General features: G+C 65.5%; 44 protein-coding genes, 2 pseudogenes and 1 riboswitch (2 of these 47 running past the window's edge). Of the genes and pseudogenes, 20 read left to right on the top strand and 26 right to left on the bottom strand.

Going from position 1 to position 57,671, the window contains the following annotated elements; all coding sequences use genetic code 11:
- The 5 genes from AC3A3G_RS05185 to AC3A3G_RS05165 form a co-directional block, all read right to left on the bottom strand.
- Positions 1-380, bottom strand: the 5' end (the start) of a protein-coding gene (locus AC3A3G_RS05185) for a cation diffusion facilitator family transporter (protein WP_312165673.1). It extends 715 nt beyond the left edge of the window; the window shows 380 of its 1,095 coding nt (coding positions 1-380); the start codon lies at positions 378-380; its stop codon lies beyond the left edge, outside the window.
- Between the two features lie 113 nt (positions 381-493).
- Positions 494-1,339, bottom strand: coding sequence for a 3-deoxy-8-phosphooctulonate synthase (kdsA, locus tag AC3A3G_RS05180; protein WP_312165671.1), 846 nt, complete (start codon positions 1,337-1,339; stop codon positions 494-496).
- A 102-nt stretch (positions 1,340-1,441) separates the two neighbouring features.
- A complete protein-coding gene (locus tag AC3A3G_RS05175; protein ID WP_184273095.1) occupies positions 1,442-2,359 on the bottom strand; it encodes a cation diffusion facilitator family transporter in 918 nt (305 codons plus the stop codon).
- A gap of 98 nt (positions 2,360-2,457) precedes the next feature.
- Positions 2,458-3,840 carry an aldehyde dehydrogenase family protein gene (locus AC3A3G_RS05170; RefSeq protein WP_184273092.1) on the bottom strand — a complete coding sequence of 461 codons (1,383 nt, stop codon included), beginning with the start codon at positions 3,838-3,840 and terminating at the stop codon, positions 2,458-2,460.
- Between the two features lie 17 nt (positions 3,841-3,857).
- The gene (locus AC3A3G_RS05165; protein WP_487487692.1) at positions 3,858-5,510 is read right to left on the bottom strand and encodes an acetolactate synthase large subunit; all 1,653 of its coding nucleotides are present in this window, start codon (positions 5,508-5,510) and stop codon (positions 3,858-3,860) included.
- A 199-nt stretch (positions 5,511-5,709) separates the two neighbouring features.
- Between AC3A3G_RS05165 and AC3A3G_RS05160 the strand changes: the two genes are divergently transcribed.
- The 3 genes from AC3A3G_RS05160 (at position 5,710) to AC3A3G_RS05150 (ending at position 8,732) form a co-directional block, all read left to right on the top strand.
- Positions 5,710-5,910 (top strand): heavy-metal-associated domain-containing protein, encoded by a 201-nt coding sequence (locus AC3A3G_RS05160; protein WP_184273086.1) that lies wholly within the window; start codon positions 5,710-5,712, stop codon positions 5,908-5,910.
- A 133-nt stretch (positions 5,911-6,043) separates the two neighbouring features.
- Positions 6,044-7,768: a ubiquinone-dependent pyruvate dehydrogenase gene (poxB, locus tag AC3A3G_RS05155; RefSeq protein ID WP_248118025.1), complete on the top strand. Its 1,725-nt coding sequence runs from the start codon at positions 6,044-6,046 to the stop codon at positions 7,766-7,768.
- Between the two features lie 211 nt (positions 7,769-7,979).
- Positions 7,980-8,732, top strand: coding sequence for a PepSY domain-containing protein (locus tag AC3A3G_RS05150; protein ID WP_184273080.1), 753 nt, complete (start codon positions 7,980-7,982; stop codon positions 8,730-8,732).
- A gap of 83 nt (positions 8,733-8,815) precedes the next feature.
- Here the strand turns inward: AC3A3G_RS05150 and AC3A3G_RS05145 are convergent, their stop codons facing one another.
- The 8 genes and pseudogenes from AC3A3G_RS05145 to AC3A3G_RS05110 form a co-directional block, all read right to left on the bottom strand.
- Positions 8,816-9,226, bottom strand: a complete 411-nt coding sequence (locus tag AC3A3G_RS05145) for a copper resistance CopC family protein (RefSeq protein ID WP_184273077.1) — start codon at positions 9,224-9,226, stop codon at positions 8,816-8,818.
- 11 nt (positions 9,227-9,237) lie between these two features.
- Positions 9,238-10,497 (bottom strand): copper resistance protein B, encoded by a 1,260-nt coding sequence (locus AC3A3G_RS05140; RefSeq protein WP_248118027.1) that lies wholly within the window; start codon positions 10,495-10,497, stop codon positions 9,238-9,240.
- The gene (locus tag AC3A3G_RS05135; RefSeq protein WP_396490302.1) at positions 10,494-12,299 is read right to left on the bottom strand and encodes a copper resistance system multicopper oxidase; all 1,806 of its coding nucleotides are present in this window, start codon (positions 12,297-12,299) and stop codon (positions 10,494-10,496) included. Before AC3A3G_RS05135 ends, AC3A3G_RS05140 begins: the two co-directional genes overlap by 4 nt.
- 137 nt (positions 12,300-12,436) lie before the next feature.
- Positions 12,437-12,535, bottom strand: a pseudogene (locus AC3A3G_RS05130) (hypothetical protein); the annotation flags it as partial.
- A gap of 210 nt (positions 12,536-12,745) precedes the next feature.
- Complete coding sequence (locus AC3A3G_RS05125; RefSeq protein ID WP_248118031.1) at positions 12,746-13,108, bottom strand: periplasmic heavy metal sensor; 363 nt, start codon at positions 13,106-13,108, stop codon at positions 12,746-12,748.
- Between the two features lie 195 nt (positions 13,109-13,303).
- Positions 13,304-15,817 carry a TonB-dependent receptor gene (locus AC3A3G_RS05120; protein ID WP_436357891.1) on the bottom strand — a complete coding sequence of 838 codons (2,514 nt, stop codon included), beginning with the start codon at positions 15,815-15,817 and terminating at the stop codon, positions 13,304-13,306.
- A gap of 94 nt (positions 15,818-15,911) precedes the next feature.
- Positions 15,912-16,919, bottom strand: a complete 1,008-nt coding sequence (locus tag AC3A3G_RS05115) for a FecR family protein (RefSeq protein WP_184273065.1) — start codon at positions 16,917-16,919, stop codon at positions 15,912-15,914.
- Positions 16,919-17,536 (bottom strand): RNA polymerase sigma factor, encoded by a 618-nt coding sequence (locus AC3A3G_RS05110; protein WP_184273061.1) that lies wholly within the window; start codon positions 17,534-17,536, stop codon positions 16,919-16,921. Before AC3A3G_RS05110 ends, AC3A3G_RS05115 begins: the two co-directional genes overlap by 1 nt.
- A gap of 87 nt (positions 17,537-17,623) precedes the next feature.
- Here AC3A3G_RS05110 and AC3A3G_RS05105 point away from each other — a divergent pair, with 87 nt between their 5' ends.
- The 11 genes from AC3A3G_RS05105 (at position 17,624) to AC3A3G_RS05055 (ending at position 32,235) form a co-directional block, all read left to right on the top strand.
- Complete coding sequence (locus AC3A3G_RS05105) at positions 17,624-18,775, top strand: metallophosphoesterase (RefSeq protein WP_313425379.1); 1,152 nt, start codon at positions 17,624-17,626, stop codon at positions 18,773-18,775.
- Positions 18,776-19,795: 1,020 nt separating this feature from the next.
- Positions 19,796-19,856, top strand: a riboswitch (Fluoride riboswitch).
- A 91-nt stretch (positions 19,857-19,947) separates the two neighbouring features.
- The gene (gene crcB / locus AC3A3G_RS05100; RefSeq protein ID WP_396490296.1) at positions 19,948-20,340 is read left to right on the top strand and encodes a fluoride efflux transporter CrcB; all 393 of its coding nucleotides are present in this window, start codon (positions 19,948-19,950) and stop codon (positions 20,338-20,340) included.
- 1,015 nt (positions 20,341-21,355) lie between these two features.
- Positions 21,356-21,685 (top strand): hypothetical protein, encoded by a 330-nt coding sequence (locus tag AC3A3G_RS05095; RefSeq protein ID WP_184273054.1) that lies wholly within the window; start codon positions 21,356-21,358, stop codon positions 21,683-21,685.
- A gap of 56 nt (positions 21,686-21,741) precedes the next feature.
- Positions 21,742-22,995 carry a TolC family protein gene (locus tag AC3A3G_RS05090; protein ID WP_184273051.1) on the top strand — a complete coding sequence of 418 codons (1,254 nt, stop codon included), beginning with the start codon at positions 21,742-21,744 and terminating at the stop codon, positions 22,993-22,995.
- Positions 22,995-24,197, top strand: coding sequence for an efflux RND transporter periplasmic adaptor subunit (locus AC3A3G_RS05085; RefSeq protein WP_396490293.1), 1,203 nt, complete (start codon positions 22,995-22,997; stop codon positions 24,195-24,197). The genes AC3A3G_RS05090 and AC3A3G_RS05085 overlap by 1 nt, the downstream gene beginning before the upstream one ends.
- A gap of 12 nt (positions 24,198-24,209) precedes the next feature.
- Positions 24,210-27,431, top strand: a complete 3,222-nt coding sequence (locus tag AC3A3G_RS05080) for an efflux RND transporter permease subunit (protein ID WP_436357890.1) — start codon at positions 24,210-24,212, stop codon at positions 27,429-27,431.
- Positions 27,431-28,015, top strand: coding sequence for a cation efflux transmembrane domain-containing protein (locus AC3A3G_RS05075; RefSeq protein ID WP_436357889.1), 585 nt, complete (start codon positions 27,431-27,433; stop codon positions 28,013-28,015). Before AC3A3G_RS05080 ends, AC3A3G_RS05075 begins: the two co-directional genes overlap by 1 nt.
- Positions 28,012-28,653 (top strand): methyltransferase family protein, encoded by a 642-nt coding sequence (locus tag AC3A3G_RS05070; protein ID WP_436357888.1) that lies wholly within the window; start codon positions 28,012-28,014, stop codon positions 28,651-28,653. The genes AC3A3G_RS05075 and AC3A3G_RS05070 overlap by 4 nt, the downstream gene beginning before the upstream one ends.
- A 237-nt stretch (positions 28,654-28,890) precedes the next feature.
- Positions 28,891-31,335 (top strand): heavy metal translocating P-type ATPase, encoded by a 2,445-nt coding sequence (locus AC3A3G_RS05065; protein ID WP_436357887.1) that lies wholly within the window; start codon positions 28,891-28,893, stop codon positions 31,333-31,335.
- Positions 31,336-31,340: 5 nt separating this feature from the next.
- Positions 31,341-31,778 carry a DUF305 domain-containing protein gene (locus tag AC3A3G_RS05060; RefSeq protein WP_436357886.1) on the top strand — a complete coding sequence of 146 codons (438 nt, stop codon included), beginning with the start codon at positions 31,341-31,343 and terminating at the stop codon, positions 31,776-31,778.
- 118 nt (positions 31,779-31,896) lie between these two features.
- A complete protein-coding gene (locus AC3A3G_RS05055) occupies positions 31,897-32,235 on the top strand; it encodes a hypothetical protein (protein WP_184273029.1) in 339 nt (112 codons plus the stop codon).
- Positions 32,236-32,345: 110 nt separating this feature from the next.
- On the opposite strand, the gene AC3A3G_RS05050 is transcribed toward AC3A3G_RS05055, so the two are convergent.
- Entirely contained in the window at positions 32,346-32,642 is a 297-nt protein-coding gene (locus AC3A3G_RS05050; RefSeq protein ID WP_184273027.1) for a DUF7662 domain-containing protein, read from the bottom strand.
- A gap of 44 nt (positions 32,643-32,686) precedes the next feature.
- On the opposite strand from AC3A3G_RS05050, the gene AC3A3G_RS05045 reads away from it, so the two are divergent.
- Both AC3A3G_RS05045 and AC3A3G_RS05040 read left to right on the top strand, forming a co-directional pair.
- Positions 32,687-33,265: a hypothetical protein gene (locus AC3A3G_RS05045; RefSeq protein ID WP_436357885.1), complete on the top strand. Its 579-nt coding sequence runs from the start codon at positions 32,687-32,689 to the stop codon at positions 33,263-33,265.
- The gene (locus AC3A3G_RS05040) at positions 33,262-34,032 is read left to right on the top strand and encodes a hypothetical protein (protein ID WP_436357884.1); all 771 of its coding nucleotides are present in this window, start codon (positions 33,262-33,264) and stop codon (positions 34,030-34,032) included. Before AC3A3G_RS05045 ends, AC3A3G_RS05040 begins: the two co-directional genes overlap by 4 nt.
- On the opposite strand, the gene AC3A3G_RS05035 is transcribed toward AC3A3G_RS05040, so the two are convergent.
- The 5 genes and pseudogenes from AC3A3G_RS05035 to AC3A3G_RS05015 form a co-directional block, all read right to left on the bottom strand.
- Entirely contained in the window at positions 33,996-34,925 is a 930-nt protein-coding gene (locus AC3A3G_RS05035; protein ID WP_487487700.1) for a tyrosine-type recombinase/integrase, read from the bottom strand. The two genes, AC3A3G_RS05040 and AC3A3G_RS05035, sit on opposite strands and share 37 nt — an antisense overlap.
- Positions 34,926-34,976: 51 nt before the next feature.
- Positions 34,977-35,219 (bottom strand): annotated as a pseudogene (locus tag AC3A3G_RS05030) (Arm DNA-binding domain-containing protein); the annotation flags it as partial.
- Between the two features lie 371 nt (positions 35,220-35,590).
- Positions 35,591-37,744, bottom strand: a complete 2,154-nt coding sequence (locus AC3A3G_RS05025) for a prolyl oligopeptidase family serine peptidase (protein ID WP_487487691.1) — start codon at positions 37,742-37,744, stop codon at positions 35,591-35,593.
- Positions 37,745-37,757: 13 nt separating this feature from the next.
- Positions 37,758-39,557: a DUF885 domain-containing protein gene (locus AC3A3G_RS05020; protein WP_487487690.1), complete on the bottom strand. Its 1,800-nt coding sequence runs from the start codon at positions 39,555-39,557 to the stop codon at positions 37,758-37,760.
- Between the two features lie 112 nt (positions 39,558-39,669).
- Positions 39,670-42,561, bottom strand: a complete 2,892-nt coding sequence (locus tag AC3A3G_RS05015) for a TonB-dependent receptor domain-containing protein (protein ID WP_487487689.1) — start codon at positions 42,559-42,561, stop codon at positions 39,670-39,672.
- A gap of 84 nt (positions 42,562-42,645) precedes the next feature.
- Here AC3A3G_RS05015 and AC3A3G_RS05010 point away from each other — a divergent pair, with 84 nt between their 5' ends.
- Positions 42,646-42,831, top strand: coding sequence for a hypothetical protein (locus AC3A3G_RS05010; RefSeq protein WP_200165266.1), 186 nt, complete (start codon positions 42,646-42,648; stop codon positions 42,829-42,831).
- A gap of 28 nt (positions 42,832-42,859) precedes the next feature.
- Positions 42,860-43,480: a helix-turn-helix domain-containing protein gene (locus AC3A3G_RS05005; RefSeq protein ID WP_487487688.1), complete on the top strand. Its 621-nt coding sequence runs from the start codon at positions 42,860-42,862 to the stop codon at positions 43,478-43,480.
- 196 nt (positions 43,481-43,676) lie between these two features.
- On the opposite strand, the gene exaC is transcribed toward AC3A3G_RS05005, so the two are convergent.
- From exaC to AC3A3G_RS04980, 5 genes are all read right to left on the bottom strand, one after another.
- The gene (gene exaC / locus AC3A3G_RS05000; protein ID WP_200165268.1) at positions 43,677-45,194 is read right to left on the bottom strand and encodes an acetaldehyde dehydrogenase ExaC; all 1,518 of its coding nucleotides are present in this window, start codon (positions 45,192-45,194) and stop codon (positions 43,677-43,679) included.
- Between the two features lie 148 nt (positions 45,195-45,342).
- Positions 45,343-46,314, bottom strand: coding sequence for a GAF domain-containing protein (locus AC3A3G_RS04995; RefSeq protein ID WP_487487687.1), 972 nt, complete (start codon positions 46,312-46,314; stop codon positions 45,343-45,345).
- 80 nt (positions 46,315-46,394) lie between these two features.
- Positions 46,395-48,290 (bottom strand): porin family protein, encoded by a 1,896-nt coding sequence (locus AC3A3G_RS04990; protein WP_487487699.1) that lies wholly within the window; start codon positions 48,288-48,290, stop codon positions 46,395-46,397.
- Between the two features lie 484 nt (positions 48,291-48,774).
- Complete coding sequence (locus AC3A3G_RS04985; RefSeq protein WP_200165271.1) at positions 48,775-49,251, bottom strand: protein activator of alkane oxidation PraB; 477 nt, start codon at positions 49,249-49,251, stop codon at positions 48,775-48,777.
- Between the two features lie 173 nt (positions 49,252-49,424).
- Positions 49,425-52,394, bottom strand: coding sequence for a TonB-dependent receptor (locus tag AC3A3G_RS04980; RefSeq protein WP_487487686.1), 2,970 nt, complete (start codon positions 52,392-52,394; stop codon positions 49,425-49,427).
- Positions 52,395-52,704: 310 nt separating this feature from the next.
- Between AC3A3G_RS04980 and AC3A3G_RS04975 the strand changes: the two genes are divergently transcribed.
- Positions 52,705-54,381 carry an FAD-binding dehydrogenase gene (locus AC3A3G_RS04975; protein WP_487487685.1) on the top strand — a complete coding sequence of 559 codons (1,677 nt, stop codon included), beginning with the start codon at positions 52,705-52,707 and terminating at the stop codon, positions 54,379-54,381.
- A gap of 46 nt (positions 54,382-54,427) precedes the next feature.
- Positions 54,428-55,291 (top strand): bile acid:sodium symporter family protein, encoded by an 864-nt coding sequence (locus AC3A3G_RS04970; RefSeq protein WP_487487684.1) that lies wholly within the window; start codon positions 54,428-54,430, stop codon positions 55,289-55,291.
- On the opposite strand, the gene AC3A3G_RS04965 is transcribed toward AC3A3G_RS04970, so the two are convergent.
- Positions 55,288-57,018, bottom strand: coding sequence for an AMP-binding protein (locus AC3A3G_RS04965; RefSeq protein ID WP_487487683.1), 1,731 nt, complete (start codon positions 57,016-57,018; stop codon positions 55,288-55,290). The two genes, AC3A3G_RS04970 and AC3A3G_RS04965, sit on opposite strands and share 4 nt — an antisense overlap.
- A protein-coding gene (locus tag AC3A3G_RS04960) for an acetyl-CoA C-acetyltransferase (protein WP_487487682.1) crosses the window boundary here: on the bottom strand, positions 57,015-57,671 show its 3' portion. Its footprint extends 630 nt past the window's final position; only the last 657 of its 1,287 coding nucleotides appear in the window; its start codon lies off the right edge, out of view — the gene reads right to left on this strand; it ends in the stop codon at positions 57,015-57,017. The genes AC3A3G_RS04965 and AC3A3G_RS04960 overlap by 4 nt, the downstream gene beginning before the upstream one ends.

Raw genomic sequence — 57,671 nt, 5'->3', positions numbered from 1 at the left:
AGAACGGCATGCGGTTCCTTGAAGCGGTTCCACGCCTCAAACAGGATCCAGCCGACGATGGCGAACAACGTCACCGCATTGACGAAACCGGCGACGACCTCGAAGCGCATATAACCGAAGGTGCGCTTGGAATCGGCCATGCGGCGTCCGAAGCGGAACGCCAGATAGGCCAGCGCCAGCGCGATGGCGTCGGTCAGCATGTGGCCGGCATCCGCCAGCAGAGCCAGCGAGCCGGACGCCAGACCGCCGATCACCTCGACGATCATGAAGGTGAAGATCAGGCTGAAGGAAAGCAGGACCTTGCGTTCATTGTCGCGCGTCACGGTCGGCGCGTGAGAATGGTCGTGGTCGTGTGAGTGGTCGTGATGAGAATGAGACATGGAGCAGCGCCCGCTGAAAACAGATAACATATGAATACGTATTCATATGTTATCTGTCAACGCCATTCGCACATGCCGCGTCTGATCGTAGCGCGCCTGCGAGACGCCCGGCTTCAGGTCAGGTCGACGGGATCGAAACTCTTGACCAGATCGTCCACCGCCTTGATCTGCTCCAGCACCGCGCCCAACCGGTCCAGCGGCAGGGCGCTGGGGCCGTCGCAGAGCGCCCGGTCCGGGTCGGGGTGCGCCTCCAGAAACAGACCCGCCAGTCCCAGGGCCAGCCCCGAGCGGGCCAGTTCCAGCACCTGTTCACGCCGCCCGCCCGACTGGGCGGCGCCGGGGGCGCGCGTCTGCAGGGCGTGGGTGGCGTCAAAGACGATCGGCGCCCCGCCAGTGACCGCCTTCATCACGCCGAAACCCAGCATGTCCACGACGAGATTGTCATAGCCGAAAGAACTGCCGCGCTCGCACAGGATGACATCCGGGGCGCCGAAATCGTCGAATTTCTCGACCACATGGGCGATTTGCTGCGGGCTCATGAACTGGGGCTTCTTGACGTTGATCGCGCGTCCGGTGCGCGCCAGCGCCTCGATCAGATCGGTCTGGCGCGCCAGAAAAGCCGGAAGCTGAAGGATGTCGCAGACCTCCGCGACCGCCGCAGCCTGCTCCGGCCAATGCACGTCGGTCAGAACGGGAACCGCGAATTCGCTGCGAACCTCCTGAAGAATGCGCAGCCCGGCTTCAAGACCCGGACCGCGATAGGATCGGTTCGAGGACCGGTTGGCCTTGTCGAAAGAGCCCTTGAACACAAAAGGCACGCCCAGTCGCTGCGTCTGCGCCTTCATCGCCTCGGCCACGGTCATGGCCAGATCGCGGCTTTCCAGCACATTGACCCCGCCGATCAACACCATCGCCCGACTGTTGTTGAAGGCGACCTCCCCGATCGTGACTGTCTTCATGGTCATCTCCTGACGGAATTGATCGGCCCCAGGGGACGGACTGTCAGTCAGCGCCCCTTGGAACCAGTTCGCTGTCGGCCGAACACGGCCCGAAAAACAGGCTCAGATCGGCGCGGGTCGCCGCAAGGCGCCGGGGGCGTCAACCTGAACGGTGACGTGATCAATGGCGTGATGGGTTTTCAGCCAGTTCGCCACAAGGGCCGGCAGGGTGATCGGATCGATCCCCGGCGCAGGCGTGACATGGATGGTGGCCACCACGGTTTCGTCGGTCAGGGTCCAGGCATGGAAATGGCCCGCTTCCTCGATCTCGGGCAGGGTCGCCAGATCCGTCTCGGCCTTGCGCGCGTCCAGTCCGCGCGGCACCGCCTGCAACAGAACCCGCAGCGATTCCTTCACCAGCGACCAGGCCGAGCGCACGACCAGCAGCGCCACCAGAACCGACAGCAGCGGATCAAGCAGCGTCCAGCCCGTCAGCATGATGCCGATCGCCGCCGCGATCGCCCCGACCGAGCCCAACAGGTCGCCGACCACGTGCAGCAGGGCGCCGCGCAGATTGCTGTCGCCCTTGCGGCCGCGCGACAGGATCCAGGCCCCGACCAGATTCACCACCAGACCGATGGTCGCGACAATCAACATCGGCCCGGCCATGACCTCGACCGGCTGGTTGATGCGGTTGACGGCCTCCCAGGTGATCCAGGCCACCAGCAGCAGCAGCGATGCGCCATTGGCCAGCGCCGCCAGCACCCGCACGCGGTGATAGCCATAGGTCCGCACGCCATCGACGGGACGGCGCGCCACCCGATAGGCGATCAGCGCCAGCAGCAGGGCGGCGGCGTCCGACACCATGTGGCCGGAGTCCGCGATCAGGGCCAAAGAGCCGGACATCCACCCGCCGATGGCCTGAATGGCGGCGTAACCGGCGGTGAAGATCAGGACGAAGCGGATGCGCCGCTCGTTATCCGCCGTCACCACCTCGCCGTGGTCGTGCCCGTCGCCCTCATCATGCTTCGCCGACGCCATGTCCATCTCCGATCCTTCTGGATGCAGGCCTTCCCGCATCGACAATCCTTTCGGCCCCATGCGTCAAGGCCGCCCTCATCCGCAACGACCGTCAGGTCTCAACCCCGGCGGAGCACGACCATCTTCTCCTGCGTCATATCCCGCAGGGTGTAACCGATCCCGCCGGTCCCGTACCCGGAGGTCCGACGCCCGGCGAAGGGCATCCAGTCGGTCCGGAAGGTGGTCGGATCGTTGACCATGACCGCCGAGGCGTCCAGCCGGTCCGCCGCCCTGAGCGCGACACCGATGTCGCGAGCGAAGACACTGGCCTGGAAGGCCGTCGGCAGAGCGTTGGCGCGCGAGATCGCCTCGTCTAGATCCTGGTAGCGGTAGAGAGCCAGCACGGGCCCGAACACCTCCTCGCGCGAAATCCGGGCCTCGGCGGGCGGATCGAGCAGCACCGCTGGCTCCAGGGTTGTCGGCGACAGGCGCCCTCCCCCGATGGCCAGACGGGCGCCGCCCGCGACCGCCTCTTCGATCCAGGCCGCCACCCGATCAGCCTCACGCCCCCGGATCAGCGGGCCGACCTCGGTGTCCTCCCGCGTCGGATCGCCCGTGCGCAGAGCCGCCACGCGGGCGACCAGTCGCTCCGCGACGGCCTCGAAGACCACGTCATGCACATAGAGCCGCTGGGTCGACACACAGACCTGCCCGGCATGATAGAAGGCGCCTTTCACGACAGGCTCGATCAGGGCGTCAAGATCCGCGCTACGATCGACGATGGCCGGCGCCGCGCCGCCGTGTTCCAGCGCGGAACGCACGCCGGGCGCCAGGCGTGAATGCAGATACCATCCCACGCGGGCCGAGCCGATGAAGCTGAGAAAGGCGATGCGCGGATCCGTGGCGAGCCTTTCGGCAAGCGCGGTGTCCGCGGTGATCAGGGTCTGGCACCAGGCTTCCGGCAGGCCCGCCTCCCGGACGAGGGCGACGAGATCCAGGCAGGACAGGGGCGTAGCCTCGGCCGGCTTCACAATGACCGGACAACCGGCGGCGATTGCGGGCACGATCTGGTGCACGATCAGGTTCAGGGGATGGTTGAAGGCCGAGATCGCGGCCACCACCCCGATCGGCTCCCGAGTCGTGAAGGCCCAGCGGTCGTCCGATGCGGGCGACAGGCCCATGGGGATCTCGCGTCCGGAGAAGGTCCTGAGCTCGTCGGCGGCGTTCCGGACCCCGTCGATGGCGCGAACGGCCTCGATCCGGGCGTCGGCCAGCGGCTTTCCGCCCTCGCGCGCGATTTGCATCGCGAAATGCTCCCGTCGCGCCTCCATCAGTTGGGCCAGTCGCCGAAGGACGGCCACCCGCTCATGCGGTTTCAGCCACCGGTCACGGTGCGTGAAGAGATCGCGGGCGGTCTGCAACTTTCGCTCCAGCGCCGCCGCGTCGTCAGTCTCAATCCCGGCGATGAGGGCCTGGTCGTAGGGTTGTACGATCTGCAGCATAATATTCTCCGGCACGCTCAGGACAGGTCGATCGCCGACGCCCGGGTCTTCAGCTCATCGACCAGCACCCGGGTGTTCTCGGAGTAGTCGATGGCGCAGTCCACCAGGTGAACGCCGCCGCCGGCGAACGCGGCCTCCAGCACAGGGCCAAGATCCGCCGCCGACGTCACGCGGGAGCCCTTGGCGCCGTAGGCCTCGGCGTAGCGCACGAAGTCCGGATTGCCGAAGGTCATGCCGAAATCCGGAAAATCGTCGACCGCCTGCTTCCAGCGGATCATGCCATAGGCCCCGTCGTTGAGGACCAGGACGACGAGATCGAGGCCCAGACGGACGGCCGCCTCCATCTCCTGGGAGTTCATCATGAACCCGCCGTCGCCGCACACCGCCATGACCCGCCGGTCGGGATGCAGCATCGCCGCCATCATCGCCGACGGCAGACCCGCCCCCATGGTCGCCAGTGCATTGTCGAGCAGGAGGGTGTTGGCCACATGGGTCCGGTAGTTCCGGGCGAACCAGATCTTGTACATGCCGTTGTCCAGACAGACGATCCCGTCGTCCGGCATGACGGCGCGGACATCGCGCACCAGGCGCTGTGGCGTGACCGGGAAGCGATCCTCGTCCGCCCGGTCTGCAATGCGCGCCAAGATGCTCTGGCGCAGTTCCAGCATCCGTGTCTGGGGCGCCAGTCGCCCCGACAGGCGCCGGGCCAGCCCCGAGGCCGTCGCCCCGATATCGCCGATCACCTCGGCATCCGGATGATAGACCTGCTCCACCGTCGCCGACTGGACCCCGACATGCAGCACCTTCGGCCCCCCGGCGTCGCGCATCAGGAACGGCGGCTTCTCGACCGTATCATGGCCGATGGCGATGATCAGGTCAGCCAGTCCGATCGCCTCATGCACATAGTCGCCTTCGGACAGGGCCGCCGTGCCCATGTAGAGGTTCGAGCCGCCATCCACGGCGCCCTTGCCCATCTGGGTGTTGAAGAAGGGCAGGCCCGTCGCGCGAACAAAGGCGGACAGCGGTTCGACCAGTCGCGGACGATTGCCCCCGGCGCCGATCATGACCAAAGGGCGCTGCGCCGCCAGGATCATCCCGGCTGCCCGATCAAGGGCGGCCTCGGTGGCGACAGGCCGTTCCAGGGCGTGAATGGGAATGGGCGCGACATCCGCCGTCTCGGACGCCACGTCCTCGGGCAGTTCAAGATGCACCGGACCCGGGCGCTCCTCCATGGCCACGCGGAAAGCGTCGCGCACCACGGTCGGGATGCTGGCGGCGCTCAGAATCTGCCGGGTCATCTTGGTCAGGGGGCGCATGGAGGCGATGACGTCCACGATCTGGAAGCGCGCCTGTTTGGCCGTCATGATCGCCTTCTGGCCGGTGATCAGGATCATCGGCATGGCCCCCAGATGGGCATAGGCGGCGCCGGTCGAAAAGTTCAGGGCGCCGGGACCAAGCGTCGCCAGACACACCCCCGGCTTGCCGGTCAGGCGGCCATAGGTGGCGGCCATGAAGGCTGCGGCCTGCTCATGCCGGGTCAGGACCAGTTCAATCTTTGAATTGCGCAGGGATTCCACAAGATCGAGGTTTTCCTCGCCCGGCACGCCGAAGATGCGTTCAACGCCCTCGTTTTCGAGCGCGCTGACCAGAATGTCGGAACCCTTGGGCATCGAAGCCTCCCTTCAGTGAGCGGACGGACCGATTCCGGCGCCGCGCCCGGGAACGCCTCGGCTGACCAGCCCTTCGCAGGCAGGATGGGCCTTTCAACAGTGGCAAGGTCAAGCCCGGAATTATCATTCCGGCGGAGGCTTGACATTGCCACTGTTGGAAGCCGGACCGTGGTTTTCCTGCAAACCCAAGGAGATCGCCATGATCCATCTCAGCATTCCGAAAATGGCCTGCGGAGGCTGCGCCAGCGGCGTCACGAAGGCCATCCTGGCCCTGGACCCCGACGCCCGGGTCGACACCTCCACCGAGCGACGCGAGGTCACGGTCGACACCGTTTCGAACCAAGCCCAGGTCCAGTCCGCGCTCGCCGAAGCCGGCTACCCCTCGACACCTGTCGCCTGAGCCGTATCGGGCAGGGATCTCCTCCGCGCATGAAGAGATCCCGCCTCCCGGGCGGCGACGCTCGCCCCCTGTCCGATCCGGTCGCGGGATCGTCACAAGGTTTGGCCAGGATCGCCAGCCAGAGGAGTTCGAAATGACCGAAACCGTCGCCGACCTTATCGCCGAAACCCTCGCCGACGCAGGCGTGACCCGCATATGGGGGGTGACCGGCGACAGCCTGAACGGACTGAACGACAGTCTGCGCCGCATGGGCCGGATCGACTGGATGTCGGTGCGCCATGAGGAAACAGCCGCCTTCGCAGCGGGGGCTGAAGCGGCGATCACCGGGGAACTGGCCGTCTGCGCCGGCAGTTGCGGCCCTGGCAACCTGCACCTGATCAACGGTCTGTTCGACTGCAAGCGCAACCATGTGCCGGTGCTCGCCATCGCCGCCCACATTCCCTCCTCCGAGATCGGCCTGAATTATTTTCAGGAAACCCATCCCCAGGAGCTGTTCCGGGAGTGCGCGGATTTCGTCGAGCTGATTTCCAATCCGGCCCAGCTTCCCGAAATGCTTCACCGCGCCCTGAACGTTGCGATCGGACAGAAGGGCGTCGCCGTCCTCGTGTTGCCGGGTGATGTGGCGCTGGCCCCGTCGCCGGTATCCGCAACGCCCCGCTATACGGCGCCCCGCCCGCCCCGGATTCTCCCTCCCGAGGACGAGATGGATCGCTTCGCCGCCCTGCTGGATCAGAGCCAGGCCGTCACCATTCTCGCGGGCAGCGGGTGCGCCGGTCATCATGACGCCCTGATCGAGCTGGCCGAGCGGCTGAAGGCTCCGATCGTCCACGCCCTGCGCGGCAAGGAGCATGTCGAATGGGACAATCCCTTCGACGTGGGCATGACAGGTCTGATCGGCTTCTCGTCCGGCTATCACGCACTGATGTCCAGCGACACCGTCCTGATGCTCGGCTCCGACTTCCCGTATCGCGCCTTCTATCCGAAGGAGGCGCGAATACTTCAGGTTGATCGCGATCCGGGCGCCCTGGGCCGGCGCGCCCCCCTCACACTGGGTCTGGTCGGCGACGTCGGCGAGACCCTGACGGCGCTCCTGCCCCGGTTGAAGGCGAGACCTGACCGCGACTTCCTCGACCGGGCCCTAAAGCACTACGCCTCAGCGCGTCAGGCGCTCGACGACCTTGCGACCCCGTCCGTCCGGGGACGCCCCATCCATCCCCAGTATCTGACCCGCCGCATCGACGAGATCGCGGCCAAGGACGCCATCTTCACCGCCGATGTCGGCACCCCGACCGTCTGGGCGGCGCGCTATCTGACGATGAACGGGCGGCGGCGGCTGCTCGGCTCGTTCAACCACGGCTCCATGGCCAACGCCATGCTGCAGGGGATCGGCGCCCAGGCCGCCGCGCCCGACCGCCAGGTCGTTTCCCTGTCCGGAGACGGCGGCTTCACCATGATGATGGGCGACTTCATCACACTGTCGCAGCTCGACCTGCCGGTGAAGGTGGTGGTCTATAACAACGGCTCTCTGGGCTTTGTGGCCATGGAGATGAAGGCGGGCGGCTATCTGGACACCGGCACCGACCTGAAAAACCCCGATTTCGCCGCCATGGCCCGCGCCATGGGGGTCAAGGGCATCCGGGTCGAGGCGTCCGACGATGTCGATGCGGCGCTCATGGAAGCCTTCGCCCACCCCGGCCCGGCGCTGGTCGACGTGGTGACGGCCAAGCAGGAACTGGTGATGCCGCCGAAGATCCAGCTTGAACAGGCCAAGGGCTTCAGCCTCTATATGCTGCGGGCGATCATCAACGGACGTGGCGACGAAGTGGTCGAACTGGCCCGCACGAACCTGCGTCGCTAGCTCCGCCGCCGACGGCTTTGAACAGCCCCCTGCGCCGATCTTGCCGCCGCCTTTTCCGGCGTTAAGGTGAAACGCGGCGTCGGTCAGACAACCGAGTCTCAAGGGGGAGATCAATCTTGACCAGCCGCGCCTGCCCTACCCTTGCCTGTCCTGACTTTGCCTGTCCGGGCCTCTCCTGTCTGACGACGCCGGTCGCTGTGGCTCCAAGCGAATGAAGCTGCTTCGTCTTTCCGCCCAGATCCACAAATGGATCGCGGTTCTGGTCGGTTTGCAGATACTGTTCTGGGTCGGCGGCGGTCTGGTCATGACCGCCATTCCGATCGAGACTGTCCGTGGCGAGCACAGGGTGCGGACGGCGCAGCCCCAGGCGCTGGACCTGACCGGCATACGCGCCCTCGACGCGGTCGTCGCCGAGCGGAATCTGACGCCGACGCGCGCCGAGCTTAAATCGACGCCGCGCGGCCCCGCCTGGCTGCTGACACCGACGGAAGGCGCGCCGATCACCCTGGACGCGCGCACGGGTCAGACGTTTGCACCGCTGGAAGCAGACGAGGCCCGGCGACTGGCGACGGCTGTTTATCGCGGCGGGGCCCAGGCCGTCGCGGCGACGCGGCTCAACGACGCCAAGCGCGAGACAGGTCGCACGGGTCCGCTCTGGCGTGTCGATTTCAATGACCGGGAAAAAACCCGTTTCTACGTCTCGCCCGACACCGGCGAGGTCATAACGCGCCGGTCCGCCGTCTGGCGTCTGTACGACTTCTTCTGGCGCCTGCACATTCTGGACTTCAAGACAGGCGAGAACTTCAACCACCCGCTGCTCATCGCCGCCAGCGCCCTGTCGCTCGTCGTCGTCCTGTCCGGCTTCGTGCTGCTCTGGATCAGGCTAGAGCGCGATTTCGTGCAGTGGCGCGTCCGTCGCGGCGGCAAACCGCGCCGGACGTCGGGACGGACAGGCAATTCCTGAAGGCGCCGCCCGGTCGTCATGGCGGCGGTCAGGCAATGGCGATGACGCCGGGATCATCCGGCGTCATCGCTCGCCTCAGGGGGTCAGTGAACCATGAAACGCACGGCGCCGTTCACGGCTTGCCCATCAGCGCCCTGAGCGGTCCAGTTCAGGGTGTAGTTGCCCGCCGCGAGACGCGGCAGGGCCGTCGAGACCTGCCTGGACGCCGCCGCCGCCGTCACCGGCGCCTGAATGGCCGCACGGCCCTGCGGCGTGATGGTGACGCTGCGCAAGGTCATCGGCTGAGGGAAAGTCGCCGAGAAACGCTGCGGCGAGCCATTCAGCATGGCCCCGTCCGCCGGGACGGTGACGACGCCGCTCGGCGTCGCCGCCGAAGCCTGGGCGCGCGGCGCAGAGCCATGGTCGCCGTGACCGGCGTGGCCCTGTTGCTGGGCCAGAACCGGCGTGGCGATGAAAACAGCCGCGACAGCGGCCAGCAGGGTGGATTTACGCATGTCTTTTCTCCTTAGAACCACGCACGCACACCAACGACCACCCGGGTGTGCTCGGGCTCCCCGCCCATGGCGCGCGTCAGGTCGGCGGTGCCGCCCAGATCGCTGCTCCATTCGACCCCGACATAGGGGGCGAATTCCTTTTTGAACTCGTAGCGAAGGCGCACTCCGGCCGAAACATGGGTCAGACCTGACGCCAGTTGCAGTTCAGGAATGTCCGAAGCCGACGCCTCGACCTCCACACGCGGCTGCAGGATCAGCTTCTGGGTGATGCGCTGGTCATACTCCGCCTCGAAACGTGCGGTCAGGTCGCCCTCGGTCGACAGAAAGGCCGCACCGTCGACCTCGAACCAATAGGGCGCCAGTCCCTGGATGCCCAACACCAGATGGGTCGTGTCTTCTCCACCCTCGCGGAAGTCCTGACGCACGCCCGCCTGGACATCCCAGAAGGGCGCGACAGCCCGACTGTAAAGCGCCTGGACTTCACCCTCGACCTCGCCATCGCCGCCGAAGTCGCCGCCGCCCTCTGACTTCCACCAGAAGCGGTTGATGTCGCCCCCGGTCCAGCCGCCGACATCCCACGCCCAGTTTTCGTTTCCGTCGCCGAAACCGGCCTCAAGCCGATCAATGACCACGGCCGTGGTGCGAATATCGCCATTCTCGCGCACCAGAACCTCGCGCGCGCTCGACATCGCCGCCTCGCCGAAGATGGCGTCCGCCGCATGGCGCGGACCCGACAGCGCCGCAGCCGGCGGCGGCGGGACAGGCGGACGTCCGGCGTCATTGGCGCTGGTCGGCACATCGGGCGGCCCCATGCTGGTCATGCCGCTCATGTCGTGACCCGCATGCGGATCGGCCTGAGAACTGGCCTGAGAACCAGCCTGAGACATGGCGCTCATATCGTGGCCTGCATGTGGGTTCCCGGCCTGAGGCGTCATGGAACTCATGTCGTGACCCGCATGCGGGTCCGCAGCCTGAGGCGCCATGGCGCTCATGTCGTGGCCGGCGTGCGGATCGGCCTGCGTCGGAGCCGGGGTCTGCGTCTGAGCCGGAGTCTGGGCCGGGCGCTGGGCCGCGCTCATGTCGTGCCCCGCATGAGGGTCCGCGGCTTGAGACGTCATGGCGCTCATGTCGTGACCTGCATGTGGGTCGCTTACGGTGGCCGCAGGGGTCTGCGGCGCGTTCTGGGCGGACGGGTGCTGACTGTGATCCTGAGCCGAAACCGTCCCTGCGGCGGCCATCAGAGGCAGAAGACCGATCGCGAGCCGGATCATGCGGCGTCTCCATCGAGGGGTCGCACGGTCACGACGTTGAACATGCCCGCATGCATGTGCATCAGCATGTGGCAGTGGAAGGCCCAGTCGCCCGGCGCATCGGCGGTCAGGTCAAAAGTGACCTTGGAGCCGGGCGCGACATTGACCGTGTGCTTCAACGGCTGATGCCCGGCCGGCCCGCCCGTCACCAGTTCAAAGAAGTGGCCATGCAGATGGATCGGGTGGGACATCATGGTGTCGTTCACCAGCGTCACCCGCACGCGCTCGTCGCGCTCGAAGCGGATAGGCTCGACCAGTTCAGAGAATTTTCGACCGTCGAAACCCCACATGAACCGCTCCATATTGCCGGTCAGGTGGATTTCCATCGAACGCGCCGGGGGCCGCTGATCCTTGTTCGGCGTCAGGGACACCAGATCGGTATAGACCAGCACGCGATGCGGTTCGTTCTCCAGCCCCATGGGCCGTTCAGCCAGACGGTTGGCGGGCGACGGCGCCACCATGTCCACCCCGACGCCCACCGCCATATTGGCCGGCGCATTGTCGGGATTGCGCATGTCATGGCCCATGTTTCCATGATCCATGGGCGCGGCCTGTCCCATGCCGTCCTGCGCCATGGCGGAATGATCCATGCCGCTCATGTCCATGCCGCTGTGGTCCATGCCGCCCATGTCCATGCCGCTGTGATCCATCCCGGCCATGCTTCCCATGCCCATGTCGCGCATGGTCAGGGTCGGCACCTGCCGGAGGGGGGGAACCTCCGCCGTCATGCCCATACGGGGGGCCAGTGTCGCCCGCCCCATGCCCGAACGGTCGACCGCTTCGGAGACGATGGTATAGGCGCGGTCCTCGGTCGGCTGGACGATGACGTCATAGGTCTCGGCCACTGAAATCTGGAACTCGTCCGTCTCGACCGGCCGCACATTCTCGCCGTCGGCATTGACCACCGTCATGGCCAGACCCGGAATGCGCACGTTGAAGATGGTCATAGCCGAGGCGTTGATGACGCGCAGCCGCACCCGCTCTCCCGGCCGGAACAGACCCGTCCAGTTCTCCTGCGGGCCATGGCCGTTGATCAGATAGGTGTAGGTCGTCCCGGTGACGTCCGAGATGTCACGCGGATCCATGCGCATCGATCCCCACATGCGCCGATCAGCCGGGCTGACGCCGTCCTCACCGGACAGCAGGCCCGCCAGGGTGGTGCGCTGCTGGTTGAAATAGCCGGGGCTTTTCTTCAGCTTATCCAGGATCTGGTGCGGATGCATGAAGCTCCAGTCCGCCAGCACCAGCACATGTTCGCGGTCATAGGCCACGGGATCGGTCCCGGCCGGGTCGATGACCAGGGGCCCGTAATGGCCCATCGCCTCCTGAAGGCCGGAATGCGAATGATACCAGTAGGTCCCCGACTGGATCACCGGAAACTCATAGACAAAGGTTTCGCGCGGGCGGATGCCGGGAAAGCTGATGCCCGGCACACCGTCCATCTGGAACGGCAGCAACAGGCCATGCCAGTGGATGGATGTGTCCTCGTCCAGGGTGTTGGTCACCATCAGCCGGACGTTCTGCCCTTCGCGCAGCCGCACCAGCGGCGCAGGCACGGTTCCATTGACAGTGACGGCATGACCGGTGCGCCCGCCGACGGTGAACGGCGAATGGCCGACGCTGAGGCGAACCTCTGGCCCTTCAAGGGTCGGCAGCGTCGGCGCGAGTCCCCGCGACCCCGACTGCGCCCATGCCGGCATCAGCCCCTGAGCCGCCCACAGCCCCGCCGCGCCGCCAAAGAGGGCCCGTCTATGAAGCCTCATGCTCTACTCCGCCTGGATTATGCCCGCCTCGCGAGCCTTTTATCAAATTTACGCAAGAAAAAGCCGCGCCCCTCGCGACAGGGCGCCGCACCCTTCGCCGCACCGCCATTCCGGCGTGACGGATGGCCAAGTCCGCCTCAGACGTCCCGAAGCCTGGACAGACTGGCCGCAAGACTGCGACGCGCCCTGGCCACGCGCGTCTCGACGGTCTTGATCGAGACGCCCAGAATCGCGGCGGCCTGCGCCTAACTCAGGCCGTCCATAGCCGTCAGCAGCAGCGGCTCCTTCAATTTCGGAGGCAGGGCCACGACTGAACGGTCAAGGGCCGAGAGCAGTTCCCGCGTCGCGAGACTGTCATCAGGCGCAGGCGCGCCCTCCCCACCCTCAACGCCTCGGCGCTGTCGAGCGGCGCCGGCGGGCGGCGCGGGCTTCAAGGCTCTTATGGGTCACCGACGCTCATGCGCCCTCGGCGAGAATCGCGACAACCAGCTTCCCGTCGAACCGATCCGCCTGAACCGGCGTCTCACCATTCTCATTTCGGAAATGTGCGTGATGGTCGCCTGCTGAAGCTCCCCTATGGCGTCATGGAAGTGATCGACGGCGGGCCGCACGACGCTCACATCCCCGTCGCTGGCGGAAATGGCGGCGGCCAATTCTCGATTCGCGGCCTGGACGCGGGCCTCGAGTGCGATCCGCCGGGGCGCGAAGCGCGCCTCAATAGCCTCGATACGGACGCCTTGATCGGCGTCAAGCGCCAGATCGCGGTAAACGATGGCATGCAGCGAGGGCGGCGCATCGCGTTTCTGCACCCAGGCGCCCCCGCCCCACGCCCCCCCGCGCCATGGCGATCAGCGCTAGAGCGACGGTGCCGGCGACCGACTTCCATCCCATCGACATCACCGACCCTCCAGCCGCGCGAGCGAGAATGCAGCAATATGAACTGTTCGGTCATCCCCCGGCATGCGCCGTCGCCTTGACGTGAGAGCGACGGCGCAATTGGACCCTCAGAAGCTGTAGCGCAGCCCCACGCCATAGGTCGCCGGGGCGCCGACCAGCCGCGACGCGCCGTTCAGCTCCGGGAAGTAGACCTCGTCGGTGATGTTGCGGCCATAGGCGTAGACCGCCCAGTTGGCCGCGCTCTCCAGTTCCACCCGTGCGTTCAGCAGGGTGTAGGCCTCAGCCGTATTGCCCGGCGCGGCGTTCAGGCGGTTGCTTTCCTCGCCGTGGTGCGAAACCGACAGCCGTGTGTCCAGGCGCCAGCCGTTGGCCAGCATCAGCCCGTGGTTCAGCGAGGCGGTGGCCGTCACGTCCGGCGCGCCCGGGAGGGGATCCCCGACCGTCGACAGCACCTCGGCCACGCGCGCCGAGCTGAAGGAGATGATCTCGGTGTCCAGGAAGGCCGCCGCCACATCCAGGTCCAGCGTCTGGTTCGCCCCTTCGAACAGCAGGGCGTTGACGGCGAACTCCACGCCCTTGCTCTCGGCCTCGCCGACGTTGGCGCGACCATTGGTGTCGTTGGCCAGGCGGGTCGTCGCCTGCAGCTCCTTGAACCTGTAGCTGAAGGCGTCCAGCGAGAGGCGCAGGCGGGCTGTCGTCCAGCGCAGCCCGGTCTCGTAGGCGATGACGGTCTCGGACTCGAACGGCAGGGTCTCGGCCTGGGTGAAGATGGAGGTGCCGTCGAAGCCGCCGCCGCGATAGCCTGTCCCCGCCGAGACGAAGACGTTCAGGTTCGGAGTGAAGGCGTACCTGGCCGTGACCCGGCCCGAGACATTGTCGTCCTCGAAAGCGCGGTCCCAGATGAAGGGGTTGGTCGTTGCGAAGGTGGTGGTGAAGGTCGAGATGCCCCAGGGGTTCAGGTCATCGTTGCGACCGCTGAAGGTCGCCTCGTCTCGCGTGTAGCGCAGGCCGCCCGACAGGGTCAGCTTGTCGGTCAGGTCATAGTCCGCCTGGCCGAAGACGGCGAAGCTGTTGCGGGTCTGCTTGTGCAGGTTGTCGTACTTGGTCCGGGCCGTATAGCTGGTCCAGTGGGTGTCGAAGTCGATGTCGTCCGAGACGTAGAAGACGCCCGCGATCCAGTCCAGGCGGCCGCCGGTGTCGTCGCTGAGGCGCATTTCCAGCGACGCCTGGCTCAGCGTCTCGTCGGCGTCGAAACGCGAGGCCGGATAGGGCGAACCGTCGCCGTTGCCCCGGACCGAACGGGTCGTGCCCTGGACGTTGCCGATCACGGCCAGGTTCAGGTTGTCAGCAAACCGATGCGCCAGCGCGGCCGACACGCCGTAGATGTCGATGCTCTGGGTCGGATATTCGGACGAATAGAACTCGTAGGGGTCGTCGTTCTCGCCAGCGTTGGCGATGTTGCTGTCCAGCGCCGCCGAGATGCGGTCGTACTGGCGCGTGTCGCCCCGGTCGCGGCTGCCGAACAGCTTCACGGTCAGGTTGGTGTCCGGCGTGAAGTCGAAGGCGACCGTGGCCCGGCCGGCGAACAGGTCCTTGTCGCCGAAGCCTTCGCGACGGCCCGGATCGACGATGGCCGGAACCTGGCTCTGGACGACCCCGCCGATGACCGGGCGATAGCCGGCCAGATCGCCCGCGCCCACGCCGGTCATGAAGCCCCCGCCCTGCTCGGCCAGGACGGCCAGACGCACGCCGATCTTGTCGCTCAGCGGCCCGCCGACAGCGGCCTCCATGGCGGTGTAGTCATGGCTGCCGATCTCGAGACGTCCGCCGCCCTCGACCACCTCGCCCGGCCCCTTGATGATGGCGTTGATCACGCCCGCCGTGGTGTTGCGTCCATAAAGGGTGCCCTGCGGTCCCTTCAGGATCTCGACCCGGTCCAGGTCGAACAGGGGCATGCCCAGATAGGCGTTGGAGGTCTGGTAGACGCCATCGACATGAAGGGCGACCGAGGGGTTGCCGTTGGGCTTGTAGTCATCGGCGCCGCCGATGCCTCGAATGCTGATCAGGCCGTAGTTGGTGCCGCCGAAGGCGTAGTTGACCGAGACGCCCGGAACCTCGTCCACCAAACCGGTCACGCTGTCTATGCCGCGGCGCTGGGCGTCGTCGCCGTCCAGCACCGTGACGGCCAGCGGCACGTCCTGGATTCGCTGGGCGCGCTTCTGGGCCGTGACGATCACGTCCTCGATGGCCGTGACGTCTCCGGTTCCGGCGTCAGCGCGGTCGACTGCAACAGAAAAGGTGCGCGCCCCGACCGGCGTCACGATCAGGCCCGTACCCTCCACCATGCGGCGCAGCGCCTCGGCGGGCGCCAAGACGCCGACCACGCGGTTGGCGCGACGGCCGCGCACGGCTTCCGGCGCGAACAGCACCTGCACGTCGGCGGTGCGGGCCAGGGTCGTCAGCCCCTCCTCCATCGACTGGCCTTCAATGGCGAAGGAGACGACTGCGCCGCCGTTCGGCGACTGGGCCAGAACCGGCGTCGCCGCTGCGACCGCGGCGACGGCCGAGCAGGCCAGAAGCATGCGCTTGAAGGCGCCGGCGCGCGGCTTGGAAATGAACATGGGAGCCCCTGAAAACTGGTCGGCCGCTCGTCGGCGGCTCCCCCTCAGAAACGAAAGGCGCCCTGCAGACCCCCACCCCGTCGTGGAAATTTCATCAAAGCGTAGCCGCCGCGTCAGACGATTTCCCGGGCGTTCCGATGCGCCATTCCCCGTCCGCCGTCCTCTGCACGGACAGGTCGAACCCGCGCGCCAGAGCCATGACGAACTCCTGCCCTCCGTCGTAACGGAAGGAGCCGGATATGCGCACCTCGCCAGCCGCCGCGTCCGTCAACGTCAGTCGTTCCGAGGCGTAGCGATTGAAGCTCTCGACCACCTCGCGAAGCGGCCGATCGCGCACGACCAGTCGCCCCATCCGCCAGGCCGTCGCGGCCTCGACATCGACGGGCGCGGCTCGCAGTTCGCCACCCAGCGCCTGTCCGCCCTGCCCCGCCGTCAGGAACAGATGCGCGCCTGCGCCGCCTCTTTCCACCAACCGCAACCGCCCTTCCTCGACGATCACCTCCGGCCGTAGATCCGCATGGGTCGCCTGGAACCGACCCTGTGCGGTCGTCACAAGGCGGTCGCCGACGCGCAGGACGAAGGGCTCGGCGTCCGGCAGGATGTGGAAGTAGGCCTGGCCGGCCTCGAGCACCGCCGAACGACGATCGGCGCCATAGTCGAGGCGCAGCCGAGAGGACGGCGCCAGGGTCACCTCCGACCCGTCCGGCAACGGCGCGGTCAGCCTCTGGCCCGCCTCCGTCGAGATCAGCGCCCGGGCCGGCGACGACGCCGTCATCACCCACACCCCGCCGCATGACGCCGCAACGGCCCCGCCGGTCAGGCCGAACAAGGCGCGTCGTCGCGTAAGGCGGCGGGCGCCGGGCCCCAGGGCGGCCGCTCGCAGCGCCAGCATCTGCGCCTCGCCGGCGTCCAGCTCCAGCAGGCGCCAGGCCTGCTGGCAGCCGCGATAGGCCCGGGCGTTGTCGGGGTCTTCGTTCAACCACCGTCGGAACGCGGCCTCATCCTCCATAGGAGTCGGATCGCCGCTGTTCATCCGCGCGAACCAGAAGGCGGCCAGGTCGGCGTGATCGTCGTTGCTCGGCTCAGGGAGGAGAGAGGACATCAGCGATCCCCCTCGACCAGATCCAGCCGCAAGGCCGCCATCGCGCGCGCCATATGCTTCTCGACCGCGCTCACGGATATGCCCAACCGCCTCGCGATCTGCAGGTAGGTCAGGTTCTCGAACCGCCGCAGGATCACCACCTGGCGCGCGCGAGGCGGCAGGGCGTTCAGAGCCGCCAGCATTCTTTTCAGCCGCTGCTTCCCCGCGACGATCTGCTCGGCGCCGGGCGCCTCGCTCTGCGCGACCAGGTCGTCGATCCCGACATGCCGTCCCTGCCCCCGGGCCTGTTCATAGCGTCCCCGGTCCCGCACCATGTTGGCCGCCGCCTCGAACACATAGCCGTCGACGTTTTCAAGGCTGAGCAGATCGGCGCGGCGCAACAACCGGACGAACAGGTCCTGCACCATTTCCTCGGCGTCGGCCGGCGACCCGGACCGGCGCAGGAAGAAGTGAAACAGCGGTCCGCGAAGCCTGCGTGTCAGCCCCCCGAATCCGTCCTCGGACGCAAGGCCTGACGACGGAATATCCGCGCCGATCAATGTATCTGTCTGCTGGTTCACAGGCGGCTGATGACGCTCAAGCGTCACCGCCTGATGTCGGTTGCACGACAAATCCATATCAGTTGCGACGCTCCGGACGTCCGGAGGAAAAACGTCACACAGCATCGCTATGGGCGTCCGAACACGTAGGCTCGGGGCAGACTCATGGACATGTTCAAACGGATCGGCGCGAGCGTGGCTCTCGCCTTGTCGCTGGGCGGGGCGCTGCTTGCGCCTGCAGTTCCGGCCAGGTCCGAGATCTTCACCGTCGCCGTCGTTTCAGACACCCAGAACTATGCCGACATCACCCTGCCGCAACCACGCGGCGCCGATACCTTTGACCAGCAGATGCGCTATCTGGTCGATACGCGGCAGGACAAGAACCTGGCCTTCGTCACCTTCGTCGGCGACATCGTCCAGCATGGCGACGGGCAGTTCCGTCGGGCGATCCCCGACGCCGAGGGTGAATACCAGTTCTTCGACACGCGCGAGGAATGGGACATCGCCAACCGCGCCATCTCGATCCTCAGCCGCAGCGGCCTGCCGTTCGGCATGGTTCCGGGCAACCACGATTACGACAACTATTCCTGGTGGACCCAGGATGGCCCCGGCGCCTCCAAGCCGCTGGCTGGCGGCCGCACATGGAGCCTCTATTTCGGACCGACCTCGCGCCATTTCGCCGGCAAGGCCTGGTACGGAGGCGCGTCGGAAAATGGACTGAACAGCTATCAGACCTTCAACGGCGGCGGACGGACGTACCTGCACCTGTCGCTGGAGATGGAGCCCCCGCAATCCGCGCTGGCCTGGGCCCAGGGCGTGATCGACGCCCATCCCGGCCTTCCCGTCATGATCACCACCCACGAATGGCTGCGCCCTGACGCGCAGGAGCGATCAAACGGCTACGACAGCTATTTCCCGGGCGCCGACAACCTCGGCCCCGACCAGGTCTGGGATCGTTTCATTCGCAAGAACGCCATGATCTTCATGGTCCTGAGCGGACACAACTACACCCGCCCGGTGGACGGCGTGTCCAATGGCGAGAACCTTCGGATCGACCTCAACGACGCCGGGCATCCGGTCTATCAGCTGATCCAGGACTACCAGGGCAATACTGTCGGGCCGGACGGTACGGCGGGTTCGGCCAACGGAGGCGCGGGCTGGCTGAGGTTCATGGCGTTCGACACCGACACCCGGAAAATCCGCTTCTACACCTACTCGACCTTACTGGGGCGGTACGCTGGCCGTGACGGCGAAGCCACCTTCGGCGTCGCGCCCGAACGGTCCGAGTTCGAACTGCCCTTCCCGCCGCAGCTGTAGTCCCCGATTGCAGGGTCTTCCCCCCCTCCCATTCAGGCCGGCAGGCGGTTTTGCATCAGGCCGCCACCATCAGTTCTCGCCTGATACATGAGGCATGACCTGAACTATCTCAAGGAAGGGGCGAGGCGCATGGGCAATGCTCCGGCTTCGCGCGTTTCCTTCCATCTCTGCCGTTTGGAGGCGGCAGGCCTCATCGCCAGCCGCCGGAACGGCCGATCAATAATTCACAACGCCGTCTTCCCCGCCCTGTCTGATCTGGTGGCGCTCCTGATGCGAGACTGTTGTGACGGTCATTGCGAGTTTTGCGGTCGCGCTATCGAACTCTTCTTCCAATGCACCGGTCCCCCCGCGGACAAAGCTCGTAAAGGTCGGGCCGTCATCGATCTGGCAGCCGTTTCCATCCTCCCGGGGATGGATTGGGATGGGCGTCCATAAGCCTGCCTTGGCAGCGCCGTTGCGCCTTCAGGTGTTTGCCCTCAGCCCCGATCAAAGCCTCTAGCCAGGGTCGGGGCCAACTGGGCGAGGCCCTCTTTACCGATATCAAGGCTGACCTGTTGTCCCGACGCCAAAGTCGGCGTCCCGGGTCGAAGACGCGCGTAGTGTTCAAAGCCCCAGCATAGCACACGATTACGAAGCGCCTTGATCTCAATTCGTCATGCGCTCCCGTCTTGACCACCTCACGAGCGCCCGGGTCCGGCGATCCGAGCGATCCGCCCGCTTTCAAGCCGTCTCTGATTTTGACTCAGATAGCGACTAGCCCAAGGCACTGTATTTTCACCGATTTTCAGGGAGCTTTGCACTAATGTGCTAATCTTAGCGCTAAACGAACCGAGCTTTGGCGCTGCCTGATCTGACGGGCAGGCGCGTTCGATACCGATGTCTAGCGCGTCTGCGCCGCCTTTCGCCACGATTTCACTTTGATTTGGTGAGGCTTCGGGATTTTGGGATGGAGACAGCAAGGGCGGCGTGCTCACGCGGCTCTTTAAGGGATAGCTTGCGTATCCTTTTGGGCGTATAATCAGTGTTGATGGGGATGGAGCTCCCCGATAACCGCCGCAAGGCTGATAGCTCCTGCTATGCGAGAGGCCGCTTGGCCGCGCAATGGCGGGAGCATATGACCTTTCCCACCCATTGAGCGAAACCCGCGCGCCTCACAACACAATGGAGGCAAAATGGGATTTTTGATTGTTTTTCTAGGATCGGGTATCGGAGGCGCGATGCGCCACGGCGTCAATCTCCTGGCCGCAAAAACATGGGGCGAGGAGTTTCCGTTCGGTACGATGGCGATTAACGTCCTCGGCTCATTCGTCATGGGGCTGTTGGTTGAGCTGTTCGCATTCAAGTTCGGAATGAGCCAGCAGTGGCGACTGTTTCTGACTACTGGCGTCGTAGGCGGTTTCACCACGTTCTCGACATTCTCGCTTGAGGCGGCGCTCCTGTGGGAACGTGGGCATGTTTTGCAAGCATTCCTCTATGTGTCTGGTTCGGTGGTGCTAGGCATAGGCGCTCTGTTTGTTGCGCTGTACCTTGGCAGACACTTGCTAGGCATCAGTGATGCCTTGTAGGCAAGGGTGCAAATAGCGGCTCCCCGCCAGAACCAGTTTACAGATTAGCCAAAACGCATAGCCAATATTGGCGTTTTGGCGGTTTCTTAAACCACTGGCGCGCTTGCGCGCCAGTGACATTCTTATCTTTCCTATCCCATCTTATCGGGAGGGGCTCCGAGGTTTTGGGGCGGAAACGGAAAGGACCGCGTGGTAACGTGGCCTCTTCCGTTCAGAATAATTCGCCTTGTCGGGTGGCTTCGACATGGCGTCGCCACTCTGGCTTTGTCGCCTTCTCGTCCAGCCATGCGACGATCTGCGCTACAGATCGCCGCCGTTGGCCTCGACGGCGCCGCAGGGATGGAAATGCGATTTGTAGCCGTATCGGTGATGGGAAGCGGCGCGCGTTCTGGTCGAATGCTTTGGTTTTCAAGGCGGGCGATCACGCCCTCGTCCACGTCGCCGCAATAGTAGTCGAGCAATTCCGCGCCAAGCGCGCCATGCTCGGCGATGAACGCGGCCAGTTCGGCCACCCGTTCAAGGCTGGCATATTCGCTAAGGCGCCCGCTACCGCCCTTGCTCTCTCGATCGACGTCCCACGGCCGGCGCTCGGAGCAGATCAGATCACCCTCCAGTCATGATCGGGTTCCTGGTCCCCGCCTGTCTGTTTCTGGGCTGTATCCTATTTGCCCCTGCTACAGTCCTGACCGCCCCTGGGAGGCGGCGCTGCTCGCCCTGGGCGGCCCGTCTTCTCAGGATCACTCCGGTACGTCGGCGACGGCCTATGTCTCGCGCGATCCCCGGGACTACGGATCGGCCCTCATGATCCGGAACAGACCCGACGCCCAGACCCGCGGTGACAAAACATCGCAAAACCAATGAGAAGAAGGATAAGGCCGCGCTATAGCCGGGCGCGACGCCGCTGCAGCAAGCAACGTGCTGTGTCTTTAGACGGCGCTCTGCGTTTCAGGGCGAACCTTATAACAGATTGCCATTGGCGTTTGACGTTATTAGCTAGGCTTTGATGCCTTGGTCGATGATCAGATTGGCGAGAATTTTTGCGGCGCTGACCCTGGTCATCGCCGTTTTCGCCGTGATTCCGGCGACCGACGCCGCAGCCTGCACCCCCGAGATCCCCGCTCTCGAGCAGGTGCTCAATCCTCATCCCAGCGATACGCATGGCGGCGAGGGCGTCGAATCTGGGGCCTGCGCCCACGGCCATTGCCACCATACGGCCAGCGAGCGTCATGCCATCCCCGAAATCGATGTGACGGCGCCCCATGCGGCGTCGCCGCGTGTCATCCCCGGCGATGACACGACCGTGTCCTTCGCCCCCAACGGTCTCAAGCGCCCCCCCAGAGCCTGATCAGAAGCCTGCGCCATCGCGCGCCCTCCTTCTGAATTAATTCTGGAAATTCAAACATGTCTCCGACAATTCGTCGTCGGCCGCGCCTCGCGACCGGCTGCGCGCTGGTCGTGCTCGCCTCCCTTGCGGCCGGGCCGACCTGGGCCGAGCCTGCACCCTCCTACGCCGAACTCCTGGCCCGCCTGGACCAGACGCCGGCCGCATCCGAAGCGTTCGCCTTGGTCGACGCCGCCGAAGCCCGTGTTCGACAGGCCCGCGTTCGCCCCAATCCCAATCTTTCCCTCACCGCCGAGAATGTCGGCGGCTCGGGTCCCTATTCTGGTTTCGGCGCAGCTGATCTAGGCCTCTCATTCAGTCAGGATCTCGAGCTGTGGGGGCGCAGGCCCGCGCGGGTGAACGTCGCCCGGGCCGAGGCAGGATCAGCGGCTCTTCGGCGCGACCTAGCCCTCATTGACGCCGGCGGCCGCCTAGCCCTGACCTATGCTGAGGCCGAGGCGGCCCAGCGCCGAACCCAATTGGCCGAGGAAGGCCTTTCCCTGGCCCTGGCGGACGCTCGCGCCGCCCTGGCTTTGGTCGAGGAAGGGCGCGAGCCTCTCCTGCGGGGGGTCCAGGCCGAGAGCGAAGCCGCCGCCGCCCGGGCCAGTCTGGACGAAGCCCTGGCCGAACGCCAGGCCGCCCTCGCCCGCCTGACTGCTGTCGCCATGCTGCCCGCTCCGGCCACCTCGATCGACGCCAGCCTGCTCGACGCCGCGGTCAGCGTCCAACCGACGCCGGTCGACAGCGCCCCGACGGTTCGGGTGGCTGAATCGGAGGCCACGGCCGCCGAGCGCCGCATCCAGGTCGAGCGCATCGACGGCCGTCCAGACGTCACCGCCAGCGTCGGCGTGACACGGTACGGCTTGGAGGACGAGACCGCCCTGACCGTCGGTCTCAGCCTGCCCCTGCCCCTGTTCAACAGGAACCGTGGCAATATTGATGCGGCCCAGGCTGAGTTCCGCGCAGCGGAGGCCCGCGTTCTCCAGGCGCGGCAGGACGCCCATGCAGACCGATCAGCCGCGATGGCCCGCCTTGCCTCCTCCGGCAGCCGCGTCTCGGCGGCCGATGCAGGAGTGAAGGCGGCCGAGGAGGCCTATCGCCTGTCGCGACTCGGCGCCGATGCCGGGCGCATCTCCCAACTCGAACTGCGGGTCAGCCGCACCGCCCTGATCAACGCTCGCGCCGCCGCCGTCGACGCTCGCCTATCGCGCGTCCGCGCCGAAATCGATCTGGCGCGCCTGGAAGGCCGCGCCCCGTTCCAAGGAAACTCCTGATGCGCTCCAAGACATCCAACAAGACCCTGCTGATCGGCGGTGTCGCCGCCCTGGTCATTCTGGGCGGCGGGGGCCTCTATATGGCCCTGCAGAAACCATCTGCGACGCCGGCGGAAGAGGCCGCTCCGGCGAAGGCCGCTGACCAGGCCGAGGGCGAAGCGGGCCACGCCGACGAAGGCGAGACCCCCGAGGGCGTCGTCGAGCTCAGCGCCGAACAGCTCAAGGCGGCCGGCATCTCGATCGTCGCCGTCTCGCGCGGCGGGGGCGGAGAAACCCGTCTGTCCGGCCGGGTCGAGGCCATGACAGACGCCCGGGCCGCCGTCGGCGCCATGGTCGGCGGCACGGTCGAGCGGGTGCTGGTGGCGCCGGGCCAGACGGTCCGTGCGGGCCAACCCCTGATCAGCCTCGTCAGCGGCGAAGGCGCCGCCTTGCGCGCCGATATCGACGCCGCCTCGGCGGCGGCGACGGCGGCTCGTCAGGCCTTCCAGCGCAACCGCAACCTCGCCGACCAGGGCGTCGTCGCCCGTCAGGAGGTCGAGGCCTCCCAGGCCCAGGCCGCCAGCGCCGAGGCCATGGCCCGCGCCGCGCGGGCGCGCGCGACGGCGGCCGGTTCGCCCAACGCCTCGGGACGAATGAGCGTCGTCAGTCCCATCTCGGGCGTCGTCACCAATGTCCAGGTCGGCCCGGGCGGCTTCGTCGCCCAGGGCGGCGTGGTCGCCGAGGTGACAAATCCGGCCCGCGTCGAGCTGGTCTTCAACGCACCGCCGCAACTGGCGGCCCAGGTCCGCGTCGGCTCGCGCATGCGCGTTACCGGCCCTCAGGGCGAGTTCGACGCCCTGGTGGTCGGGGTTGCGGCCGACGCCGGCCTGCAGGACAGCGGCGCGACCGTGATCCGCGCCCGTCCGGACGGCGGCGGCCTGCCGCCGGCGGGTTCGCCCGTCACCGGCGCTGTCGTCACCGGAAATCCTTCCGGCGGCGCCCTGACCGTGCCGTCCGAAGCAGTGCAGACGGTCGACGGCACCACAGTGGTTTTCGTCCGAAATGATCACGGTTTCCGCGCTCAGCCCGTGCTGGCCGGACGTCAGGCCGGCGGCTCCACCGAGATCCTGCGCGGCCTGACCGGAACCGAACGCGTCGCGGCGGCCAACGCCTTCCTGCTCAAGGCCGAACTGGCCAAGGGCGAAGCCGAGCACGGCCACTAAGGGAGGACGATCATGTTCAAAGCGATCATCGAGGCGTCCGTCCGCTTCCGCTGGTTCATCGTTCTCGCCACGACCCTGGTCGCGGCCTGGGGCCTGTTCCAACTGACCAAGCTGCCGATCGACGCCGTGCCGGACATCACCAACCGGCAGGTGCAGATCAACACCGTGGCCCCGGCCCTGGCCCCCGAACAGATGGAGCGTCAGGTCACCTACCCGCTGGAAACGGCGATGGCGGGCATTCCGGGGATACAGAGCACCCGCTCCCTGACCCGCAACGGCTTCAGCCAGGTCACCGTCATCTTCAGCGACGCCACCGACATCTACTTCGCCCGCCAGCAGGTGGCCGAGCGGATGGCTCAGGCGCGCGAGAACCTGCCCGAGGGCGTCGAACCGGCCCTGTCGCCCATCACCACCGGTCTGGGCGAAGTCCTGATGTGGACGGTCGACCTCAAGCCCTTCGACGCCAAGACGGCGCGGGCGGGCCGCCCCGGCTGGCAACCCGACGGCGCCTATCTGACGCCTGAAGGCGAGCGGCTCGACACGCCCCAGGCGCGCGCCACCTATCTGCGCACCGTGCAGGACTGGATCATCGCGCCCCGGATGCGGACCGCGCCCGGTCTGGCGGGCGTCGACGTCAACGGCGGCTATGTGAAGGAGTACGCCGTCCGCCCTGATCCGGCGCGGCTTGCCGGCTATGGCTTGGGCTTGGGCGACCTAATCCAGGCCCTGGATCGCGCCAACACCCAGGCGGGCGCCGGATACGTGCAGCGGGCCGGCGAGGCCCTGACCGTGCGTACAGACGCCCTGGCCCAGACGGTCGAGGATCTGGCCCAGGCGCCCGTGGTCAATCGCAACGGCCTGGTCGTGCGCGTCGCCGACGTGGCGGTGGTCGAAATCGGCCAGGCGCCGCGTCTGGGCGGGGCCAGCCGCGACGGCCATGAAGCGGTCATCGGTACGGCCCTGATGCTTGCGGGCGAGAACAGCCGCACCGTGGCTCAGGCCGCCGCCGAGCGGCTGGAGCAGATCAGCGCCAGCCTGCCGCCCGACATCGTGGCCGAGCCGGTGCTGAACCGCAGCGCCCTGGTCAACTCCACCATCAAGACGGTGGCCAAGAACCTGACCGAAGGCGCCCTGCTGGTCATCGTCGTGCTGTTCCTGCTGCTGGGGAACATCCGCGCGGCGACGATCACGGCCCTGATGATCCCGATCAGCTTCCTGTTCGCGGTCATCGGCATGAACCGCTTCGGCATCAGCGGGAACCTGATGAGCCTCGGCGCCCTGGACTTCGGCCTTCTGGTCGACGGCGCCGTGGTGGTGGTCGAGAACACCCTGCTCATGCTCAGCCAGCGCCGAGCGGATGTGGGCCGCGCCCTGACCCGCCACGAACGTCTGGGCGTCGCCGCCAACGCCGCGCGCCAGATGGTCAAGCCCGCCGCCTTCGGCCAGCTGATCATCCTGCTGGTCTTCACCCCCCTGCTGATGCTGGAAGGGGTCGAGGGCAAGACCTTCATCCCCATGGGCGCCACAGTCATGCTGGCCCTGGTCGGCGCCTTCATCTTCTCCTTCACCTTCGTCCCGGCCATGACCGCCCTGCTGGTCAAGGAGCCCAAGACCGTCCATGTCGATGAGAACGGCGAGGCGGAAGAGCATGAGACCTTCCTGCTGCGCCATGCGCGCCGCTGGATCGAACCGGCCATCCGCGCCGCCGTCGCGCATCCGAAGACGGTGCTGTGCTCGGCCTTCGGCGCCCTGCTGATCGGCGCCCTGGCCTTCACCCTGCTGGGACGCGAGTTCATCCCGACGCTGGACGAAGGCGACATCGCCATGCAGGCGCTGCGCGTGCCCTCGGCCTCGCTGGAGCAATCCCTCGCCATGCAGATGGCGCTGGAGCGAGCCATCAAGGCCCAGCCCGAGGTGAAGACCGTCTTCTCGCGCACCGGCACGGCCGAGGCGGCGGTGGACCCCATGCCGCCGAACATCTCCGACGCCGTCATCGTGCTGAAGAAGCGCAAGGAATGGCCCGATCCGCGCTTGCCGAAGGAAGAGCTGATCGCCCGCATAGAGAAGGCCGCCTCGACCCAGTTGGGCAACGCTTTCGAGTTCAGCCAGCCGATCGAACTGCGCTTCAACGAGCTGATCTCAGGCGTTCGCACCGATCTGGCGGTCATGGTCTATGGCGACGACTTCGCCCAGCTTCAGAAGACGGCGGATCAGGTGGCCAACGCCCTGCGCGACACGCCTGGCTCGGCCGACGTGCGGGTGGAGCAGGCGTCCGGCCTGCCGACCCTGACGGTCAGCGTCGACCGCTTCGCCGCCGCCAACTACGGCCTAGCGGCTGCAGACGTGTCGGAAGCGGTCTCGGCCGCGATCGGCGGCGCCGAGGCAGGACAAATCTTCGAGGGGGACCGTCGTTTCGACGTCGTGGTCCGTCTTGACGATACGCAGCGGAACAACCCCGCCGCCCTCGCCGCCCTGCCCGTCACCACGGCGACCGGTCTGACGGTGCCCCTGTCTTCGATCGCCCGCATCCAGGTGGCCGAGGGCCAGAACCAGATCAGCCGCAACGACGGCAGTCGCCGCATGGTGGTCCAGGCCAACGTCCGCGGCCGCGATCTGGGCGGCTTTGTCGGGGACGCCCAGGACAGGGTCGGCGCCCAGGTCAAGCTGCCGACCGGCTATTCGCTCAAATGGGGCGGGCAGTTCGAGAACCTGAAGCGAGCCGAACAGCGGCTCGGCCTGGTCATCCCGGTGGTTTTCGTCCTGATCGGCATCCTGCTGTTCATGGCGCTGGGCTCCTTCGCTGAGGCGGGACTGGTCTTCGCCTGTGTTCCCCTGGCCCTGGTCGGCGGGGCGCTGGCCCTGTTGCTCAGGGGCATGCCTTTCTCGGTCTCGGCGGCGGTCGGCTTCATCGCTGTGTCCGGCGTCGCGACCCTTAACGGTCTGGTCCTGATGCAGGCCATTCGCGAGCGGCTGCAGGCGGGTCAGAACCCGCACGACGCCGCCCTCTTCGGCGCCTTCAGCCGCCTGCGGGCGGTGCTGACGACGGCCCTGGTGGCCATCGTCGGCTTCATCCCAATGGCGCTGGCGCACGGAGCCGGGGCCGAGGTGCAGAAGCCTCTGGCCACCGTGGTCATCGGCGGTCTTCTGACGGCCACGGCCTTGACGCTGCTGGTGCTGCCGACCTTCGCGGCCAAGGCCGTCAAACATCGCAAGGCGGAAGGGATCGAGGACTGATGGGCGGATCCCGGGAACAGGATACGCTTCAACGTCGCACGCTTGTCGTCGTTCTGGCGCTCAACGTCCTCCTGTTCGTGGGTCTCGGAGTCGGCGGCCTGTTCGCCGACTCCAGCGCCCTCCTCGCCAACCCGCTCGACAACGGCTCCAACGCCGCGGTTTATATGATAAGCATCCTGGCCATCGGCCGGACGATGTTTTGGAAGACCTGCGCCGCCCGGCTGTCGGGGATCATGCTGTTGATCTTCGCCGCCGGCGTCCTGCTGGCCGTAGGACGGCGCTGGATCGTAGGGACCGAACCGGTCGGCTGGACCATGATGGGTCTCGCCGTCATATCGGCGGTCGTGAACCTGATCTGCCTTGTCCTGCTCAAGCGTCAGGACGGCGACGACGTCAACCTGGAGGCGGCGCAGACCTTCAGCGTCAATGACTTCGCCTCGAACGGCGGCATGCTCGTCGCCGGCGGACTGGTCACGGCCCTGAGTCAGGCCTGGCCAAATCGAGCGGCAGGCCTCGCCTTCAAAGGCGGAATGGACATCCTCCGCGACGCGAGCAGCGTCGCCGTTGAAGGAACAATCTCGTGAATCCTCCCAAACAGCACGGGCGTGAAGGCTCCGCCGTCCCTATCGACATCCAGGGCGTCCAGAAATGGCGCAAGCTCTTCATCCTGGCGGGCCTTTTCGCCCTCCTGGCCTGGACGCCGCTGGTCAAGGCCCGCCCCGAATTTGAACACCCCGTCGAACATCTCGGCCTCATCGCCATCATGATCTGCATCTTCGGCCGCGCCTGGTGCTCCCTCTACATTGGGGGGCGCAAGAAACAGGAAATCGTCTCCAACGGCCCCTATTCCCTCTGCCGCAATCCGCTCTACGTCTTCAGCTTCATCGGCGCCTTCGGCGTCGGCGCCATGTCAGGCAGCCTGACCATCGGCCTGGTGTTCGCCCTGGCCTGCTGGGGGGTCTTCCGGGCGGTCGTCGAAAGGGAGGAGCGCTTCCTCGCCGGCGCCTTCGGCGCGACCTATGAACGTTACCGCCTCCGGACGCCGCGTTTCCTTCCGGATCTCCGACTGTGGCGCGATGAGGCGGAACTTACGGTCCGCCCCGCCTTCTTCCTTCGCACCCTGAGAGACGGCCTCGTCTTTCTCCTGGCCCTGCCCCTGTTTGAACTTCTGGAGGGCCTCCAACAGTTCGGCTGGTTCAGCGTCATCTTCCAACTTCCCTAAGGCGAAGCATGGATCGCCAGCGTCTTGTGACCTCTCTCGCCGCTCTTCTTGCGGCGCTCGCCTTCCTTGCGGGCGCCGCCGTTCGCCTCGCTTCGCACGAGCGCGACGTTCAGGCGGAGTCGCCGCCCTCGCCTTCAGCCCCCTCTCCCTCATCCGAGGAGTTCAAGCATGCCTAGTACCGTCAGACTCGACATACCGGTTCTTCTCCCCGAAGCGCCTGATGCCTCGGACGCCTGCGTGGAACGGCTCGTCAAACGCCTGTCTGGCGCTCCGGGCCTGTCCCAGGTCCATGTCGCGGAATCCCCTTCCGGGCCCCAGCTCTGCCTGCACTACGACCCCGAGCTCCTGTCGCCGGACGAGGTGCGCCGCAAAGCGCTCCAGGCCGGAGCCGAGATCAGCCAGCGCTTCGGCCACCTGGTTGGCTGGACCCAAGGCGTGCGCCACGCGCGGCACGCCCGTTCGCTCGAGACCGATCTCAAGGCCGAGCCCGGCGTCCTCGAGGTCGGGCTAGACGCCGCCGGCGCGGTCCGCGTCGAGTTCGACCAGAACCGGACCACCCGCGACCAGTTGATGAAAACGCTCGCCGGCCACGGCCTCGCCTTCTCCCTTCAGCCCTTCTCGGCCAGGTCTGAACATGCCGCCGGCGACCACGCTGGCCACGACCACGGCCACGGCCACGGCCACGGGAAAGAGGATCACGCCGACCATGATCACGCCCATGGAGGGATTTTCGGCGCCAACACCGAACTGATCTTCGCCCTCGCCGCCGGCGGCGCCCTCGGTCTCGGCTTCGCCCTGGAAAAACTGGCCTCGGGCTTGCCGGGCTGGATCCCGCTCGCGCTCTTTCTCTGCGCCTACGGCCTGGGCGGATTCTTCACTGTGCGTGAGGCGATCGACAACCTCAGACGCAAGCGCTTCGAGATCGACACCCTGATGCTGGTGGCGGCGGCGGGCGCGGCCGCGCTCGGCGCCTGGGCGGAAGGCGCCCTGCTCCTCTTCCTCTTCAGCCTCGGCCACGCCCTCGAGCACTACGCCATGGGCCGGGCCAAGCGCGCCATCGAAGCCCTGGCGGAACTGGCCCCGCGCACAGCCCGGGTGCGGCGTGACGGCGAGGTGATCGAAATACCCGTTGAGGCGCTCGAGGTCGGCGAGGTGGTGGTGGTCAGGCCCAATGAACGCCTGCCCGCCGATGGCTTCGTCATCAAGGGCGCCACCAGCGTCAATCAGGCCCCGGTCACCGGGGAGAGCATGCCGGTCGACAAGCAGCCGGTCGACGATCTCGCCGAGGCCCGGGCCCGCCCCGCCTCCATCCTCGCCGCATCCGCCGTCTTCGCAGGTACAATCAACGGCGCCGGCGCCATCGAGATCGAGACCACCCGCAAGTCCAGCGACACCACCCTGGCCAAGGTCGTGCGCATGGTCAGCGAGGCGGAGACCCAGAAGTCGCCGACACAGAGGTTCACCGACCGGTTCGAGCGCGTCTTCGTTCCCCTCGTCCTGGGCCTGGCCTTCATCCTGCTCTTCGCCTGGGTGGTGGTCGACGAACCCTTCCGCGACAGCTTCTACCGCGCCATGGCGGTCCTGGTGGCCGCCAGCCCCTGCGCCCTGGCCATCGCCACGCCGAGCGCCGTCCTGTCGGGCGTCGCCCGCGCCGCCCGCGCCGGCGTCCTGATCAAGGGCGGCGCGCCGCTTGAGAACCTCGGCGCCGTCGACGCCATCGCCTTCGACAAGACCGGCACCCTGACGGAAGGCCGCCCGCGGATCACCGACGTCATCCCCGTCGACGGGGCCGACGAACGCGCCCTGCTGACGGTGGCGGTCGCCGTGGAACGGCTCAGCGACCACCCCCTGGCCGAAGCGATCGCCCGGGACGGCGCGGCGCGTCTCGACGGCGCCGCCGTCCCTGCCGCTTCAAGCCTGCAGAGCCTGACCGGCAAGGGCGTCGCCGCCGAGCTCGAGGGCGTCACGGTCCAGATCGGCAAGCCCGAGATGTTCGGATCGGACGGCGTGCCGGTTCTCGGCGCCCAGGCGACCAAGGCGGTCGATCGCCTTCGCGCCCAGGGCCGCACCCTGATGGTGGTGCGCCAGGGCGAACGCGATCTCGGCGTGATCGGCCTGCTGGACACGCCGCGTGCGGCCGCGCGCGACGCCCTGACAAGACTGAGATCTCTAGGCGTCCGGCGCATGATCATGATCTCGGGCGACCACCAGGAGGCGGCCGAAGCCATCGCCGGCCAGGTCGGGTTGACGGAGGCCTGGGGCGACCTCATGCCCGACGACAAGGTCGAGGCGATCAAGCGCCTCCGCGCCGAGACCAAGGTCGCCATGGTCGGCGACGGGGTCAACGACGCCCCCGCCATGGCCACGGCCACGGTCGGCGTGGCCATGGGCGCGGCGGGCTCCGACGTCGCTCTGGAAACCGCCGACGTGGCCCTCATGGCCGATGATCTGTCCAATCTCCCCTTCACGGTCGGTCTGAGCCGTCGCACCCGAACCGTCATCCGCCAGAACCTGTTCGTTAGCCTCGGCGTGGTCGCCTTCCTCGTACCGGCCACCATCCTCGGTCTCGGCATCGGCCCGGCCGTCGCCCTGCACGAAGGCTCCACCCTCCTGGTGGTGTTCAACGCGCTGCGCCTGCTCGCCTACCGCGATCGACAGGCGCCCGCATCCTATCCGGTATAAAGCCCATGAAACGCCTTAGCTGGCTTACCCTCATCGCAGCCTTCCTGGCGGCTGCAGCCTTTCTGTTCGGCATGATGTCGCGTCAATCCTCGGCCGATCGTCCGGCGGCTGCGGCCGTCCAGCCGATCGACGAGCACGCTGGCCATGCCGACGCCCCGGGAGACACGCCCTCGACCCGCTCCTTCAAGGAGGCTAATGAACATCTTCACCAGGCCACTGACATCCGCTGGACCGGCGACGCCGACGTCGATTTCATGCGCGCCATGATCGCTCATCATGAGGGCGAAATCGCCCTGGCCCGGATCCAGTTGCAGCACGGCTCTGACAAGGACGCCCGTGGGCTGGCCCAGGACCTCATCCGGGCGCGCGACACGGAAATCCTGCGAATGCGCCTCTGGCTGGCGCGACGCGAAACTCAGCCGGCGCCGAAGAGCGGCGCCTGACATGGCGCGCACCGTTCGATGGAGGGAAGGCCGGCCCGGCAAGCGTCGTGGCAGGCGGCTGCCGCCGCCCCGGGCGAATCCGCTTCTCGACGGGCTCGCTGTCCTGACGGCGAGTTTCATGAGCGCCGGCGCTGTTCTCACCTTCGCCATCTTCTGCTTCAGCACGCTCGGATGGCCGGTGCACGTGGTCTATGGCGTCGGCCTTCCCCTACTCGCCCTGGCCGGTCTGCGGCTCGCACCACGCGCCCGTCCGGGACTCACCCTGACCCTTCTGTTCAGCCTGCTCTGGCTCGGAGGCTCTGGCTTTCTCTACGTCGTGCGCGACGACCTGAACCCTGTACGCCACTATCACGGCCCGCCCGGCGCGGCTCACGGGGACGCCGGCGTTTCGCGCCCAAGCGAGGCCTCCGGTCCCTCAGGTCATGCTCAAGGCGCCGAGACGGCGTCCTCTGGCTGAGACGTCTCACGCAAGGCGTCCAACACCCGATAGTCCTCGACGGTCGTGCGGCCCAGCGATCCAGGACGGAGACGAGGGTGTCCTCCAGCCGCACCAAGCCTCTTTCGCGATCAGCTGTGAAAGCTCGTAGCCTGGTCTTCACGCCCTGACGCAGCGGCCGGCGCGAGAGACTTGATGAAACGGACGCGCTCCAGGTGGAAATCCAGCTCCGGCTTGTAGCCCGCCTCGGCGAACGCTCGCTGTTGAGGCGGCGCCAAGGCGGCGCCATCGACTAGCCACCATTGCGGATTGGCCGAGGCCTTGGGCAGGAGGCCGCCCAAGATGCGTTCGATGTCGCGAAAGCTCAGTTCAACCTCAAGCGCCTTCTGACGACGCAGATACCGAACAAGCGGGTCATATTTGGCCATGTTTCAGCCTGCTCCCGTTCTTCGGCGCATCGAGCCGCCGGTCCTTGAACGCCTGCGCCTATAACGGCGCCCGTCGCTTTGGAAAAGACCGGCCCTGTGGAACAGCTCGGCTTGAAACACCCCGCGGCTTCACCGCGACAGAAACCAAGACCCAAGGCGTTCCGAAGACCGCTAGCAAACTCTCCCGCAAACGCGGAGGTTCCGCGATTGAACGTTGGATCAACCGGTTCATGTTCACGTCACTGGCGAAGCCGGTCAGCTCGGGCTATCTTCCCTCCATGGCCAATTCCTTCGCGACGCCCTCGAAATCGGTCCAGAAACGCGGCTCTGTGGTTTCCCGGCGCGCGACCAAGGGCGCGAGCTCCAAGGTCACCTTCAGCGGCGTGACGGTTATCGCTCCCAAACCCGCGTCCGCCGATGTCAAACGCAATGTGGCGATGAGCAGCGAAGCGCTTGAACGCGCCAAGAAGCGACTGATGCGCCCTGGCGTCCGTCTCTACGCCCGCAAGGATGTTCCGCTCTATTCCGCCGACCCTGACCGTCCCGGCGTCTTCATTCGCGAACTGAACGGCAAGACGGAGCGCGGCGTGCTGGAGAACGGGACCTTCAAGGTCACGGGTTGACCAGCCTCCGCGTCGCGGTAGACGCCATTCTCGCCGCCCAGATGCAGACAGAAAAACCGCTCGCCATCATCCTGGCGGGGCACAATGGCTCGGGTAAGTCCACCATGTGGCGCCGGTCCCTGGCCGACACTCTGCGGATTCCGCTGATCAATGCTGACCGGATGATGCTGTCCATTCTTCCCGAGGCCGGCGACGATGGATTCCTCGCGGCGTGGGCCGCTGAGCTTCGTGACACGGATCGCGGCTGGATGAGCGTGGCCCAGCAGGGCGTCAACGCCTTCGCGGGTCACGCGATGGCCGCTCAGGTGCCCTTCGCCATGGAGACGGTCTTCTCCTACTGGGAACCGCAGGAAGACGGCCGGATCCTGTCCAAAGTCGACCTAGTCCGAGACATGCAGGCGGCAGGCTACTTCGTGCTGCTGTTCTTCGTCGGCTTGGCCAATCCCGAACTATCCATCCTGCGCGTCCAGACGCGCGTGAGCAGCGGCGGCCACGGGATCGAGGAAGGCGTCTTACGACGCCGTTTCCCCAGGACTCAGCAGGCGATCAAGCTGGCCGTCGATGTCGCCGACGCCTCCATCCTCACGGACAACAGCCGGTCCCATAGGGAGGCCTTCACCGTCTGCCGCGTCCAGATCGGCGGCCAGGAGGAGTTCGACGTGCGGCGCTCCGCCTCCCCCGCCGCCCTGATTCTCAACTGGCTGGAGATCGTGGCGCCGGACGCTGAGGCTCAGGCTCCGCTCGAGACCGACCCAGGCAGGCAGTAGGCCGACCAAGCCTGCATGACCTCCCGTCGCTTTCGCAAGGCGTCGCTACGTCTGTAGGCCCGCTCGGTTTCGTCGCCGACGGCGTGGGCGAGGCATTCCTCGATGACCTCCCGGGCGTAATGCGTCTCGTCCCCCGCCCAGTCCCGGAAGGTCGAACGCATGCCATGAGGCGTGCAGCCCGACGCCAGGTCCCGCAACAGCATGTCCATCGCCATGTTGGACATCACCCCGCCCTTGGGGCCCGGGAAGATCAGTTGATTGGGTCTGACCCGCGCGGGTCGGATCGCCTCCAGCACGGCCAGGGCGCCGACTGACAGGGGCTGGCGAAAGGCCCGCTCCTTCATACGGCTCTTGTCGAGCTCCCAGACGTCGTCCCGGATCTCGCCCCAGGTCGCCTCAAGCGTCATGGTCTCCCGCGACGCCGTGAGGATGGTGAACTCCAGCGCCCGAGCCGACATTCCCTGACTGTCTGCCAGACGCTTCATGAAGGCCGGTATCTGAACATAGGGCATGGCCGGCATATGCCCGCGCTGCAGCCGGGGACGCGGCGGCAACAGGTGGTTCAGATTGCCCTTCCACAGGGCCGGGTTTTCTCCGGTGCGCAGCTTCATGACCCGAGCGTAGTCCAGCACGCGCTCCAGCCGCTCGCGCAACTTGCCCGCGGATTCGGCCTTGGTCAGCCACATGGGCTGAACGACGGACAACACAGCCTCGACGTCGATCTCATCGATCGGCCTGTTCTTGATGGCCGCGGCATGACGCTCGATCGAGCGCATCCAGCCCGCCTTGGTCTTTCGGCCCCGCCAGCCGCCTTCCTGGGCCGCCACATAGTCCTTCCAGCACGCCAACAGCGTCGGCCGCCCTTCGACCCGAACCGGCCGGGGCGGATCCATAGGCGCCACGGGCGCGGGAATGGGGGCGGACTGACCGCACTCAAGAGGATCCCGCCCTGCCGCAACGGCCCGTTTCGCGGCGTCACGGGCGAGCCGGGCGTCAACCAGGGAGACGTCGAGGAAAGAACCCAGTCCCAGGTCCCTTCGTGCCCCACCCGAACGATAGCGATAGATCCAGCTGCGTCCGCCGGTCCCGGAGACGACGAGATAGAGACCGTCGCCGTCGGAATAGTAGCCCTTGCTCTTGAAGCCTCGGACACTTCGATCCGTGAGCTTGTTGACCTTCAAAGCCATGAACACGCCCCCCGCAAATCAATCCGGAAACCTGATTCTAGTGGCTCCTCATTTCATTTCCACAGCCCTCCTTCCCATCCAGCTTCCCATCCACCAGACAAAAGCTTGTAGAAACGCGCCGAAACGGCTCGAAACGAAATGAAAAACACAACACATTGTATTGAAGCAGTTTTCGCGGAACCAACCGCACCTCGGCGACACGATATGGAAAACTATTTCCAGCCTCTACCCGCGGAGCCACTCGGGGGTCTAAGCTTTGAAAGCGTCGAGTTTGAGCTCAGCTCGCCCCGAACACTTCAGAGAATAAGCAATCATATTGCAGGTCGTACTTGGCTACGCCGATGACCATTCCTTGATTTACCTGAGCCTTTCTAAAGCCCCAGATGATGCGCTGCAAAGGCCAGGCGGTCGGCGGCGCTCTTGGCGGTTTTGGATCGGCTATTGCCTGCGCCGTGGCCGGAATCCTTGTCCACCGTCAACAGAACGGGCCGCGAGGGATCGGCCAGCGCCTGCAGGCGGGCGGCGTATTTGAAGCTGTGCATCGGCGCGACGCGGTCGTCCGTGTCTCCCGTGCCGATCAGCAGGGCTGGGTAGCGCCTCCCCCGGACGGCGGCGTGGTAGGGCGAGTAGCCGTGCAGGACGGGGAACAGGGCGGCGTCCTGAGGATCGCCGTACTCGCGGATCCACAGCCGGCCGTTCGTAAACTGCGTGAAGCGCAGCATGTCCAGCACGCCCACGGTCGGCATGGCCGCCGCATAGAGGTCCGGACGGCGAGCGACGGCGCCCCCGACCAGCAGACCGCCGTTGCTGTAGCCGAAGGCCGCGAGCCGTTCGGGCCGCGTATAGCCCGACGCGATCAGGTGAACCGCACAGTCGTTGAAGGCGTCGAACACCGCAGGCTTGTTCGCCAGCATTCCGGCCCTGTGAGAGGCCTCGCCATAGACGCCGTCTCCCGGCAGGGCGGCGATGGCGAACACCCCGCCCATGTCCATCCACGTCACCTGCTCCGGCCTGAAGTCGGGCGGATAGGAAGCGCCGAAGCCGCCATAGCCGTAGAGGATGGTCGGAGCGTCGCCGCGCCGCGCCAGGCCTTTGCGAGACGCGATGAACAGGGGAACGCGATTACCGTCGCGCGCCGTCACGACCACGCGCTCGACCTGATAGTGGGAAGGCTCGACCGGGCCTTGCGGCTTGTCGACAACCACGGAGCGTCGGCGCGCCACATCGTACCGATAGGTCGTCAGCGGCTGACCGAAGCCGGAATACTGATAGTAGATCTGGCCCGGCTGGGCCGCGCGCGACAGCCCCTGCACCACGCCGAAGCCCGGCAGCGAAACGGCGCGCTCACGACCATTGTGCAACGAACGGCTGACGAGGGTGTCGCTGCCGTCGGTCAGATACTTCAGAATGAGGGCGTCGCCGGCCAGCAGCGCGCCTCGCAGCGGGAAAGCGCGTTCCGGCACGACTTCCATGATTTCGCCGGGACGCTCGGCGTCCACGGAAACCAGGCGCCAGTTGGCAGCGCCCACGCTGGTCAGCACATAGAGCGTCGCGTCCCGCGAGCCGATGAAGTAGTTGCCGGCGAGCGGCTCGGCCGGGCCGAGGTCGATGGGCACGAAGTCCGCACCGGGTCGGGTCAAATCCTTGTACAGAAGGGTGATCCCGCCGCCCGCGTAGCCGGTGTTGATGAGCAGATAGCGGCCATCGGCGGACAATTTGCCGATGAACATATAGTCCGGATTGGCCTTGTCTTCGTAGATCAGGACATCCGCGTCCTGAGGGTCGCCGAGGCGGTGGAAATAAAGCTGCTGTCCGCTGTTGCCCGACAGGAACAAGGCGTCGGGCTGAAGGAAGCGCGCGTAGTAGAAACCCGAACCGTCCGCGGCCCAGAAGGCGTTGGAGTATTTGTTCCAGTGAATGGCGTCGGCCAGGGTCTGACCGCTGCTGCGATCCAGCACGCGCCAGACGCGCCAGTCGGAACCGGCGTCCTGTCGGGCGTAGGCGACGTAGCGGCCGTCAGGCGACACCGCATAGCCCGCCAGCGCCGCCGTACCGTCGGCGGACCATTGCGCGGGGTCCAGCAGCCTGCGCGCCTCGCCCGTCTCGCCCTGGCGCACCCATAGAGAGGATTGTTCCTCGCCTCTGGCGCGGCGCATGAAGAACTGAGCCTCTCCGGCCGTGGCGATCGGGCCGATGGTTTCAATGTCGAACAGGGCATCCAGGCGGGCGCGGATGTCCGCGCGCCCGTCCAGGCCCTGCAGATAGGCGTCCGAGACGGCGTTCTGCGCCGTGGTCCAGGCCTGCACCCGCTCGGACGTGCGGATGTCCGCTTCCAGCCAGCGATAGGGATCCTCGACCGCGACCTCGCCGTAGAGGTCGATCACCGGCTCCACGGGCGTCGGCGGATAGGCGCCCCAGGCCAGCTCAGACCGGGCCGCCGCAAGGGCCGGACAAAGCAGACTCGCCCCCGTCGCGGCGCCCAACAGCAAGGCGCGGCGTCGGTTGAGCAGGCTGATGTCCGACATGGGGTTTCCGCTTCTAGGACTGAGACGGAGCGACGACGCCCTGAGCCGCGACAACAGGCTTGCCGCCGCGCGCGATGTAGGCCCGCATATGCTCTTCCAGCGTGGTCAAGGGCACGGCGCCCAGGGCCAGGATTTCATCGTGGAAGGGGCGCGGGTCGAAGTTCTCGCCCAGGGCGGCCTCGGCCTCGCCGCGCAGACGGCGGATGGTCAGCTCGCCCAGCTTGTAGGACAGGGCCTGGCCCGGCCAGCTGATGTAGCGATCGACCTCGGTCTCGACCTCGTGGCGCGACAGGGCCGTGTGGCCCGCCAGATAGTCGATGGCCTGTTCGCGCGACCAGCCCTTGAGGTGAACCCCCGTGTCGATCACCAGACGCGCGGCGCGCCACATTTCATAGCTGAGGCGACCGAAGTTCTCGTAGGGCGTGCGATAGATGCCCATCTCGACGCCCAGCCATTCCGTATAGAGCCCCCAGCCTTCGCCATAGCCCGAGAAATAGGTGTGACGACGGAAGGCCGGCCCGTCGGCCTGCTCCTCGGCCAGGGCCATCTGGAAGCTGTGGCCCGGCGCGCACTCGTGCAGGGTCAGGGCCGGGATGTTGTACAGCGGCCGACTGGGCAGGTCGTAGGTGTTCATCTGGCAGGATTCCAGCCCGCCACGCCCCGCCGTGTAGAAGGGCGCCAGCGCATCGGGCACCGGGATGATGGTGAAGCGGCGGCGCGGCAGGGCGCCGATCAGCTTGCCGATCTGGCCGTCGGCGCGCTTGGCCACCCAGGCCGAGACCATCATCAGTTCGTCCGGCGTCTTGGCGTAGAATTGCGGGTCGGTGCGCAGGAAGTGCAGGAACTCGTCGAACGACCCCTGGAAACCTGCGTCCGCCATGGTCTGGCGCATCTCCGCCTGGATGCGGGCGACCTCGGACAGGCCGATCTGGTGGATCTCTTCGCCGCTCAGCTCCAGCGTCGTGTATTTGCGCACCTGGGATTCATAGTAGGCGACGCCGTCGGGCATGTCGCGCGCCGCCAGAGCGGTGCGGGCGCGCGGCTGATACTCATTCAGATAGAAGGCCAGCAGGGTCTTATAGGCCGGGATCACCGCCTCATTGACGGCCGCCGTCGCCTCGGCGCGCAGGCGGGCCTGCTCGTCGGCCGGGATGGTCGCCGGCATCTGGCGGAAGGCCGCATAGAAGGCGTTGGCTTCGGCCGTATCGGTGATGAAGTTGGTGATGGAGGCTTCGCGCCTCTCCAGCGTCACGCGCGGCACGCTGAACCCGCGCGCCAGACCGTCGCGCATGTTGGCCAGGTGCTGGTCGAAGTAACGCGGCGTGTCGCGCATCCGCGCGATATAGGCGCGATATTCCTCGGCCGTGCGCAGGGCGCCGGGCTGGTCCAGATAGGTCCAGAAGGAGCTGTCGCTGTTGAACGGCATCTCCCATTGACGGAACTGGCCGTCGATCACGGCATGCTCCAGATTGGTGCGGAAGACGGCGGCGTTGATGCGATCCTCGGCCGACAAATCGTCCAGCGGGATGGCGTCCAGCTGGCGCAGCAGCCCCCGAACATAGGTCAGGCGCTCCTGTTGCGAGGCGGGATCGACGCTCTCGTGACGCACAGCCGGGCTGTACTCGCCGTCCGCCCGCTTGACGATGCCGTAGCGGGCCATGCCGGCGTCGGTTTCCGCCTCATACAGGGCCTTCAGGCGAGCCCCGGCTTCCTGCATCCGGGCGGCAGGCGGCGAGACGTCGGCCGCAATGGCCGGAGTCGTCCCGGCCAGGATGGACGAGACGGCGCACGCCGTCAGGAGCAGAGTTCTCATCGCGGGTTCCCCATGCTTTCCCTGAAAGACATCAGGCGGTTCCGGTATGCCGACGCCGCCTGATTGAAGAGTAGTCGAAGAGGCGTTCGCCTCTTCGTGGTTTGAGGTCGGCCTATCGGCGCAGCGTCACGCCGATATAGAAGGTGCGGCCGATCACGTCATAGGTGCCGGCCTGATAGCCGTATTCAAAGTTGGCGCCGCCGGCTTCCGCGCCCGGAATACGCGGCGGGGCCTCGTCGAAGGCGTTGCGCAGACCGCCATAGAGCGAGACGCGCTCGTTCACCTCATAAGAGGCCGACAGGTCGCTGTAGAAGACGTGGTCGGTTTCCGTCACGTCATACAGGTCGGGCGTGACATGGCTGCCCGGCCGCATCGGGCTGAAGTGGCGCAGGGTCCAGTTGGCCGTCCACGGTCCGGCGTTCCAGGTCGTGCGGACGGCGCCCTTCCATTCGGGCGCGCCGAACAGGCCCACCGTCTCGTCGATGGTCGAGGCGTCGCTGGCGTCCAGGATGAAGCTGCGCTCCAGCAGCTTGGTGTAGACGGCGTTGATCGACATCGAACCAGCTTCCTCACCCATGCCGACCGAGCTCAGATCGAAGCGGTAGTTGGCCTCGAAATCGATGCCGCGGGTCTTGAACATCGACATGTTCAATTCCTGCACGTTCACGGCGACCAGGTTGTTGGTCGTCGGATCGCGCTCGACCAGGCCGCAGAACATGTTGTCCATGGACTGCAGGTCCACGCACTTGTTCAGGATGGCCTGGGCGCCGAACGAACCGATGGCGTCTTCCAGTTCGATGTCGAAATAGTCGACCGTCAGCGAGAAGTTCGGAATCCAGCGCGGCTGGATCACGACCCCGGCGGTGTAGGTCTGGGCCGTTTCGACGCCCAGGCCCTCATTGCCCGATTGAATCACATCCAGCCATTGCCAGTAGGTGTTCACGTTCTGCGGCTTGATCGCCGCGCAGTTGGCGGCCGTGAAATCGGTCCGGTCCACGCGGTTGACGACGTCATGGTAGTTGCAGGGATCGGCCAGCCATGCGCCGCCCGTCTGTCCCGCCGTGAACAGCTCGCTGATGTTGGGCGCGCGCACCGATTGACCGTAGGTGCCGCGGAAACGGATGTCGCTGACCGGGGTCCAGTTCAGCGAGGCCTTGTAGGCCGTGGTTTCACCGGCGGTGCTGTAGTCCGACTGACGCACCGCGCCTTCGAACGACAGATCCTCGATGCCGGTGACGTTGCTGATCAGGGGCACGCGCACTTCGGCGAACACTTCGGCGACGTCGTAGTCGCCCACCAGAGACGTGGCGGTCGTGCCGATGCTCGCATCGAATTTCGGGCTCAGCGGATCGTATTCCGGGGTCGCGCCGATGTCGTTGCTTTCGGTGCGATACTCGGCCCCGAACACCACCTGGACCGGACCGGCCGGCAGGTCGAAGGCGGACCCGGTGACATAGGCCGACACGACCTCCTGCTTCAGGGTCTGCACCGAAGGGCTGGTATCGTACTGGATAAAGTCGATGACGTCCTGCGTCAGCGGCTTGAACGGGTTCAGCGGCACGCAGCCGTTGGACGGATCGGCGCAGACAACCGAGCCGTTGGGGCCGGCGACCGCATTCAGCGCCTGGGTATAGCGGCCGTTGGCGGTGGCGTTCCGGGTGCGCACTTCCTGGCGCGTGCGGCCGTTCGAATAGTGCGCGACCCACTCCCAGTCATTGCGGCCCAGCAGGCTGAACCGCCCCTCGGCGCCGACGGTCAGCTGATACATGTTGCGGTCGTATTCGGTTTCCTGGCGGCCCAGTTCCGAGAAGCGACGCGCGAAGCCGATGCCCGTCGCCACGCCGCCATTGGCCGCGATCATTTCCGACGTGATGAACGGATTGCTGGCCGAGAGAATGTCCGTGCCATAGGCCGAATAGGCGCGATAAAGACCCTTGGAATCCGTCTGGGCGTAGGTCAGATCGCCGAACAGCTTGATGTTCTCGGTGATCTGATAGTTGCTCGAAATAGCGACCGAATATCGCTCGCTCGGCACCGCCAGCGCCCAATCGTCATAACGCCCGCCGAACTCGCCCCCGTCAGTGCGGAAGCTGATCAGGGACGGATTGCCTGTGGTGGCGCCCAGAAGGCCGCTGGGCCCGTACACAGGCCGACGCAGGGAGCCGTCCGGATTGAACGTATAGAGGTTGCCCGGCCCGCCCAGCTGCACGACGGCGCTGTCGAGATCGTACACTTGGCGGTTGCCGTCGGTCAGCGTGTACTTGCCGTCTTCGCCGCGAATGTAGAAGGGCGCGCCGCCCGACGTCCAAGGACGGTCCTGGCCGAAGACCGCGTCGTTGTGCTGATTATAGCTGCCGAACAGGGTGACGTTGCCGCGGTTGTCGTGGAAATTCCGACCGAACAGAACGCTGGCGTCGTAGCCCTGCAGATCGCCGCGGGTCGAACCGGAGTAGGTTCCGGTGAACTCCATTCCCTCGTAATTCTGCTTCAGGATGAAGTTGGCCACGCCCGCCACGGCGTCAGCGCCGTACATCGCCGAGGCGCCGCCGGTGATCACGTCGACGCGCTCGACCAGGGCGGAGGGAATGGCGCTGATATCGACGGCCGACGAGCCCGGCATGGCGGGCACGCGACGGCGACCGTTGACCAGCACCAGCGTACGCTCAGTGCCCAGACCGCGCAGATCCAGGGCGTTCAGGCCCGCATTGCCCTGCTGGTTCGAGGTCTGGTTGTTCTGCGAGACGAACAGGCTCGGAATCTCGTTCACGAGGTCGGCGATTTCGCTGACGCCCGAGCGGCGGATCGTTTCGGCGTTGATGATGGTGGTCGGGGTCGGCGTCTGGACGCCGCTGCGCCGAATACGGCTGCCGGTGACGACAATCTCTTCAACGGCCGTCGCCCCATTGTCGTCCTGCGGGGCCTCAATCTGAGCCGCCGCCGGGAAGGCCGCCATGCAGAGCGCCGTCGCCGCAGCGCCGACATACAGTTTTGATGCGAATTTCATTGGCGTCCACCCTCATAAAAGCATCACATTCTTGCCTCACATCCTTAAAGTCCGCAATAAATTTGGACCTTCAAAAATTTTGATATGCGCGCTGTTTTCATCATTTTCTTCGGCGCCAGCGAACAAGATCATGTCGAAGGTTTGTTTGGATTGCGGCGCGCCGTCGCCGCTGTCACTGTGGACGCACTGAATGAGCAGGAGCGATTGCGACATTGGTCACAGGCAGATGGCTTGCGGTCTTATTTGACCGAAAACATCTTTTCGATCTGACCCAAAGAGCGGACGCTGCAGAGAAGGCATGATGACGACGCATCGCAACAAGAGCAGCGCCTTTCTTAAGTTTGAGACGCGCTCAAAGGTGCAGCAGCTGCCGATCGGCGATCGCATCAAGGCGCGCCGCAAAGCTCTGGGATTGACGCTTCAGGAATTGGCGACGCGTAGCGGCCTGTCCGCACCGTTCATCTCACAGGCCGAGCGCAATCTCACCACGCCGTCTGTCTGGTCCCTGATGAGTTTGGCCAAGGGACTTGAGGTGGAGGTCTCCCACTTCATGGAATGGCCCCAGACCAACCAGATCGTGTTCCGCGCAGCGGCGCCCAAGACCGTCGATATCGATTCCGTCGTGGGATATGTAGATCTTTCATCCGAACTGCCGGACCGGAAGATGGATGCGGTTCTGGTTCGCATTCCGCCGGGGTTCGCCTTTCCGCCAGCCTCCCACAACGGCGAGATTTTCCGATACGTCATCAAGGGAACGCTGACGGCTGTCGCCGGCGACGTGGAAACCTTGCTCGGCCCCGGCGACGGGATGCACTTCGATGGCCGCGTGACCCATTTCGTACGCAACGATTCCGACGAAGAAGTCCTGCTGCTCTATGTCGGCACTCCGGCCTTCTTGCGGGAAGACTCCTCCGCCTAGTCCGCCTAGCTCACCCCCTTGACCAGGCCCCTGCCCTCACAGCCGAGACGTGCCTCAGGCCGAGGTACGGGAACGTCAGTTCGGTCGCGAGCCGAGCTTGTGCACAACGCCGACCTTCGTGGCGGCGGCGGCTTTCTTTCCTGAAACGCCGTCGAAACAAAAAAGGCGCGGACCGAAGCCCGCGCCTTGATCGAGATCAGAAGAAGCCCAGTTTGTCGGGGCTGTAGCTGACCAGCAGGTTCTTCGTCTGCTGATAGTGGTCCAGCATCATCCGGTGGTTCTCACGCCCGATGCCCGACTTCTTATAGCCGCCGAAGGCCGCGTGCGCCGGATACTGGTGGTAGCAGTTGGTCCAGACGCGGCCCGCCTGGATGGCCCGGCCCGCGCGATAGGCGGTGTTCATGTCACGCGACCACACCCCGGCGCCCAGGCCGTATTCGGTGTCGTTGGCGATGGCGATGGCTTCTTCCAGCGTCTTGAAGGTGGTCACGGCCAGAACGGGACCGAATATCTCCTCCTGGAATATCCGCATGTCGTTCGTGCCCTTGAACACCGTCGGCTTGACGTAATAACCGCCCGCCAGATCGTCCTTCAGCACCGCCTGATCGCCGCCGGTCAGCACCTCGGCGCCCTCGTCCTTGCCGATCTTCAGATAGGACAGGATCTTCTTCAGCTGCTGGTCCGAGGCCTGGGCGCCGACCTGGGTGGTCGGGTCCAGCGGGTCGCCCTGCTTGATGGCCTCGACACGGGCGATCGCCTTCTCGATGAAGGCCTCATAGATGTCTTCGTGGATCAGGGCGCGGCTGGGGCAGGTGCAGACCTCGCCCTGGTTGAGCGCGAACATGGCGAAGCCTTCCAGCGCCTTGTCGAGGAAGGCGTCGTCAGCGTCCATCACGTCCTTGAAGAAGATGTTCGGCGACTTGCCGCCCAACTCCAGCGTCACGGGAATGATGTTCTGGGTGGCGTATTCCATGATCTTCTGGCCGACGGCGGTCGAGCCGGTGAAGGCGATCTTGGCGATGCGCGGATTGGTGGCCAGCGGCTCGCCGACCTCGATCCCCGTGCCCGAGACGATGTTGAGCACGCCCGGCGGCAGGATGTCCTGGATCAGTTCAGCCAGCAGCAGGATGGAGGCCGGGGTCTGCTCGGCCGGCTTCAGCACGATGCAGTTGCCCGCCGCCAGCGCCGGGGCGATCTTCCACGCCGCCATCAGGATGGGGAAGTTCCACGGGATGATCTGGCCGACCACGCCCAGCGGCTCGTGAAAGTGATAGGCGACCGTGTCGTTGTCCAGTTCCGAAATACCGCCTTCCTGCGCCCGGATGCAGCCCGCGAAATAGCGGAAGTGGTCGATGGCCAGCGGGATGTCGGCGGCCAGCGTCTCGCGCACCGGCTTGCCGTTGTCCCAGGTCTCGGCCTCGGCGATGGCCTGAAGATTCTGCTCCATGCGGTCCGCGATGCGGTTCAGGATCAGCGCGCGCTGGGCGACGCTGGTCTTGCCCCAGCCGTCCCTGGCCGCGTGGGCGGCGTCCAGCGCCAGCTCGACGTCGGCCGCGTCCGAACGAGCGATCTCGCACAGGACGCGGCCGTTCACCGGGGAGGTGTTCTCGAAATAGCGGCCGTTGACCGGGGCGACCCACTGGCCGCCGATGAAGTTGTCGTAGCGCGCCTTGTATTTCGGCGTCACGGCGCGGACGAATTCGGGTTTGGTCATGGGAACGGCCTCCTTGCGGTTTCCTCGGACGCCGATTGTCGGCGTTGTTTGAAGCAAGGTCGGTCGGCCCGGCGGCCTGTTCCAGACGCCGCCCGGATGGTGCGGCGCACACCTGTCGCAGACTTGCGACAGTTTCCGTCGAGATCGGTCAGTTCAGGTCGATCAGGCCCAGACGGTGCAGCTTGCGGTGCAGGGTGGCGCGGCTAACGCCCAGCGCCCGCGCCGCCGCCGAGACATTGCCTCCGGTGCGGGCCAGGGCGCGGCGCACCGCCCCTCGCTCAGCCTCCAGCAAGTCGATCTCCGCCCCGCCCGGCGTCAACAGGTCGGAGGCGGGCAACTGGGCCGCGATCCGCTCGTCGGTGATCGACAGGGACAACCGCGCCGCCCGCGTGGCGCCGATCACCAGATCGTCCCGATCCACCGCCAGCAGGGCCGCCGCATTGCGCTCGCTGGCCCCGCCCGCCAGCACGATGCGCGCATCCGCGAAGGCCTGGCGGAAGGTCTGGGCCTCGATCGCCCGCGCGGCATCGGCCACCGCCGCCGAGATCAGCCCCAGGATAGCCTCGGTCGCGTCAGCCCGGCACGATGAAACGTCCAGCGCCCCGGCCAGCCGTCCCATATGGTCATGGATGGGGTGGGTGATGCAGCTCAGCCCGGTGTTGCGGGCGTGGAAATGCTGTTCGCGATGGATGGTCACGGCGCGATGCTCGGCCAGGGCCGTGCCGATGCCGTTGGTGCCCTCGACCGCCTCGGACCAGACGGCGCCGGGCCACAGGCCCCAGCGGTGGAAGGTGTCGTCGTCGGCCACAGCCCCGCGTCGCTCGACCGGTACGCCCTCGGCATTGGTCAGCAGAATGCAGCACCCCACCCCGCCGACGGCCAGAAACAGCCGGTCCAGCACGCCTTCGGCCGCGCGCGTCATCGGCTCCATCGCCTGCCGCGCCTCGCGCAGCTGCTGCTCGGTGATCGTCTCGACCGCCCCATGTTCGCTGGGGTCCAGGCCGTACAGGGTCACGGACCGACGCCACGACGCCGCCAGGGCCGAGCGCGCTCCGGCCCCCTCGTCATCCAGCGCCTGACGGATCAGGCTGGCGTGTTCATGTCGCACTCTATCGCCCATGGCCGCAGCCTCCCAGGGTCAGGGACAGCCGATCAAACGCCCGCGACCTCGGAACGTCAATGCGACCTATGTTCAACGGCTCAGAAGCGCCGCTGCAGGCTCAGACGAACCGTGCGACCGATCGGATCCTGAAAGTCGCGACCGTAACCGGGCGCCGGTCCGCCGTCGCCCAGCCGCGCCTTCGGCCTTTCATCGAACAGGTTCGCGACCTCCAGGTTCACCTGCAGACCGCCGCTCCGACGGCGCGGCCCATCGCCTTGGCCGCCCGCTGCCGGACGAGCGGACGTCATCTGGAAGTTGAGCTTCAGGTCCACGGCCGTGAACGGCTCCAACAGCAAGTCCTCAGGTCCATCCGTCCCGCTCAACCGTCGCGTGCGATAGCCGTCCTGCCAGCGGGCCGAGGCGTTCATCCCCCAGCGCCCTTTCCGCGCATCGATCATCAAGCGCGCGTCCTGCCTGGACACGCCGCCTCCGTCCCCCCGCAACCGGTCCAGTTCAGGCAGCCCGGCGGCCAGCGACAGCGTACTGCGCAAACGATAGCTGTAGTTCAGCGTCACCCTAAGCACAGCCGCTTCGCCCGCAGCGGGCCTGGAAGGACGCGGAAGGTTGAAATTCAAACTGCTGGTCAAGCCTTCCGTCAAGCTGGAACCCAGGTTCAGGGGGCGATAGTCAACGCTGACCAATCGTCCGTCGCTATCGCGGCGGAACCGCTCGGGAAAGGCGGCTTCGACATCCTCCGTCAGGTCCGGCAGGGAGCCGACCCCGTTCATCGTCTTGTCGCGCTGATAGCCCAGATTGGCGGACAGGCTCCACCGCGTGAACGGCCCCAGTGCCGCCGTCAGCGAAAGGCGCTCCGCGCGCGGTTGCTGCAGATCAGGATTGCCGCCCATGATCGGCACGACCTCCACCGCCTGACCGGTGCGGAAATCGAACACCACGCGGGGCGTGTCGTGATACAGAGGTTCGGACCTCAGATTGTCAGAAATACTGTCGTTGGCTGAGGACCATAGACCGTTCAGGCGCACCTTCTGTCGCGGTATCCAGGTCAAGGCCGCGTTTATCTCGTCGCCAGATCCCGCGCCTGTATCCCGAACGCCGCCGCCGACCGTCGCAAGCAGATCGCCTACGCCACGCAACACGCCGCCTTGGATCCCGGTTTTCGCCAGAGGAAACGCTAGGGATCCCCTGGCCTCTCGCGTCTCAAAGCGACTTGTCGTTCGCCCCCGGTCTCGTTCGACAGTCGATTGGTTGGCGAGGAGATTGCCGCTAAGATTTGCGACCAACGCCCCGGTCGGCAGCTCAATCAGCGCGCGGCCGGCCGATCCGCTAACCCCTGCCATGCGGTTTTCGCTTCGCATATCGCCGAATCCGCTCTCGCGAGCGCGCGACGCCTGGCCGGTTATGTTCATCTGAACCTGCCATCCCAGCGCCTTTCCGCTTAGCCCGACGGCCGCGCCCATGCTTTCATTGCGACGCATGCTGTCAACGACCTCATCGCCGAAACGTATGCGCGACGGGCTTTCCCGGGCCTGACCGTTCAGGCTGAAAACGGTCGACCAATCGCCGAGCGGACGCGTCGCGCTGAGATTCAAGGCAGCCATGTCCACGCGAGGGCGCAACGTTATCGCGCCGTCCATCAAGCCCTCGCCCCCCTCCCGGTCACGTTCGTCGGCGCGCAAGGCGGTGTCGCGAGAAACGCGAGCGCCGAACTGAAGGGTCCGCTCGCCCTCAATCGCAGAGCGACGCAGATCGGCGGACAATGACGACATCCCGCCCTGTGTCGGACGCCCGCCCGTCGCCCGGCCGTCATGGCTCTGGAACTGTCGTTGCAGGACCAGATTCACTACCCTCTGACCAGGCGCGCCGCCATAGAGGGCAGCCGCCTCCGCGGGCAGCACCTCGGCCCGAACCAGAGCGTCGGGCGGAAAGCCGGTGAAGGCGCCGGAATTGGCCACCCGCTTGCCGTTGATGATCACCAAAGGCGCTTCACCGACGCCATGCGTCTCGCCCAGGCGCTGCAAAACCTCGCTGATGTCCCAGGCGCCCAGGGCGTCGATCTCTGCGCCGCCCAACTCGACCTCAGGCGGAACCAGGGCTGCGCCGCGACGGCCGCGAACCTCCACGTCATCGACCCTGACCGGCTCTTCCAGGTTCTGGCGCATGGCCTGGTCGGCTGCGGCGCTCGCCACAGAGGTGCGGGCCTTCGCCGCCTGCGCGACATCCGCCTGCCCCATAGCGGCCAGACTGACCAAGGGCAGCCACAACAGCATGCGATACTCCGTCGTACGCGACGTCTCGCCTGACAGCTAAGTCAAATTAAGCCCCGGGCCTAGCCCTTACAGACGACGCCGTTTGCTGAACTGTCAGTATGCAAATCAAAGAAACGCCGGGAGCTCTTGCGAACCCCCGGCGTCGGAAACGATGCAGTCATGGAAAAGACGACCGCACCATCAGGCATGATCAGGAAATGGTCAGGCCCGGCGAGCTCGTCAGCGTGCCCGTGATTTTGCACGAGTTCGGCGAGCCGGGAATGGTGGAACCGGGGAAGCTCACGCTACTGGTTCCATTGTCCCAGTTCGTCGTGATGACGCCATTGCAGCTGCCCAGGATCGAGCTGGCGCCGATGTTGGTGATGGTAATCGAACCACCTCCGTTAGGCGTGATCGTCCAGGGGAAGCCCGACGGTGAAACCAGGAAGCCGCATTGCCAGTCGCCTGGGCTGAAGCTGCCGCCGGTGATGGTGGCCGAACTGCCGTCAGCAGCCACAGTCCCGTTCAACGAGACGTTGCATTCGATGGTCGTCGATTGCTCAAGGATCAAGGCGCCCGACAAGACAAACGAGGTGCCCGCCGGGCTGATCGATTGCGCCATGGCCGGAGCGGCAAAGCCAGCGACGGCGAGAACGGCGGCCGAAGCAATAGAAGCGGTTTTAAACATGTCATCTCCTCCCAAATATTTCACCAGTTAATGGTGACACAAACACAAGACAATTGAACTCAATGTAAGTCAAATTATAAACATGATTAATACTAAATTGTTCGTCTCAAATTTGATAAATAATTGCAAAAAACGCCGCCATCTTATTTCAGATGGCGGCGCAGAGTTTAAAATCAGAACTTCTTACTTACACTTACAGCTATCAATCTAGGATCAAGAGTGAAAACGTTTGTCGTCAAACCAGTATCATCACTGTTGGTGAAGGCGTCAGTTATTGGTGTGTTATCAAACAAATTCTTGACATATGCTTGTAAAACTAGGCCGCTCGACATATTTTCGAGCGTAACGTTGATATTCACATTATCCCATGCCTTCAGGCGATCATATTCCGTATTATAGACACGAGCATAACTGCTTCCCTGATAGTAGTAATCGCCGCGCAGCGTCAGATCCCAATCGCCAAGGAAGAAGGTGTACTGGGCGCCGATGTTGGCCGTGATGTTCGGCGCGTTGGGCAATTCATTGCCGCTGATATCCGCCTCAAAACCACGCCCCCCGTTCGGCGCGTCCTTGAACGGATCGTATGTGAAACCGAACAGACGCCAGAACGGAACACTGGAGGTGTAGTTGGGATCAAACGTCCCTGTCCGCAGCGAGCCGCCGCACAGCGCCTGAAGCGCGCCGGTTTTCAAATTTTCCAGAAAAGCCGAGCCCAGGATTTTTTCGACATGCTTGGTCGGCGCGATACAGTTCGACGGCACCTGCAGCCAGGGCCGCAGCACCATCCAGTCGGGATTGCCCTGGGTTCGGTTCATGACGTCGATGGAGCCTTCGCCATCGCCGATCTTGGTGTCCAGATAGCCGATGTTCGCATCCAAGCGCAGGTTAGGCGTCGGCTGGAACACCGTTTCCAGCTCCAACCCCATCATGCGCGCATCGAAGTTCTCGTTCAGCGAGATACGATCGACGATCTGCGACACCTGATAGTCGGTGTAGTCGTAATAGAAGGCGGTCAGATTCAACCGCACCTTTCCATCGTGGAAGGAGTTCTTCGTTCCGATCTCGAAGGCGTTGACATATTCCGGCTCAAACAACTCGGCCAGCGGCTGATACTGGATGACCGACGGATTGATGTCGACGCGAGGCGGGTTGGCGCCGCCGCCCTTATAACCCCGAGCGTAGGAGGCGTAGATCAGGGTGTCGTCCGTAAAGGGCGTCACCGGCTTCCAGTCCAGCACCAGTCGCCCGGTCAGGGCGCCCCACTGCTGCTTGACGTCCGGCAGCGCCGGATAGCCGCGACTGACATAACCGCCCGACGACGGTCCCGGATTGCCGCGATCCGCACCCAGAAGCAGCTGGCTTGGATAGGGCGTGCTGATCTTGCGATCATCCGTGTAACGCAACCCCGCAGTCAGCCGCAGGTCAGACGTCAGATCCCAATACCCCTCGCCAAAGACCGCCCAGGACCGCGTGTGAACAGCGTTTTTGCTCCGAAAATAGTTATGCCCGTCGCCCGCCAAGTTCGCGATTGGCGTCGGATCGACATAGACGCACTCCTTGGTCGCCTGAGGCGTACAAAGAAGCGGCTGCCTGCCCATCGAGGTATGAAGACCGACATCAACGTTGTAGTAATACTCCGCCAAGAAGGTAAAAACGTTGTTAAATACATAATAATCGTCTTGAGACTTGAAATCTAAATAGTTAGCTCCGAGATTGAAATTAAACCTTCCATCAAAATCCGACTGCAATCGAATTTCCTGCGACCATTGGCGATTGTCCGATTTGCTTAGGTCCGTGGATATCATTCGGTTGGAAGTGCCCAACTGAGGATCTGTGTAATACCCGCCAGGAAGCTGCGAGGGGCCTACAATTGGTTGGCCAAACGGATCTCTTTGACCATCAGTGCTGTTGAAGATCGGGTTAGAGACAAATCGATTGTAATCCTGCGCGGAATAGTAGGCGTCCTCGGCATAGGCCGTTTGAGAAATAAGCTTCAGCCGGTCGGTTAGGTCGAACTCCATATTGAATTGAGCGACGTCGTTCTTTACCCGGAAGATCGGATCATAGCTGGTCGCGATCTCGCGCAGATTTCGCGACTGGGTCAGACCCGCATAGGGATCAGTGCCCAAGGGCACACCCACGATAGTTTTGCCCGAGGCATCCCGACCAAAGGACAGGGAAGCTAGAAAGATATGGGCGAACGCGCCGCCGTTCGGCGCGCCATAGGCCGCGTCATCATAGAGCGAGCTGGGCAAGCACCCCTGGCTCAGCCGGTTACGGATCAGATCGGAAGTAATATTGACCGCACCCACGCGCGTCGGCCCCGGATCCCGCGTACACAACTGCTTGCCTGTGCGGGAACGCTGATCGTCTTCCTCGAAATGCTCCCAGATGAAGCTGGTGCGGAAGCGGTCCGTCGGTTCCCACAGGGCCGAAAAGCGCGTCGACCACATGTCGCGGTCGTTCACCTGGGTGTCGTTGAAGCTGTTGTAGTCGAACCCGTCGCGCTTGGTCGCCGATCCGGCTAGACGAACGGCGAAGGTGTCGGTGATCGGTACATTGACCATGGCCGACATGCGCCGGGTGTCATAATTGCCCGCCTCGCCCTTGACGAAACCCTCGAAGTCAAAGCCCGGCAGGTTTGGGATCATGTTGACCACACCGCCGGTGGCGTTTCGGCCATATAGCGTACCCTGCGGACCGCGCAGCACCTCGACGCGGTTCACGTCCAGATACTCCTGCTCGAACAGGCGGTTGCGGATCAGGGGCGTGTTGTTGAAGCTGACCGCCACGGCCGGGTCGCTACTGGCCGAAATCGCCTTAGTCCCGACCCCGCGGATCGAGAAGTTGTACATGGAGAAGTTGGCCTTGGAGAAACTGACGTTCGGGATCGCCCGCATCAATTCCGACCCGCCCTCGATCTTCATGGCGTCAAGATTTTCGGCCGAGAGAGCCGTTACGGCGATCGGCACGTCCTGAATCGATTGCTCGCGCTTCTGGGCTGTAACGATGATGTCGCCCACCGTAGTCGCCTCTTGAGACGGCGCGGCGTCCTGAGCCAATGCAGGCCCCGCAGCGACGACAAGAGTGAAAACGGACGCGGTGACAGCCAGACGCGCGCGATTACAGGCCGTTAAAGCCATGAAACGTACCTCCCCAGACATCGGACGCCCTTCCCCAGACGCACCGACATGTTTCCCCCGCCCTGTGATGTATCATCCTGAGACTGGGCGGAACGTCACAGGATTGAAGCCCAACGATCCATCTATTCACCGCCCTGTCAATACACTACTTACACCAATGTGCGATGACGTAGGGTAAGTTTTCGCACTCGCGAAACTTGTATTTCGCGCTGCAATGCGCACTCAGGGCCCGCATTCTCTACGCCAATTCCATTGTACTTACATTATTGTTAGTTTATGAAATGCACTTTGACTATTCTTGGGTGAACCAATGGATGCAGACGTCATCGTCGTAGGCGGCGGCTTGGCGGGTCTGGTTGCGGCCCATGAACTGACTCGAACGGGACGCAGGGTCGCTCTGGTCGATCAGGAGAACGCGGCGAACCTAGGCGGTCAGGCTTTCTGGTCTTTCGGCGGACTGTTTCTGGTTAATTCGCCGGAACAGCGCCGGTTGGGCGTGCGCGACTGCCTGGATCTGGCCTGGCGCGACTGGCGAGGCAGTGCTGGATGGGATCGCCTGGACGGCCCTCAGGCTGAGGATGAATGGGCGATGCGCTGGGGCCGTGCCTATGTTGAGTTCGCAGCAGGTGAAAAGCGCGACTGGCTGAGGCGGCACGATATCAAACTGACACCCATGGTTGGTTGGGCCGAGCGCGGCGCAGGCAAGGCGTTCGGCCACGGCAATTCCGTCCCGCGCTTCCATGTCGCCTGGGGCACGGGAACCGGCGTATCCGAACCCTTCGCTCTTCGGGCAAAAGAAGCGGCCAAGGCGGGTCGTCTGACCTTCCACCATCGTCATCGCGTCGACCAGTTGCGAGTCGAAAGCGGTCGCGTGACTGGCGTATCCGGCGCGATTCTAGCGACCGACGATTCGCCGCGTGGGGCGCCGTCCAGCCGCCATGTCGTTGGAGACTTCACCCTGAAGGCCGACGCCGTGATTCTGGCAACCGGAGGCATCGGCGGCAATCATGAGATGGTGCGACGCCATTGGCCTGAGCGCCTAGGCGCGCCGCCAGATCACATGATCACCGGCGTACCCGACTATGTGGACGGGCGCATGCTGGACATCGCCGGCGCAGCCGGCGCCCGGCTCGTGAACCGGGATCGTATGTGGCACTACGTTGAAGGCGTACGGAACTGGGCGCCGATCTGGCCCGACCATGCGATCCGCATCCTGCCGGGACCATCACCGTTGTGGTTCGACGCCCTGGGGCGGCGCCTGCCCTTCCCCGCCCTGCCTGGCTACGACACCATGGCCACGCTGAAGTATCTGCGCACCACGCCCGATCTGATCCAGCACGACCACTCCTGGTTCATCGTCACCGAAGCCATGCTGGCCAAGGAATTCGCCCTGTCCGGCTCGGAGCAGAACCAGGACATCACCAATCGTAATATTCTGGGCGTGCTGCGTTCGCGTCTCGGCAAGGGCGCGCCGCGAGAGGTCGCCGCCTTCCGCGACAAGGGCGCCGACTTCGTGGTCGCCGACGACCTGGAGACCCTGGTCGGCCGAATGAACGGTCTGACGGAGCAGCCGCTGCTGGACCCGGCCCTGATCCGCGCCCAGATCGAGGACCGCGACGCCCAGATGGCCAATCCCTACGCCAAGGACATACAGATTCAGGGCATTCACAACAGTCGGCGCTATCGCGGCGACCGCTGGGCGCGCACATCAGCGCCGCACAGGGTGCTGGACCCGTCGGCCGGGCCCCTGATCGGGGTCAAGCTGCATATCCTGACCCGCAAGTCGCTGGGCGGGTTGCAGACCGATCTATCCAGCCGCGTGCTGACGCCAGATGGAACGCCGCTGGAGGGACTCTACGCCGCAGGTGAAGCTGCGGGCTTCGGCGGCGGCGGATTACATGGTTACAATGCGCTGGAGGGCACCTTCCTGGGCGGATGTATTTTCTCGGGACGGGCGGCGGGGCGCGCATTGGCGGGCGCTGATTAAGAGGGACAACCGCGCCAATACCGGGCGCTGGGGGGAGGATCGACGCATGGATTCCGCACTGGCCACCATCGGCCTGCCCGTGGCGCTGGGCATCATCATGTTCGGCCTGGGATTAGGGCTGACGCCCACAGACTTCGCCCGCGTGGCCAAGCGGCCCAGGGCGGCGGGCGTGGCGCTGGCCTGTCAGTTGCTGTTGCTGCCGGCCCTCTGTTTCGGCCTGGTGCTGCTGTTCCGTCTGCCGCCCGTGCTGGCGGTCGGCATGATGCTGCTGGCGGCCTCACCGGGCGGGACGACGGCCAATCTCTACAGCCATCTGTTCCGCGGCGACGTGGCCCTGAACATCAGCCTGACGGCGATCAACTCGGTCATCGCAGTCGTCACCCTGCCCGTCGTGGTCAATCTGGCGATCGCCTACTTCCAGCCCGGCGACCTGCACGTCGGCCTGCAGTTCAAGAAGACGGTCGAGGTCTTCATGATCGTTCTGGCGCCGGTCGCGCTGGGGATGCTGGTGCGCGGATGGCGCCCGGCATTCGCCGCCCTAATGGACAAGCCTGTTCGTCTGGCCTCCATCCTGATCCTGGTGCTGGTCATCCTCGGCGCGGCGGCGTCCAGCTTCGAGGTGCTGATGAGCCAGATCGGCAATCTGGCCGGCGTCACCGTGGCCTTCTGCCTGCTCAGCCTGTGCATGGGATACAGCGTGCCGCGCCTGCTGAAGATCGAGCGCCCACAAGCCGTCGCCAGCGCCTTCGAAGTCGGGCTGCATAACGCCACCCTGGCCATTGTCATCGCCCAGTCCGTGCTGAACAGCTCGGAGATGACCCTGCCCGGCGCCGTTTATGGCGTACTAATGTTCCCGCTGGCGGCCGCTTTCGGCTTCCTGATCACGCGCGGGAAGACCGAAGCCGCCTAATCCCGCAGTTCACGGCGCAGCACCTTGCCGACATTGGTCTTGGGCAGGGGCTGGTCGCGGAAGACGATGATGCGGGGCGTCTTATAGGCGGTCAACCGCTCGCGGCAGTGGGCGATGATCATCGCCTCTGTCAGCTCGGGCGAGCGCGGCACGATGATCACCTTGATCCGCTCTCCTTGAATCGGGTCGGGCACGCCGACGGCCGCCACCTCGTCCACCAGAGGGTGAGCCGCCACCACGTCCTCGATTTCATTTGGATAGACGTTGAAGCCGGACACCAGGATCATGTCCTTGATACGGTCGACCAGCCGCACCCGGCCGTCCGCCTGCATCACCCCGACATCGCCTGTCGCCAGCCAGCCTTCGGGCGACAGAACCTTGGCCGTCTCCTCTGGCCGGTTCCAGTAGCCGCGCATGACCTGGGGGCCGCGCACGCACAGCTCGCCCGGCTCGTCGATCCCGCACCAGCTACCGTCGTCCCGCCGCATCCGCACCTCGGTCGAAGGCACAGGCAGGCCGACCGTGCCGTCGAAGCCCATCGTCTCGGGGCGCTCGATATCCACATAGCCGATGCAGACCACCGGCGAGGTTTCGGTCAGGCCGTAACCTTCAATCAGCGGCGCCCCGGTCACGGACTGCCAGGCCTCGGCGACCGACGCCTGGGTCGCCATGCCCCCGGCCACGGTCAGGCGCAGATCGGAGAAATCGCGATCGCGGAAGGCGTCATTCTTCAGCAGGCCGGCGAACAGGGTGTTCAGGCCGGTGAAGGCCGCGAACCGCTCTTTTCTCAGCACCCATTCCACCCGCTTCGCGTCGCGCGGATTGGCGATCAGGATGTTGCGCCCGCCCACGCCCACGAACATCAGCAGGTTCGCCGTCAGGGAGAAGATATGATAGAGCGGCAGCATGGTGACGTTGCCGACCACCTGATCCTGCGGGATCTGGGCCATGATCCAGGCGCGCCCCTGCAGAACATTGGCGATGATGTTCCGATGGGTCAGCATGGCGCCCTTGGCCACCCCGGACGTACCCCCTGTATATTGCAGGAAGGCGAGGTCTTCTGCCTTCGTCTCGACCGTTTTCAGCGTCAGGCGCCGCGCCCGACGCATCACGGCGGGCCAGCGCTCCGCCTGAGCAATCCGCCACTTGGGAACCAGCTTTTCGACATGGCGCAACAGGGCGGTGATCGCCGTCCCCTTCACCCGCCCCATCATGTCGCCCATGGCCGTGACGATGACATGGCGAACGTCTGTCCCCTCCAGCGCCTGTTCCAGAGTGGCGGCGAACATTTCCATCGCGACGATGGCGACCGCGCCGCTGTCCTTGAGCTGATGCCGCAGCTCACGCGGGGTGTAGAGCGGGTTGACATTGACCACCACCGCCCCGGCGAACAGCACGCCGAACAGCGCCACCGGATACTGCAGGCAATTCGGCATCATCAGCGCCACCCGGTCGCCCGGCTGCACGCCCTTGGCCTGCAACCCGGCCGCAAATGCTCGCGCTTCCGACAGCGTCCGGCCATAGGTCACACCCGAACCCATGCTGACGAAGCCGACGCGGTCCGCATACTTGTGGGCGTCCGCCGCAAACAGGTCGGCGACCGAAGCCCATTGCACCAATTCGTCGTCGATCGTCGCCGGCACGTCGGGCCGATAGGCGCGTGTCCAGAAGCGCTCGGCCCACAGGCGATCGGCCTCGGTCTTCGTCACATCCAGCGTCGCGCTCATTTCTCGACCACGGCGACGACGCCCTGCCCCCCGGCGGCGCAGATGGAGATCAAACCGCGCCCCTTGCCCATCCTGTTCAGCATATGCGCCAGATTGCCCAGGATGCGTCCGCCCGTCGCCGCGAACGGATGCCCGGCCGCCAGAGACGAGCCGTGGACATTCAGTCGCTCTAGGTCGATGGCGCCAGGCGCCCGATCCAGTCCCAGCCGGGCGCACGCATAGTCGTCGCTTTCCCAGGCCTTCAGCGTGCACAGCACCTGGGCGGCGAAGGCCTCATGGATCTCGTAGAAGTCGAAGTCCTGCAGCGTCAGTCCCAGCTTGGCCAGCATCCGCGGCACGGCGTAGGCGGGCGCCATCAGCAGGCCTTCCTCACCGCTGACGAAGTCCACGGCCGCCGTCTCGCCCGCCCTTATCCAGGCCAGGATCGGCAGTCCCCGCGCCTTCGCCCATTCCTCGCTGGCCAACAGTACCGTCGATGCGCCATCCGTCAGCGGGGTGGAGTTGGCCGCCGTCAGCGTGCCGTTCTCGCGATCGAAGACCGGCCTCATCGCCGCGACCTTGGCCGGATCGATATCGGGCCGCAGATTGTTGTCGCGCGTCAACCCGTTGAAGGGGGTGATCATCTCGTCGAACAGCCCCGCCTCATAGGCCGC

This window comes from Brevundimonas sp. Soil_N_31, from assembly GCF_057655995.1.
The sequence above is the reverse complement of the archived record's forward strand: the minus strand, read 5'-3'. Positions and strand labels throughout refer to the sequence as shown.

What these genes read in the sequence shown, in the direction of transcription:
- AC3A3G_RS05115 (WP_184273065.1), bottom strand. Translation starts at nt 16,919, where the DNA reads ATGTCCTCTCTCCTCCCTGAGCCGAGCAACGACGATCACGCCGACCTG.
- AC3A3G_RS05140 (WP_248118027.1), bottom strand. Translation starts at nt 10,497, where the DNA reads ATGATCCGGCTCGCGATCGGTCTTCTGCCTCTGATGGCCGCCGCAGGG.
- AC3A3G_RS05005 (WP_487487688.1), top strand. Translation starts at nt 42,860, where the DNA reads ATGATGACGACGCATCGCAACAAGAGCAGCGCCTTTCTTAAGTTTGAG.
- AC3A3G_RS04965 (WP_487487683.1), bottom strand. Translation starts at nt 57,018, where the DNA reads ATGAGCGCGACGCTGGATGTGACGAAGACCGAGGCCGATCGCCTGTGG.
- AC3A3G_RS04995 (WP_487487687.1), bottom strand. Translation starts at nt 46,314, where the DNA reads ATGGGCGATAGAGTGCGACATGAACACGCCAGCCTGATCCGTCAGGCG.
- poxB (WP_248118025.1), top strand. Translation starts at nt 6,044, where the DNA reads ATGACCGAAACCGTCGCCGACCTTATCGCCGAAACCCTCGCCGACGCA.
- AC3A3G_RS05055 (WP_184273029.1), top strand. Translation starts at nt 31,897, where the DNA reads ATGAGCGCCGGCGCTGTTCTCACCTTCGCCATCTTCTGCTTCAGCACG.
- AC3A3G_RS05120 (WP_436357891.1), bottom strand. Translation starts at nt 15,817, where the DNA reads ATGTTCATTTCCAAGCCGCGCGCCGGCGCCTTCAAGCGCATGCTTCTG.
- AC3A3G_RS05105 (WP_313425379.1), top strand. Translation starts at nt 17,624, where the DNA reads ATGGACATGTTCAAACGGATCGGCGCGAGCGTGGCTCTCGCCTTGTCG.
- AC3A3G_RS05010 (WP_200165266.1), top strand. Translation starts at nt 42,646, where the DNA reads ATGCGCGCTGTTTTCATCATTTTCTTCGGCGCCAGCGAACAAGATCAT.
- AC3A3G_RS05165 (WP_487487692.1), bottom strand. Translation starts at nt 5,510, where the DNA reads ATGCCCAAGGGTTCCGACATTCTGGTCAGCGCGCTCGAAAACGAGGGC.
- AC3A3G_RS05060 (WP_436357886.1), top strand. Translation starts at nt 31,341, where the DNA reads ATGAAACGCCTTAGCTGGCTTACCCTCATCGCAGCCTTCCTGGCGGCT.
- AC3A3G_RS05135 (WP_396490302.1), bottom strand. Translation starts at nt 12,299, where the DNA reads ATGAGGCTTCATAGACGGGCCCTCTTTGGCGGCGCGGCGGGGCTGTGG.
- AC3A3G_RS04970 (WP_487487684.1), top strand. Translation starts at nt 54,428, where the DNA reads ATGGATTCCGCACTGGCCACCATCGGCCTGCCCGTGGCGCTGGGCATC.
- AC3A3G_RS05095 (WP_184273054.1), top strand. Translation starts at nt 21,356, where the DNA reads ATGATCAGATTGGCGAGAATTTTTGCGGCGCTGACCCTGGTCATCGCC.
- AC3A3G_RS05090 (WP_184273051.1), top strand. Translation starts at nt 21,742, where the DNA reads ATGTCTCCGACAATTCGTCGTCGGCCGCGCCTCGCGACCGGCTGCGCG.
- AC3A3G_RS05075 (WP_436357889.1), top strand. Translation starts at nt 27,431, where the DNA reads ATGGGCGGATCCCGGGAACAGGATACGCTTCAACGTCGCACGCTTGTC.
- AC3A3G_RS05145 (WP_184273077.1), bottom strand. Translation starts at nt 9,226, where the DNA reads ATGCGTAAATCCACCCTGCTGGCCGCTGTCGCGGCTGTTTTCATCGCC.
- AC3A3G_RS05110 (WP_184273061.1), bottom strand. Translation starts at nt 17,536, where the DNA reads ATGGATTTGTCGTGCAACCGACATCAGGCGGTGACGCTTGAGCGTCAT.
- AC3A3G_RS05160 (WP_184273086.1), top strand. Translation starts at nt 5,710, where the DNA reads ATGATCCATCTCAGCATTCCGAAAATGGCCTGCGGAGGCTGCGCCAGC.
- AC3A3G_RS05025 (WP_487487691.1), bottom strand. Translation starts at nt 37,744, where the DNA reads ATGTCGGACATCAGCCTGCTCAACCGACGCCGCGCCTTGCTGTTGGGC.
- AC3A3G_RS05150 (WP_184273080.1), top strand. Translation starts at nt 7,980, where the DNA reads ATGAAGCTGCTTCGTCTTTCCGCCCAGATCCACAAATGGATCGCGGTT.
- exaC (WP_200165268.1), bottom strand. Translation starts at nt 45,194, where the DNA reads ATGACCAAACCCGAATTCGTCCGCGCCGTGACGCCGAAATACAAGGCG.
- AC3A3G_RS05085 (WP_396490293.1), top strand. Translation starts at nt 22,995, where the DNA reads ATGCGCTCCAAGACATCCAACAAGACCCTGCTGATCGGCGGTGTCGCC.
- kdsA (WP_312165671.1), bottom strand. Translation starts at nt 1,339, where the DNA reads ATGAAGACAGTCACGATCGGGGAGGTCGCCTTCAACAACAGTCGGGCG.
- AC3A3G_RS05035 (WP_487487700.1), bottom strand. Translation starts at nt 34,925, where the DNA reads ATGGATCCGCCCCGGCCGGTTCGGGTCGAAGGGCGGCCGACGCTGTTG.
- AC3A3G_RS04975 (WP_487487685.1), top strand. Translation starts at nt 52,705, where the DNA reads ATGGATGCAGACGTCATCGTCGTAGGCGGCGGCTTGGCGGGTCTGGTT.
- AC3A3G_RS04980 (WP_487487686.1), bottom strand. Translation starts at nt 52,394, where the DNA reads ATGGCTTTAACGGCCTGTAATCGCGCGCGTCTGGCTGTCACCGCGTCC.
- AC3A3G_RS04985 (WP_200165271.1), bottom strand. Translation starts at nt 49,251, where the DNA reads ATGTTTAAAACCGCTTCTATTGCTTCGGCCGCCGTTCTCGCCGTCGCT.
- AC3A3G_RS05015 (WP_487487689.1), bottom strand. Translation starts at nt 42,561, where the DNA reads ATGAAATTCGCATCAAAACTGTATGTCGGCGCTGCGGCGACGGCGCTC.
- AC3A3G_RS05020 (WP_487487690.1), bottom strand. Translation starts at nt 39,557, where the DNA reads ATGAGAACTCTGCTCCTGACGGCGTGCGCCGTCTCGTCCATCCTGGCC.
- AC3A3G_RS05170 (WP_184273092.1), bottom strand. Translation starts at nt 3,840, where the DNA reads ATGCTGCAGATCGTACAACCCTACGACCAGGCCCTCATCGCCGGGATT.
- AC3A3G_RS05080 (WP_436357890.1), top strand. Translation starts at nt 24,210, where the DNA reads ATGTTCAAAGCGATCATCGAGGCGTCCGTCCGCTTCCGCTGGTTCATC.
- crcB (WP_396490296.1), top strand. Translation starts at nt 19,948, where the DNA reads ATGGGATTTTTGATTGTTTTTCTAGGATCGGGTATCGGAGGCGCGATG.
- AC3A3G_RS05050 (WP_184273027.1), bottom strand. Translation starts at nt 32,642, where the DNA reads ATGGCCAAATATGACCCGCTTGTTCGGTATCTGCGTCGTCAGAAGGCG.
- AC3A3G_RS05175 (WP_184273095.1), bottom strand. Translation starts at nt 2,359, where the DNA reads ATGGCGTCGGCGAAGCATGATGAGGGCGACGGGCACGACCACGGCGAG.